Annotated in this window: 39 protein-coding genes and 1 pseudogene; 31 read left to right on the top strand and 9 right to left on the bottom strand. The window is 59.4% G+C overall.

Going from position 1 to position 45,096, the window contains the following annotated elements:
• A pseudogene (locus tag SALMUC_RS26490) lies at nt 1-395 on the bottom strand (polysaccharide biosynthesis/export family protein); the annotation flags it as partial.
• A 28-nt stretch (nt 396-423) separates the two neighbouring features.
• Here SALMUC_RS26490 and SALMUC_RS30215 point away from each other — a divergent pair.
• Complete coding sequence (locus SALMUC_RS30215; RefSeq protein ID WP_156883662.1) at nt 424-789, top strand: hypothetical protein; 366 nt, start codon at nt 424-426, stop codon at nt 787-789.
• 178 nt (nt 790-967) lie between these two features.
• Here SALMUC_RS30215 and SALMUC_RS26500 read toward each other — a convergent pair whose 3' ends face one another.
• The 4 genes from SALMUC_RS26500 to SALMUC_RS26515 all read right to left on the bottom strand — a co-directional run bounded on the left by SALMUC_RS26500 (nt 968) and on the right by SALMUC_RS26515 (nt 5,831).
• On the bottom strand, nt 968-1,612 hold the full coding sequence (locus SALMUC_RS26500; RefSeq protein ID WP_245584754.1) for a YjbF family lipoprotein: 645 nt from the start codon (nt 1,610-1,612) through the stop codon (nt 968-970).
• Between the two features lie 14 nt (nt 1,613-1,626).
• Nucleotides 1,627-3,756: a YjbH domain-containing protein gene (locus SALMUC_RS26505; protein ID WP_020041627.1), complete on the bottom strand. Its 2,130-nt coding sequence runs from the start codon at nt 3,754-3,756 to the stop codon at nt 1,627-1,629.
• A 293-nt stretch (nt 3,757-4,049) separates the two neighbouring features.
• Nucleotides 4,050-4,721 carry a thermonuclease family protein gene (locus SALMUC_RS28615; RefSeq protein WP_156883664.1) on the bottom strand — a complete coding sequence of 224 codons (672 nt, stop codon included), beginning with the start codon at nt 4,719-4,721 and terminating at the stop codon, nt 4,050-4,052.
• Between the two features lie 540 nt (nt 4,722-5,261).
• The gene (locus tag SALMUC_RS26515; protein WP_020041625.1) at nt 5,262-5,831 is read right to left on the bottom strand and encodes a recombinase family protein; all 570 of its coding nucleotides are present in this window, start codon (nt 5,829-5,831) and stop codon (nt 5,262-5,264) included.
• Nucleotides 5,832-6,575: 744 nt separating this feature from the next.
• On the opposite strand from SALMUC_RS26515, the gene SALMUC_RS26520 reads away from it, so the two are divergent.
• Together SALMUC_RS26520 and SALMUC_RS26525 are read left to right on the top strand one after the other, a co-directional pair.
• The gene (locus SALMUC_RS26520) at nt 6,576-7,661 is read left to right on the top strand and encodes a replication initiator protein A (protein ID WP_021121050.1); all 1,086 of its coding nucleotides are present in this window, start codon (nt 6,576-6,578) and stop codon (nt 7,659-7,661) included.
• A gap of 904 nt (nt 7,662-8,565) precedes the next feature.
• Complete coding sequence (locus tag SALMUC_RS26525; protein ID WP_020041623.1) at nt 8,566-8,883, top strand: H-NS histone family protein; 318 nt, start codon at nt 8,566-8,568, stop codon at nt 8,881-8,883.
• Nucleotides 8,884-8,911: 28 nt separating this feature from the next.
• On the opposite strand, the gene SALMUC_RS30220 is transcribed toward SALMUC_RS26525, so the two are convergent.
• Nucleotides 8,912-9,067, bottom strand: a complete 156-nt coding sequence (locus SALMUC_RS30220) for a hypothetical protein (protein ID WP_020041622.1) — start codon at nt 9,065-9,067, stop codon at nt 8,912-8,914.
• A gap of 354 nt (nt 9,068-9,421) precedes the next feature.
• On the opposite strand from SALMUC_RS30220, the gene SALMUC_RS26530 reads away from it, so the two are divergent.
• The 5 genes from SALMUC_RS26530 to SALMUC_RS26550 all read left to right on the top strand — a co-directional run bounded on the left by SALMUC_RS26530 (nt 9,422) and on the right by SALMUC_RS26550 (nt 13,476).
• Nucleotides 9,422-9,826, top strand: coding sequence for a plasmid mobilization protein (locus SALMUC_RS26530; protein ID WP_021121051.1), 405 nt, complete (start codon nt 9,422-9,424; stop codon nt 9,824-9,826).
• Nucleotides 9,823-10,740: a hypothetical protein gene (locus tag SALMUC_RS26535; protein ID WP_021121052.1), complete on the top strand. Its 918-nt coding sequence runs from the start codon at nt 9,823-9,825 to the stop codon at nt 10,738-10,740. Before SALMUC_RS26530 ends, SALMUC_RS26535 begins: the two co-directional genes overlap by 4 nt.
• The gene (locus tag SALMUC_RS26540) at nt 10,737-10,991 is read left to right on the top strand and encodes a hypothetical protein (protein ID WP_021121053.1); all 255 of its coding nucleotides are present in this window, start codon (nt 10,737-10,739) and stop codon (nt 10,989-10,991) included. The genes SALMUC_RS26535 and SALMUC_RS26540 overlap by 4 nt, the downstream gene beginning before the upstream one ends.
• Nucleotides 10,992-11,315: 324 nt before the next feature.
• Nucleotides 11,316-11,888, top strand: a complete 573-nt coding sequence (locus tag SALMUC_RS26545; protein ID WP_020041619.1) for a recombinase family protein — start codon at nt 11,316-11,318, stop codon at nt 11,886-11,888.
• 394 nt (nt 11,889-12,282) lie between these two features.
• Nucleotides 12,283-13,476, top strand: coding sequence for a hypothetical protein (locus SALMUC_RS26550; protein ID WP_156883665.1), 1,194 nt, complete (start codon nt 12,283-12,285; stop codon nt 13,474-13,476).
• A gap of 474 nt (nt 13,477-13,950) precedes the next feature.
• On the opposite strand, the gene SALMUC_RS26560 is transcribed toward SALMUC_RS26550, so the two are convergent.
• Nucleotides 13,951-14,142, bottom strand: coding sequence for a hypothetical protein (locus SALMUC_RS26560; RefSeq protein WP_020041617.1), 192 nt, complete (start codon nt 14,140-14,142; stop codon nt 13,951-13,953).
• A gap of 724 nt (nt 14,143-14,866) precedes the next feature.
• Between SALMUC_RS26560 and SALMUC_RS26565 the strand changes: the two genes are divergently transcribed.
• From SALMUC_RS26565 to SALMUC_RS26610, 11 genes are all read left to right on the top strand, one after another.
• On the top strand, nt 14,867-15,094 hold the full coding sequence (locus SALMUC_RS26565) for a hypothetical protein (RefSeq protein ID WP_020041615.1): 228 nt from the start codon (nt 14,867-14,869) through the stop codon (nt 15,092-15,094).
• Nucleotides 15,095-15,360: 266 nt separating this feature from the next.
• Complete coding sequence (locus tag SALMUC_RS26570) at nt 15,361-15,873, top strand: hypothetical protein (protein WP_245584755.1); 513 nt, start codon at nt 15,361-15,363, stop codon at nt 15,871-15,873.
• Nucleotides 15,874-16,153: 280 nt separating this feature from the next.
• On the top strand, nt 16,154-16,846 hold the full coding sequence (locus SALMUC_RS26575) for an AAA family ATPase (protein WP_020041613.1): 693 nt from the start codon (nt 16,154-16,156) through the stop codon (nt 16,844-16,846).
• Nucleotides 16,846-17,145 (top strand): hypothetical protein, encoded by a 300-nt coding sequence (locus SALMUC_RS26580; RefSeq protein ID WP_020041612.1) that lies wholly within the window; start codon nt 16,846-16,848, stop codon nt 17,143-17,145. The genes SALMUC_RS26575 and SALMUC_RS26580 overlap by 1 nt, the downstream gene beginning before the upstream one ends.
• A 171-nt stretch (nt 17,146-17,316) precedes the next feature.
• Entirely contained in the window at nt 17,317-17,493 is a 177-nt protein-coding gene (locus SALMUC_RS30225; protein ID WP_156883666.1) for a hypothetical protein, read from the top strand.
• Between the two features lie 250 nt (nt 17,494-17,743).
• Complete coding sequence (locus tag SALMUC_RS26585) at nt 17,744-18,373, top strand: sugar transferase (RefSeq protein WP_051156047.1); 630 nt, start codon at nt 17,744-17,746, stop codon at nt 18,371-18,373.
• 229 nt (nt 18,374-18,602) lie between these two features.
• Complete coding sequence (locus SALMUC_RS26590; RefSeq protein ID WP_245584756.1) at nt 18,603-19,286, top strand: hypothetical protein; 684 nt, start codon at nt 18,603-18,605, stop codon at nt 19,284-19,286.
• A 17-nt stretch (nt 19,287-19,303) separates the two neighbouring features.
• The gene (bcsA, locus tag SALMUC_RS26595) at nt 19,304-21,631 is read left to right on the top strand and encodes a UDP-forming cellulose synthase catalytic subunit (RefSeq protein WP_020041609.1); all 2,328 of its coding nucleotides are present in this window, start codon (nt 19,304-19,306) and stop codon (nt 21,629-21,631) included.
• Entirely contained in the window at nt 21,628-23,880 is a 2,253-nt protein-coding gene (locus tag SALMUC_RS26600) for a cellulose biosynthesis cyclic di-GMP-binding regulatory protein BcsB (protein ID WP_020041608.1), read from the top strand. The genes bcsA and SALMUC_RS26600 overlap by 4 nt, the downstream gene beginning before the upstream one ends.
• On the top strand, nt 23,877-24,947 hold the full coding sequence (locus SALMUC_RS26605; RefSeq protein ID WP_020041607.1) for a family 8 glycosyl hydrolase: 1,071 nt from the start codon (nt 23,877-23,879) through the stop codon (nt 24,945-24,947). The genes SALMUC_RS26600 and SALMUC_RS26605 overlap by 4 nt, the downstream gene beginning before the upstream one ends.
• The gene (locus tag SALMUC_RS26610; RefSeq protein WP_021121060.1) at nt 24,932-26,389 is read left to right on the top strand and encodes a hypothetical protein; all 1,458 of its coding nucleotides are present in this window, start codon (nt 24,932-24,934) and stop codon (nt 26,387-26,389) included. Before SALMUC_RS26605 ends, SALMUC_RS26610 begins: the two co-directional genes overlap by 16 nt.
• Before the next feature lie 375 nt (nt 26,390-26,764).
• Here the strand turns inward: SALMUC_RS26610 and SALMUC_RS26615 are convergent, their stop codons facing one another.
• Nucleotides 26,765-27,358 (bottom strand): rhomboid family intramembrane serine protease, encoded by a 594-nt coding sequence (locus SALMUC_RS26615; protein WP_021121061.1) that lies wholly within the window; start codon nt 27,356-27,358, stop codon nt 26,765-26,767.
• 434 nt (nt 27,359-27,792) lie between these two features.
• Between SALMUC_RS26615 and SALMUC_RS26620 the strand changes: the two genes are divergently transcribed.
• From SALMUC_RS26620 to SALMUC_RS26645, 12 genes are all read left to right on the top strand, one after another.
• Nucleotides 27,793-29,235: a mannose-1-phosphate guanylyltransferase/mannose-6-phosphate isomerase gene (locus SALMUC_RS26620; RefSeq protein WP_021121062.1), complete on the top strand. Its 1,443-nt coding sequence runs from the start codon at nt 27,793-27,795 to the stop codon at nt 29,233-29,235.
• A gap of 213 nt (nt 29,236-29,448) precedes the next feature.
• Nucleotides 29,449-30,801: a UDP-glucose dehydrogenase family protein gene (locus tag SALMUC_RS26625; RefSeq protein WP_021121063.1), complete on the top strand. Its 1,353-nt coding sequence runs from the start codon at nt 29,449-29,451 to the stop codon at nt 30,799-30,801.
• An 11-nt stretch (nt 30,802-30,812) separates the two neighbouring features.
• Complete coding sequence (locus SALMUC_RS26630) at nt 30,813-32,057, top strand: glycosyltransferase (protein WP_020041635.1); 1,245 nt, start codon at nt 30,813-30,815, stop codon at nt 32,055-32,057.
• 13 nt (nt 32,058-32,070) lie between these two features.
• Nucleotides 32,071-33,192, top strand: coding sequence for a GDP-mannose 4,6-dehydratase (gene gmd / locus SALMUC_RS26635; RefSeq protein WP_020041634.1), 1,122 nt, complete (start codon nt 32,071-32,073; stop codon nt 33,190-33,192).
• A 50-nt stretch (nt 33,193-33,242) separates the two neighbouring features.
• Entirely contained in the window at nt 33,243-34,232 is a 990-nt protein-coding gene (gene fcl / locus SALMUC_RS28620) for a GDP-L-fucose synthase (RefSeq protein ID WP_020041633.1), read from the top strand.
• 217 nt (nt 34,233-34,449) lie between these two features.
• Complete coding sequence (locus SALMUC_RS29360; protein ID WP_084514100.1) at nt 34,450-35,277, top strand: sulfotransferase domain-containing protein; 828 nt, start codon at nt 34,450-34,452, stop codon at nt 35,275-35,277.
• Nucleotides 35,278-35,570: 293 nt separating this feature from the next.
• The gene (locus tag SALMUC_RS29365; protein ID WP_084514101.1) at nt 35,571-36,641 is read left to right on the top strand and encodes a polysaccharide pyruvyl transferase family protein; all 1,071 of its coding nucleotides are present in this window, start codon (nt 35,571-35,573) and stop codon (nt 36,639-36,641) included.
• 44 nt (nt 36,642-36,685) lie between these two features.
• The gene (locus SALMUC_RS29370) at nt 36,686-37,930 is read left to right on the top strand and encodes an oligosaccharide flippase family protein (RefSeq protein WP_198014699.1); all 1,245 of its coding nucleotides are present in this window, start codon (nt 36,686-36,688) and stop codon (nt 37,928-37,930) included.
• Nucleotides 37,923-39,197, top strand: a complete 1,275-nt coding sequence (locus tag SALMUC_RS29375) for a glycosyltransferase (RefSeq protein WP_198014701.1) — start codon at nt 37,923-37,925, stop codon at nt 39,195-39,197. The genes SALMUC_RS29370 and SALMUC_RS29375 overlap by 8 nt, the downstream gene beginning before the upstream one ends.
• A 7-nt stretch (nt 39,198-39,204) precedes the next feature.
• Entirely contained in the window at nt 39,205-40,410 is a 1,206-nt protein-coding gene (locus SALMUC_RS30230) for a hypothetical protein (protein WP_156883668.1), read from the top strand.
• Complete coding sequence (locus SALMUC_RS29380; RefSeq protein WP_198014702.1) at nt 40,397-41,335, top strand: glycosyltransferase; 939 nt, start codon at nt 40,397-40,399, stop codon at nt 41,333-41,335. Before SALMUC_RS30230 ends, SALMUC_RS29380 begins: the two co-directional genes overlap by 14 nt.
• Nucleotides 41,336-41,710: 375 nt before the next feature.
• Nucleotides 41,711-43,912, top strand: coding sequence for a GumC family protein (locus SALMUC_RS26645; protein WP_084514104.1), 2,202 nt, complete (start codon nt 41,711-41,713; stop codon nt 43,910-43,912).
• A gap of 83 nt (nt 43,913-43,995) precedes the next feature.
• Here the strand turns inward: SALMUC_RS26645 and SALMUC_RS26650 are convergent.
• Nucleotides 43,996-45,096, bottom strand: a 1,101-nt coding sequence (locus tag SALMUC_RS26650; protein ID WP_037373019.1) for a polysaccharide biosynthesis/export family protein, incomplete at its 5' end; no start/stop codon positions are given.

Consider the following 45,096-nt stretch of genomic DNA (forward strand, 5'->3'; position numbering starts at 1 on the left):
AGAAGCCCGGTCAGCTGCTCGACGGTCGAACCGGTCTGCGGCGTGGCCAGCAGGACGACATCGCCGATGCCCACGCGGTAGGGCCCGGGCGAGACCGGCGGCGGCAGCCGCGTCTCGAGCCCGCCGGGCCGGGCGCGCGATTGAAAGACCGGGTCGGGCACGGCCCCTGCCCCGCGCGTGGCGCTCGGCGCCCCGGCGGTCTGGAAGAACACGGCCGGCAGCTGCTGCGGGCTATAGGTCGAGCGGTTGGCAACCAGTACGCTTTGCGGCGTAATCTCGGCGACGCGCACCTTGGTGTCGCCGTTGCGAACGGGGTTCACCTTGGGCGATTGATAGACAACGTCACAGCCCGCCAGGGCCAGCAGTACGCAGGCGGTCAGAATCGTCCGGATCATGTCTTACCCTACCCTCAATTCCATCTGAATGCGGCTTCTGGTTCTCGTCTTGGCCGCATGGGCGCTGCTAACCCATGAAAAAGGGGACGGAACGCCAACCGTTCCGTCCCCTTCTAAAATCGAATGTCACGCCTGTCGTCAGTCCACGAAGAACGTCGATGGCGTTGTTGTCGACGTCGACGACGAAGAACTGCCGCCGCTCGCAATTGCCGCAGATACCGCAGTGACACCGGCAACGGCTCCCAGCGTACCCACAGTGCCGAGCGTCCCCATGATGCCCGTTGTCGCGGCGGTCGTGGTTGCGGCGGTCGTTGCCGCCGTGGTCGTCGCAGTCGTAGTGGCCGTCGTCGTGCCGGTTGTGGTCGCTGCCGTGCCGCCCGTTTCGGTGCCCTGAGCTCCCGCTGCGGAGGCGAGCGCGACAGTCGCTGCGGCGACGGTGCCGAAGATAGTCGAGTGAGTCATGATCGTACTCCTCTTGAGGGTTGTCCGACCGATAGCGCATTTGCGGCAATCCCGCAATGCGTGCGTCCTTGAACGCATCCGCAATCCCACAGATTCCCGAAATTGAAAAATCATTCATCTTTCAGGAGCTCGATTTTCAGGTAGCCAACCTCCGGACCGACCCACTGGACCGATTTCCGCAGGGTTCCGCCATTGTCGAACCAGTAGTGATTCTCGAAATCGCGGTCCGGGTTGATGCAGTCCTCGACCACGTGCAAAGCGCGGAAGCTGCGAAACGCCGTGCTGGCCGCAACGCCGGACTCGCGCCGGAAATCGCAGACGAAGGCGCTACTGTTAAGGTGGTCCTCACCGTCGAGGTAGCGGTGCACGCGTACAGCCCGGCCGCGACCACCACGAAGGGCCTCGAAGGCCTGCGCCAGGTCGGAACTCATCAGGTCGCCGCCCAGTCCGCGCGTACCCGTAAGCACTCCATCGACCATGTTCAGCGCGATGCGGTCCTGCGTCTGCCAATTTCGCACGCCCCCGTTCTCCGCGGCCACGAACATGGTTGCCTGCGCCTCGCGCTCGGGAATCTCTGCGAAGATCACGGGCCCGTCGACCTGGGCAATCGCCTGCGGGGTCAGTATGTCACGCATATCCGCCTGGGGCCCCTCCTGCGCGACCAGGGAACCAAGCTCGGCCAGCCCCAGGCGGACCCCTTCCCACCGGCCGTCGTTGCCGCAAGCCGCCGTCAGAGCGAGGGCGGCCAGTGCCATCCAAAGGCTGTGCTTCATCTCCAGAACCGCCCCCATTCGGATTGCAGGTCGGAGCGGTGGTAGCCGCGGACGCTCTCGTAGAGCCGTCCGGGTACCGACAGACGCGCACCGCCGTCCCGCTGGGTCGGACGCACCGTCCGTGCCAGCGTCTCCTTCGACGGCTGGCCGGAAAATATCGATAGCGGGATCTCGATCCGGAAGCCCTTGTCGAAAGAACCCTCGCCGAAGTCGTCGAAGGACACGTCCGTGAAGGTGGCGAAGGCACCCAGCCGTACGCCGTTGTCGAACTCGCGCCCGACCGACAGGGTCGCGCCCCAGTCCCCGGCAAGATAGCGGCCCGCGTCGACCTGGTACTGGAAGCCGTTGCGCCCCTCGACATAGGTCGAGAGATGGCCTGTCAGGATGTCGTAGTCCTGAAAATCGAACCCCTGGTCGTAGGCCCGCTTGCGCGCGTAATTCATTTCGAGCCCGACGCCGATGCGGCTGTCGACGGGCTTCCACAGAAGCTCGCCCGAAAGGCCGCCGAACATGGGCTCGAGATAACCCGCGGTCACCCGGCCGTAGAAGTCCTTGCCCGGGCGGAAATACCGGGCTGCCGTCAGGTTGGTCAGCGCCGTCTCGCCCTCCTGTGCGTAGAGCCCAACCTCACTACGCACGCGCGGCAGGACCGAGTTCGATGCCGGCAGATCCTCGACATTGCCAGCCAGCCGGTGGCGAACGGCGCCGGAGAACACCAGTCCGGGCGTCGGCTCGAACGAGGCGCTGACCTCGATCCCGCCGTCGATGCGAAATGGCTCGTCGGGATCGAAGATCGCGGAGCTCAGGTAGGGCCCAACACCCCAGCGGAAGATCGGAAAGCGGCCCTCTGGCGCGACCGCGTCTTCCGCGACTGGATGCGCATCCTCGAACCCGGCGCGCGCGAACATCTGCCACGATCCGTCGGGTGCGTGTTCCAGCTCCTCGAGATCGCCGCGGCGCACGATCACGCGCGAGACCGGCAGTCCGCTGGCGGTCACAGGCACCAGCGCGATCGTCTCGATCGAGGGCGGCAGTCGCGAGAGAACGCGCGCCGCCCGTCCCAGTGCCTGCGCGCCGTTCATGTAAGTCGGGTTGCGGAAGCGCACTTCGGCCTCACGGGCACTCACCGATATCGCGTCGAGCAACAGGCCCTCGTCGGCCAGAGCCTCGGAAACACTGGTCTGCAGGGTATCCGCGACGCCCGAGCGCTGCGTCCAGCCGAGATCTCCCGCCGCCCCCGCCGGCCGCACCGTGACCGGCAGCGGCGCACGCCCGGTTCCGCCCGGCAGGGTCCCAGGCGACTTCGGGTTGAAGGTGTAGCTCAGGTTCACCGCGACCGTGGACCCGTAGAGATAGGCGCCGGTCAGTGACACCCCGTTGTCGAACCTCCACGTGGCGCCGAAGTTGAGCGGCGACTCGCGGTCGAACCCGATGTTCTCGGACTCGGCCTCGTAGGCGTCCGAGGAATACTCCGCCGTCAGGGTCAGCTTGTCGTTGACGCGGTATTGCAGGCCGCCGAAGAACGCGGCGTCGCCTTGGAACCACTGGTCGGCATCCAACTGACCGGTTTCCGAAATGCCCCCGCTCTGGTCGGCTCGATCTTCGAAACGGTTGTCCAGCACGGCCAGCGGATTGCGGATGCCGTTAAAACTACCGAACCGGCCCCAGCCAAGGCCGCCCGTCGCCCGCAGTCGCCCGAAGGTCTTGGTCGCGGCTACGTATTCACCGGCGTAGATGCCCGTGCCGCCAAAGTCCTGAAGCCCGACCGACACCGCCGGGCGCCGCGCTGTTTCCTCCATCAGCAGGTAGCGCAGGTCAAAACTGCGATCATAGTACTGATCCCTGACCTGATTGTACCCTTCGAGGTTCACGTAACGAAACACGCCGGAAAGCCGCGGTGTAATCTGGAAATGCAACGTTGCCCGACGGGTTTTCTCGAATCCCCCCAGAGACAGACTGAGATCCGCATCCTGCATCTGGTGGCCCGTGGGCATGTCGATCAACCCGGGCACACCCATGAAATTGAGCGTGGGGCGTGTCCAGACTCTCTCCTGCGGCACCGCCTGCTGGGCACCGATCGGCAGCAGGCAGAGCGCGGCAGTGAACCGCACCGCATGGGTTTTCATCCGGGGCCCTCGAAACCCGCGTCTCGGAAACAACATCCGGAACTCCGCCGTTCGGTGCGTTGTCCCGAGCCACCGGCGCAGAGATCACTCAACGCATTCCGGAACCCGGTCCGCCCCAATCTTCTTCTGATCTTGCGGCGTACCCTCACGGCATAAGGGGAGGAAATGCAAACCCTGCGCCCCCGGTTGAGGCCATTTCCCATGCCGGGACGTGGCCATAATCCCACAACGCCTCCGATCCTGCCTGAAAAATCAGCCGGCCCTGTGTGCCGATCCTGTCGGTCAGCTCATGGCTACCACAGGGCGAAGCAGTATCCGGGCATGGCCCCGCGAAACCGCCCCGCCTCGCGCTGGACAGCTGCGTAGGTCCTGAGCGGATCGTACCTGGCGCACCGCCCGCAGAGCCTTTGCGAGATCAGGACCGCCCCGATGTCCTGGCCGTTCGACAGTGCGCAGCGGCCGACCTCCCGGTCGTAGGTGCGATCTCCGTTGAACTCGCAGCGCAGCACCCGGCCCGCGACAAGGCCCCTCATAACCGCTGTCGCCCTGTCTCCCAGGGGCGTGTTCCGCTCGTCACAGGTCAGCCCGTTGAGGCGGATCGCCCGCCCGCTCACCTCGATGGTATCGCCATCCCGCACATGCGTGACACGCCCCGTCAGGACATGCTTTCCCCCGAACTCGGGCCAGATGTCGGACCGGAACGACACAGCCAGCGCCACTGCCAGAACGACCAGCCACAACGGACTTGGCGCCCGCCAGCGATATCTTCGCTTGGATTTTCCCCAGCGGAACCAGGCCCCTCTCCTCCGCATCGGGATAACCCTTGCGGAGGCCTGGTGTCTTGCCCGGCTCGAAAACAGCCAGCTCACCAGAAAGCGAACCAGGAGGAAGGCGAGCAGAAAGAGCCCCAGGAAGAGACCTACCAGCAGGTAGGTGCCATCCACCTGTTGAACCCAGCGCTGCAATATCTCGTCCAATGCCGCCCCTGACCACTGAGCTTCCTAGAAAGACGTGCGTTCAAGATTACGGACGCCGGAATAACCACGGCAAGGTCCTCGACGTGCCCAAGCCTCGGACCGAGATTTCACCCCGGGGGGCCATGCACTTGCAGCGGAAGCACATCCTTCGGGCAATTCGATCCTCACAGGGCAATTCGTCAGCGAAGCGCCCTGTGGTATAGGAGTATGTACGAGCGGAAACTTGCCGATCATCCCGCCGACTGTCACACCCCCACATAGATATCCGACCATTTCTCATGGTGACCCATGGTCGGAGTGATGAGTGCCATTCGCAATTTAGCGGGTTTGGACAGTGTGATGTTCGGAAAAAAGAGAGTCTTTTTCTGTCGGTACTGCGGCCACAAGCTGCGCTTCGGTCAAGCGCAGTGTGGAGATTGTTACCAGGATGCGCCGCCCTACAATCGCCGACCGTTCTGGGGGCTGATCATGCTTCTCGTGATTCTGGCTCCCCTGTTTCTGGTCGCTCTCTCAGGGTGATCCGGGACGTCAGGCACTCGATCTCGATCGGGCCGCAGGCATGTGACGATAGAGCGTGGCGGGCGAGACGCGCAGCTGTTTCGCCACATCGGTCACGGTGATCGAGCCGTCCTGCAGCATGGCCCGTGCGGCGCGCAGGTCGCTCTCTGTCAGCTTGGGAGGCCGCCCTCCCGTTCGTCCCCTGGATCGGGCTGCCTCGAGGCCGGCGGAGGTGCGTTCGCGAATGATCGAACGTTCGAACTCGGCCAGCGCCCCGAAGATGTGAAACACCAGCTTGCCCCCTGGCGTGGTGCTATCGATCGCCTCGGTGATCGAGCGAAACCCGATGCCGCGCGCGTCCAACCCTTCTACCGTCTCGATGAGCTGTTTCATGGATCGTGCCAGGCGGTCGAGCTTCCAGACGACGAGGGTGTCCCCCTCGCGCATGTAGTCGATGGCAGCTTTCAACTCGGGCCGGTCCCGCTGCGCCCCCGAGGCCTTTTCCACGAAGACCTTCTCACACCCTGCCTTCGTTAGAGCGTCGAGCTGCAACTCGGGTTTCTGGTCCTGGGTCGAGACCCGGGCGTAGCCGACACGCATGGCACATTCTCTCGAAACTCATCTTTCCTCAGCATATACGAGAGATAGGTTTCAAGATACAGTTTCGAGAGGATTTTTCTCTTGGCACTTGAGACCTAGCCGAACCAGGGAGCTGCCCTCTCGAAAACGACCGTTTTTGAGAGGGCTCATGGATGAGGGTGGCTTTGGCGGTTTAGGAACCGGGTTCGTCGTTTAAGGAACCGATAAAAGCTTTGTCGCTCTAGGAACCCAGGTCGATAGGACGTTTGCTGAGGAACAGTCGTCCGGGTCGAGGATCGTTGCTCGGACGGGTCATGTCTTCGCCGGTTCACACACGCAGCAGGGTCTATCGTCGGTTTACACACGCGGGATCTTTCTCCGGAGGGGCACTCTAGGAAGGCTGAAGCCTTCCAGGTGGTGGGTGAAATGACGAAGATACGTCCCCGCTGCCGACTGGTCGCGGCTGTGGCCATGATGTGTGAACCAGGATGCATGTGTTAAATATGTGTTAGAGTCTGTGTTAAGGGTTATCCACAGGCATCCAACCTACTGAGATGGCTTAGATAATCTGCCTATTTTCACCTAAAAGGTACCTAAAACCCCGAATCTTGGTACCTAAAACCCCGAACTTTGGTAACTAAAACCCCGAATCCTGAGGAGCGGTAACTAAAACCCCGAATCCGGGCAGAGGTAACTAAAACCCCGAACGCGGTAACCGATACCACGAATCTTGACGTGGGTAACTAAAACCCCGAATGTAGGTGCATGGTAACTGAAACCCCGAATCTTGGTCTCTCGGTGCAGAGCACCGCACCGGGGCATGCCACGTCTCCGCTTCTGCCCGACCGACATCCGCAGCATGACTTGTTCATCTGCGATGTTGCCGATGCTGTCCTCAAGGACATGATGGCGCACATGGAGCATCCCTTCTACGCGCTCTCGAAAAAGCCCGAGACGAGTATCCGCCGCTACGAGCAGAATGGGTGCTGGATCGAAATCACGCCGAGTGTCAAAGGCTTGGCGACGATCTACGACAAGGACATCCTGATCTACTGCATTTCGCAGATCATGGCGGGGTTGAAGGCGGGGGAAGAGGTTTCCCCAAGAGTCCGGATCAATTCGCGGGACCTCCTTATCTTCACCAATCGAGGAACGGCCGGCAAAGACTACCAGGCGCTCGTGGAGGCAATAGACCGGCTCTCGGGCACCCGTATCAGCACCAACATCCGAACCGGGGACGAGGAGCAATACGACACCTTTGGACTGATCGAGACCGCTTCGGTGCGGCGCAAGCACGGGCTGGATGGCCGTCTGCTGTGGTGCGAAGTCAAGCTCTCGGACTGGGTATTCAACGCGATCCGCTCCCATGAAGTCCTTACCCTGCATCGGGATTATTTCAGGCTTCGCAAGCCCTTGGAGCGCCGCGTATACGAGATCGCGCGAAAGCACTGCGGGCGTCAGGACGAGTGGCGTATCAGCCTCCCGGCCCTCCTGAAGAAGACCGGCTCGCAAAGCCCGTTGAAGAGGTTTCGGCAGATGGTCCGCAATCTGGTCGAGTACGATCACCTGCCTGATTACAGCGTCTCGTTTCTGGATGACCGGGACATGGTGATCTTCAGCAACCGCGGCACCGTGGTTGAAAAGCCCGAGCCCCCTGCCCTTCCCGGGATACGCCTCGATCCGGAGATCCACGACCGAGCGCGAGAGAATGCCCCGGGCTGGGACGTGCACTACCTGGAAAGGGAATGGCGGATCTGGATGGCTGACGGCGGGTTTGACGCCCCGCGCGACCCCAACCGAGCTTTTCTGGGCTTCTGCAAGAAGTGGTTCGAGAAGCGAGGCCGGCCCTGAGAGCCGCACAGAGTTTCAGAACCAGGGGTAAGCCACTCCTGTGGGGACGCCTTGGTGTGTGAAATGACGAAGCCACGCTACCTATGAGTGCCCCACTGAAATGGCCCTACCCTGCCGCCCAACCAGAGACTGCCTCGCTTCCTCTGGCTAAGCCTCAAAGGGTTCTGAGCCATGAGATGATCGCAGCGGTCAGAGCTGGACTCCGCGGCGATCGGGTCTTCGTCATTTCACACACCGTGTGCCAGGTCTCGTGATTTCACCCACACTCAGGCGGTTTTCGTGAGATCACCCACGCCCTGAATTGCCCCATCGAGCGATCCGGTCACGCGGTACCTGAAACCCCGAACTTCGATCTCTCGCTGCAGGACACCCTCACAGAGAGTTTCGCATCTCCTCTTCTGCCGGCCCCCTGCCGAGGCATTGAGATATCAAAGCGTCTTGCCTGGCCGCCCCTGCTGCCCCTGCTGCCGATGTGTGTGAATCCCGAAAGGCCGTGTGTGTTTCCCGGGTCAGGCGGACAAGGGCTTCAGGGTCGCTCGAAACCGTAAAAAAGGTCACTTCTTGCCCTCATCTACGCGGTTTTGGGGACCATGACCGTGTGTGTTTCCCGAATTTTCTGCTCCCAAGCGTGTGTGAATCCCGATCCATCAGGACGGATGTGTGTGTATTTCCCGACACCTTACCCATCCGCAGCGATCTGGCTCTTCGTGATTTTGCGTTCGGGGTAAGGCTACCCAAAATCGGTAACCAAAACCCGAATGGTGGATACCCTGATCGCCAATTAATGTGGCATCTTGGCTGGATCGAAACGGTTCCGAATAGGACGCATTGACGAGGCAGGCCCCTGGCGGTTGCAAGACAACTCCGCTGTGTTACTTGGCCGATCAAAGTCAGGAGGAAAGACATGGCATCAGTCAATCTCGAAGAGCTGTCCCTGGATGAGCTCAAGCAACTTCAAAAGGATGTCTCGAAGGCTATCGAGACGTTCGAGGCACGCAGAAAGAAAGAGGCACGGGCAGCGGCCGAAGCCGTGGTGCGTGAAATGGGGTTCAGCCTGTCCGAGGTAGCGGATGCACCGACCTCCAAGCGAAGCAAGGGCGTGCCGAAATACCAGCACCCGGAAAACTCCGAACTCACTTGGACAGGTCGAGGCCGGAAACCTGCTTGGTTCATTGAGGCGGTTGAGGCCGGGAAGTCGCCAGAGGACTTACTGATCAAGTAGGGTGTTCGGCCTGCCCCCCAACGTCGTCTCAGACTTTGGTCGACTTGTAGATGAACACCATGACGTCGGCGAGGAGTGGCCAGACTTGGTAGTGAACGCAGTCGATCAATTGTAGACCGGCGACTTCAGTACCAGTCCAGAAATCATGATCATTCGTCCCCGACGAGATGCCGTAGTATCTCATCTGGCTTCTCATGCTGCATGAATGGGACCCGTTTCCACAATCGCGTACCCCAAATCATCTAAAATCACCGTACATTGCCTTGATTTAAGGTGATTTGACCTGCGGTTTCCGAACATCGAGATGATGTCGTGACGATGTGGGAAGACGCGGGCCAAGTTCATTCGATTTTTTGCTGACGGGGCTTGTATCGCGCGTCTTCCCTGCAACTTCCCTGGTTGGTCACGGTCTGTAGCCAGCCGTGCTCGCTACCCGCCACAGCCCCTTCGGGGCTGCGCCGGCCGCGCGCAGCTGGCCAGGGGCTCCGCCCCGTGGACCCCGTGTTGGCCGCCTGCTGTTGCCTGCGAGGGATTTCGAATGAGCGCATCTGAACGACGACGACAAACGCGGCAGATCGGTCTCCGGATGACGCCCGATCTCTACGCCAGGATCGCATCGGAGGCGAAACGCAGAGGCATCTCGCCGACCTCGCGGATCCGCGAAATCCTGATCCAACAGTATGATCTCGACACGCCGGCCCCCAGGATCCGGTCGCCGAGGTCCCGGAATCTCACGCCGTCCCAGCTCGCCGCCCTCTCCTTCGCGGGTGACCTCGGCCGCGCCGGCAACAATCTCAACCAGGCGGTCAAGCGGATCAACGAGGCGCGGAAATCCAGCCTCCTGTCGGAAGAGCTGTTCACCACGCTTCACCTGTCTTGCGACGCGCTCCTGGATCTCCTGCACGAGATCCGCTCCGAGATGTCCGGAGCACGGGATCCATGATCCTGAAAACCACCCGGATCCCGCCCTCCGACGCCGGCAAGGCGATTGCCTACCTGGCGAGCCCCGGCGAGAACGAGCGCGTCGACTGGATCGCGGGATCCGAGGACGCTCTCGACACCATGGCCGACCTCGCCACCATCGCCGGCGCGCGCTACGCCATGCGGCACCAGATCATCGCGTCGAACGAGCGCCTTTCCACCGCGCAGCTGGCAGAAATGGTCGGCGACTACATGCGGGAGTTCGAGGTTCCCGCGAGCTCCAAGGAGCTGGTCTGCATCGTCAGGCACACCAAGGCGCGCGCAGACGAAGGCGACGGCAACGGGGAACACTACCACGTCGTCTTTCCCGAGGTCTCCGAAGAGGGCGCCTACCTCGACGACAGCTGGACGCACCTGCGCAACGAAAAACTGGCTCGGCTTGCCGAGCTGAAATTCGGGCATGCGCCCGTCCCCGGCCGGCACAACAGGCCGGTCATCAAGGCGCTGCAAGAGGAGCGGCCCGACCTGGACCTGAAGCCCTTGCATGCGGCCATCGCCGCGGGAGCCGAAGCGGCGGGCGCGGACCCGGCAACCTGGCGGCCGCGAAGCGCCTTCACCGCCGGCGCGCACCAGTCCTACCAGCGCCGGCAACGGGCCGGGCGGGACCGGCAGCCGCCCGACCGGGTCGTCCCCCTATACCGAGATTCTCCCCACCGCCCGACAGCAAATGAAGACCCTCGCCAAGGGGGCCGACGTCCACGGCTTCCTCGATCGTCTCGCGGTGACGCCCGGATACGAGGTCAAAGCCGGCGACAAGCCCGGCGTCTGGCTCCTGACCGCCGGCCGGGGCCACGTCCTGGGCGCCCTGCATCGCATGTCGCCCTATCGAAAGCGGGAGATCGACCAGGCAATTTCAGAGAGAGGCGCAGTCCATGACCAGCACATCCGCGAAACACACCGGCCGGAGATCGATCCTGACCCCGGCAGAGCAGGAGATCCTGGCGGAGACGCGGGACGGGGTCCGGTATCTGCAATCGGCCTTGGAGGCGCCGATGGACACCGACGGGCGGGAGGATCCGGTCGTGGGCCTTCTGAAAACACTGATCGAGGAGCTGGAGGAGATGAAAGCGCAGCAGGCCCGGATCCACGCGGCGCTCACGGATCTTCGCGCGGACCCTCCAACGTAGCGACCCGGCGGATCCAGGGGCATTTCAGACGGGCGGCCTGCCGAAGCGCCGCGGCCACCGCGATGTCGGCCTCCCGGGTGACGCCCGAGCCGCTCGATCCGGCAGATCTGTATTTCCTGTCCCGGTGGGCGCAGCAGATGAAAGCGCAGAAGCGCGCCGAGGAGGCGACCCATCCAAATCCGGGCTGAGCCTCTATCAAATGGGTATACCCCGGGCGCTGTCGATAGACTGCGCGCCCTGACCTATCAAGAGAGTTGTTTTTCGAATGATAAAAGCGCATATCAACGAAGTTATAGATTTATATGATACGAAAGGGCGTAATCGATGAAGTATGGATACCGCCGGGTCAGCTCGGTCGACCAGAAGCTCGACCGCCAGATCCTGCCTGCGGAGATTTCGGAGGCGAATGTCTTCGAGGAGAAGATCAGCGGCGCCCGCGGAACCAACCGGCCCGAGCTCGAGAACGTCCTGGGGCGCCTGCGCCCGGGCGACGAGCTGCACGTCTACTCCACCGACCGCCTGGCCCGGTCGACGCGCGACCTGCTGGACATCGTCGAGCGGGTGAAGGCGGTGGGCGCGGTCCTGATTTTTGAAAAAGAGCGGCTGACCTTCTCCGGCGACAACGCCGACCCGATGTCGGACTTCATGCTGACCATGCTGGGGGCGCTGGCCGAGATGGAGCGGGCCAATATCCGGGCGCGCCAGCTGGAGGGCATCGAGATCGCCAAGAGCCGGGGCAAGTACCGCGGCGGCAGGAAGCGCCTCGACAGGAAAGCGGTCTGGAAGCTGCTGGACGCCGGCTTCGGCCCGCAGGAGGTGGCCGACACCCTCCGGATCGGGGTGGCCTCGGTCTACCGCATCCGCAAGGAAGGCCGGTCGATGGCCTCTGCCCCGTGACGGGGCCGGCGGGACCAGGCGGTCGCCGAAGCGGTCCCGGGAAATGTCAGGGCCCAATCAATTCGGCGCCTTTCGACGGGTAATTGTCAACATTTCCACCTGATAACTTTCAGGATCCATTCTTGAAATATTGATCTCCGGTCAGTAGATCGGGGTCATTGATAGAAAACGGGCCACCGCCGGCAAGCGATGACCCGTCATTTTGGAAGGAGGTTGCCTCTCCGTCCTGATTGCAGGTTTTATTTAGCTCCCACGCGAGCGTTATTCAAGACCCTGTCCGGACACCCACGACCTTCTTTCCGTAAAAAGAGAGAAGGTTTTTTTGATGCCGGATGGCAGTGGATCATTTCAGGATTTCGAGCGGCCCGCTGGGAATTTCGCGGGCGATCCGTTCATGACAGAGCGGCGGTACGAGACCTGGGAGCAGTCCGAGTGGATCGCCGATGCCCTTGAGGAGATCGGTGTGCGGGCCCGCACCGGGAAGGCGCGGTTCTATTCCGAATGCGCGGGCCTCGCGGTCGATGTCGACCACTACGGCGGATCTGCAACGATCCCGCAGGTGGCGCGGAAGTACTACCATCCCGTCACGAAGCAGCTGGGCGACTGGCATCGCCAGCACAAGGCGGAGATGACGCTGCACATGATGACCCTGTCGGCCCTTCCGGAAAAGCTCCATGTCGGGGTTGCGCATGAGCAGGTCCGCGACGCCCTGTCGATGTCGAGGACCGAGCTCTCGGCCCTCATCCGCCGTCTCCGCGACGACGGCTGGAGCGCAGAAGGCTTCGAGATCGTCCTGGTGCGGGAAGAGCACGCCCTCAGCGAGCACGACGACACGGGCGACTGGATGGACTACGCGCATTACCATCTCATCATGCGCGCGCCGCGCGGTCCGGGCACCCGGGAACGGCTGAAAGCCTTCGCCGCGCGCGTGAAGGCACTCTGGACGCGCGTTCTGACGCGTCTCTGGCGCCGCTTCGAGGGCCTGTTCCCCAGAAACCGCGGCCCGCGGGAGGCCTACGTGAACACGCAGCAGGTACGCCAGCTGGACCGCCTCCGCAGCTATCTCGCGAAGGCGCCCCGCGTCCCGCGCGATGCGGGCAAGGAGGCCGTGCAATGGGTGCACCGCGTGATCGAGAACCGTGATCAGCTCGTCGCGACCCTGGCCTTCAAGGACTACCGGCGCCGCCGCGCGGCGGAGCCGAAAAGGCCCCGGCGCGTGAACCCGGTCGCTCGGGATACGGCGGGAGATCGGTATTTTCGGGTGGTGTCTCCCACCACCGACACCAACACGCGCATGCTGGCATGGCGGCGAAGCCTCGCCCCGGACGGGGATCTGCACGCGTGGCTGAGGCCCCGGGCGGCGAATATCTACGCCTGGGCGACGCACGAGGACCCCAGGTATCGGGCTCGGCTGAGCATCGACCAGGACGTCCTGGATGCCGTCTGCGACATCCTCGGGAAGGAGCGCGTGACGACCTCCTCGGTCCCCCTACGGCGCCGGCCGGGCCCGGCCATGGATCATGATATCTTGCACGGCCCCCAGCGCGACTTCGTGGTGTTGTCCCGGGGCGATCCCCCGCCCTTCTAGGCCCGCGCCCGCGGGCCCTCCCGGACCCGGACACTCCGCTCCTGGCGGGTGTTTTGTCGTGCGTGCGGGGCGTGATTTCGCCGGATTACCTTGCGTAATCTTGGAATCCGGCGCGCCCCGAGCCTCGACCGGAGGCGAGCCTGTTGGAAAATCCTTTCGAAGGAGCGCTATGTTCCCAACGGTCCGGCCACACAAAAAAACCGAGAACAGTTCCATGCTTCTCAAATCATCGGTCTGTCAACGATTTGTCCATCAGGATTTCAGGATCCGTGACAACATATTCCCGGAAACGGCTTACTAATTTTGACTTGGATTTTCAGGAAGCCGTATCTCTTGTTTTGGTCAGCCTGAACGGTGGCCTCGTTATCGATAAGGGGTCGGACGCGTCTGATATATTCGAGCCAACCAATACGGCCACCCCAGATGACAGCTCTGACCATTCCCGTGCGCCATTTGGCAGAACGCGTCTGACAGTCAGGCTTTGCGCGGCCTGTAGAAGATCACCATGACGGCAGCGACCAGGGGCCAGACCGCACAGAGGACATAGCCGATTACCGTATAGACCGGTGTCTTGTGCCCTCGGCGCTTCTGTTCCTGGTACGTGAGAAAAAGGGCGACGACCGTGCTCGCGAGATACAGGGCGACAGCGACGGTCCAGACATCCATGGCTACCCCCCCTTTTCTTCTGGCAGTTCAGCCCCCGCAGCCGTCACTGCAGGCCCTCTGGATATCGAAAGTATCACTGTTTCCCAAACGGAAGCAATGCTTCAGCCACGAACGGCCCGGCTCCCGATCCACTGGTTCAGGCCACGGCAGGGCCGGGGCATGAACGGAGGCCCATCGGAAACCCGCGGCGACCGAACGAGGCTCCGCGGAGCCCAAGAGTAAGGGGCAGGGAGAGCTCCCCAACGATTGGGCCCCGTCGATTTCTGGGGGCCACGGTCTTGCCGGTGCCCCTCCCCGCCTCACGGGCGCCAGGGACGCCCAGGGTGTCACTCGGGCTCGGCCCTCTCCCGGGACATCCGCACCAGCGCCTCTCTGGCAAGCGGGGTCAACCCGTAGCGCTCCACGTAGTCCAGCAGCGCGACCATGCACCGGGCATCGAAACCTGCCGTCCTGCCCTTCCCCGTCATCTCATTCTGCCTGTGCTGCATGCCCGGAGTAATGCATGGCAGTCCTTAACGAGGGATTAACCCTAGCGATCATGCAGTCCAATCACCGACGCCCGGGGTCCAGGAGCAGCCGGGTATCGCCCCCGAAAATCGCCCTGCCTCGCGCTCGACCCCGCATAACGTCGAGGCGAATACGACACGGATGGGCCATCCGTTCACCTCGATGGGCTTGATGCTCCGACCTGCTGCCCGGCCGGACCCGGCCCTATGCCGAGAGCATGGGGGTCACCTGGTTCTGGGCCTACAAGCTGCGGATCATGAAGATCGCCCACCGGCAGATGCGGGTGAATCCGTTCCGCTCGCTGATGATGTCTCTGGGGGTGCCGGCCCTGCCGGATCTGCCCGGGGTCTCCGTGGGCTCGCCGATGACCGACAACTTCGTGACGCCCTTCATCGCAGGAGGGCTGGCAGGATCAGACCCCAGATTGCGATGCCACGCCAGCTAAAGTTCCCCTAAAGCTCGGGGAAGTCCCCTACCCTTGCGTGCCGGTCATCGCTCCACTCCCGGTCTCTCAGAGTTTGAGCGGGACTCCGGTCACTCCCGAATGCGGACTCAACCCTTGGTAAGGCAAAAATGCGGCCGAATAGGCGAGTGTGATTAAGGAATTTATGGGGAATTCACGATGGACTTGCTGCAACTGCATTGCCTCAAGTCACGGGTAGAAATATCCTTTAAGTTGAGGGCGGGGGCGCCTTTATACGAGTCTAGTCTATGCAGAAAGAGTACATCGACGTGTGCTGTCCGACTTGCGGAGGACGCGCACAGTTTCACGAACCCTTCCGCTTCTCCCACATGATGCGCTTTTCCGTGGTGCCCGAGAACGCCCACCTGTGGGGGCGCCTCGTCGTCGAGGAGCTCTATCCCGAGCACTTCTCCTGGACGCAGCCCGAGACCGACAGTCCGGTGTTCCATCGCACGACGAACGAGGTCGGTCCCGGCTATCGCCTGAACCATCGCGGCATGCTCGAATGCCCCAAGTGCGAGACCTTCCAGGCGGTCCAGATCCGCTGGCCGCAGGCGGCCTTCTGGCAATGGACCGTCGAGGGCCACACCCTGATCGCTCGGAACCGGACCCATGCGGAGGAAATCCTCGCCTATCTGCGGGAAACCCCGCGCCCGCCGCACCGCAAGCCGGGCCTGCGGGAGCTTCCGGCCCCATTACTGAAGAAGCGGGCGTCGAGCATTGCCTGCCGGCGCATGGAACGGACGCTGGAAGCCGCCTGACTTGATCCGAAAACCATCAGCGGGGATGCGCGGCCCGGGCATCCCCGCGGCCGGGCCGCCCGGACTGGTGTCGGGTCTTCGACCCCAAGCCTCTGCAGAAGCTTAAAAGTACCCTTAGGTAGCATATGGTACCATACTCTACCCTACCTGTAGGTAGCTTAAAGTACCCTACCATACCCTTTGGTACTCTACCCTACCTTATGCTAGGCTACGGTACGCTAGAGCCTCGCAAAGAGGCCGGGACCGAGACAGAGCAGACACGAGAACAGGATCCATTCCCATGCCCGTCATCTCCTTCGCCAACTCCAAGGGCGGGAGCGGCAAGACCACGAGCGCCTTGCTCCTGGCCTCCGCCCTCGCGGAAACCCGCCCGACGACCATCATCGATGCCGACCCGCGCCATCCGATCACCACCTGGGCGGAGAAGACGGGCAGGCCCGAGACGCTCTCGGTCGTCACCAACACCTCCGAGAAGACCATCCTCGACGAGATCGAGGAGGCCGCCGGCCGCGATCCTTTTGTCATCATAGATCTTGAGGGTACCGCCTCGCGCCTGATGAGCTATGCCATCAGCCAGTCGGACCTGGTGATCGTTCCGCTCAAGGAGCAGCAGCAGGACGCCCAGGCGGCCCTCGACGTGATCCAGGAGATCCACCGCGACATGAAGGCCCTGCGCCGCCGCATCCCGTACTCCGTGCTCTTCACCCAGAGCCGCGCCGCGGTCAAATCGCGCACCGCACGGCACATCTCGGCGCAGTTTCGCAACAACGACCAGATCGACACCTTCGACACCGAGATCCACGAGCGCGATGCCTTCGCCGCCATGTTCTCCATGGGCGGCACGGTGGCTGGCATGGATCCGAAACAGGTCAACGGGATCGACAAGGCGCTGGCCAATATCGAGGCTTTCCGGGCCGAGGTCGTGGCCAAGCTCCGCGCCATCCGCAACGGCGAGACGGGGAGGGCGGCCTGATGTCCAACCGCGAGGCGCTTGCCATTCCAAGCTTCGACGACGATGATCTCGACGATTTCGCCCCGCGCAGCTCGGCGCCCACGCCGTCAGCCGGGGCACGCAAGGCCGTGGACGAAGTTTCGCAGTTTCCCAGTCGCGAGGCACCGGCGGACGCGCAGCTCAATCTCAAAGGGCCGCGTCCGGTGCTCGATCGCTTCCGGGCCATGTGCAAGGCTGACCGTCGCAGCTACTACGACATGCTCGAACAGCTCATGGATCACTACGAAGGCAGGGCAGGGGGCCCGGACGGCGGCTTGTGACCGCGTCGTCGGCACCTTGCACATGCGATGCACTCTGCCGTGTGACGGCGGCCGGAAAGTCTCGGCTCGATCCCGAGGCATGCCGTCGTTCTGCGCCATTCCGGGGATGTTAATCCCCTGTTAATGATTTCTGGCCCCTCATCTGGAGATGACTGACAGGTGAGGGGCGACATGACGGATAAAGATGCCAAGACCGATTTCGACCAGAAGTGCATGGCTGCGCTTGTGGACTACGTCGAGCGATACGGCTTGACCCCACTTGCCAGGGAAGCGCTGATCCGGCCCTCAATCGACCCAAATATCATTCTCAGGCTTCGACCTTCGGCAGGGTCGGAGCCCACCGGATGAAATATTGGTCAAAGCTCGTTTGACGATGAAATCGTCATCAACTTTCATCCGTAGCGTGTGGACACGCCTCACAGGAAAAGTTACCCGGATCACGGGATTGTAATCTGAGTTCGGATCATACCCCGATGCGGGTCATATTTTCTCGCAGGCATATGCGCCGGACACACTTCGGAGAGTAGCGTTGAGTACCGTAGAGTTTTTTGGCAAGTCGCCCAGCACAGTATATCCGTCTCGAGAAACGCGCGACGCCATCCGCCGTGACAGCCGGACCTTCTACACCCTTTACGCCAAGCGAGTCTTCGATCTCGCTCTCGCCGTGGCCCTGCTGCCGGTCCTTCTGCCAGTGATCACAATTCTCTGGGTGATGACTGCCCGCGACGGCGGGCCGGGGTTCTTCGGGCATCGCCGGATCGGGCAGAATGGCAAGGTCTTTCGATGCTGGAAAATCCGCACCATGGTGGTTGATGCCGAGGCTCGGCTCGCCGAGCACCTGGCTGCCAACCCCGAGGCCGCCGAGGAATGGGAACGCGACCATAAGCTGCGCGACGATCCGCGCATCACCCGCCTCGGCGCCTTCCTCCGGGCGACCAGCCTCGACGAACTCCCCCAGATCTGGAATGTGCTGAAAGGCGAAATGAGCTTTGTCGGACCACGTCCGGTGGTGCGGGACGAGATGCGGAAATACGGCACCTCACGAACCGCCTACCTGGCAATGAAGCCCGGTATCACCGGCCTCTGGCAAGTGTCCGGACGGAACGACGTCAGCTACGACGAGCGTGTTCGCATGGACGTAGACTATGTTTTCGACGTGTCGTTTTTTACCGACGTTCGGCTCATGCTTCTGACAGGGCTCTCGGTCATCGATCGCACCGGCCGCTAGCCCGCCCAAGCCAGATGCAGTCTGCTGGCGAGGAGGCCAACATAGCTCAACTCTTAAGAGAAATATCTTTATTTTAAAGTCTCTTAAGGGGAAATTTGGGTGATTTGTGCGCTCCAAATGCCACGATCCGTCGTGGTCTCGGCACATTGATCAACTGAACCTTTCTGTTGCGTCGCTCGGTGAACAATAACTGCGCTAGGTTAATGATTTTCTAGTCGCGGATAATGGTGTGAAGCGCTCCACAGTAGTTGAACGTGCTCGTGTCCGGCGGATCGCCCACTGGCAGCTGTGGTGGCTGCTGGCCCCGATGCTTCTTCTCGGCTGCGAACCTCACTCCGAACTCAATACGCGGTTCTGGAATGCGCTCGACCGCGTTTCCTTCGTTAGTCTGCCACTGACGGAGGCCTGGGTGAGACATGCCGACGTGTCGCTGGTACTCGAACGGCGGTACAGGTCAATCGCCGAACAGCGGCTGCTCTTGCCCAACACAACCTCGATCCGCGGCGAAAATTTCATTCTCATGATCGCGCAGGAGGCGCGCGCGCCCGGAGTGGGGCGGTTCAGCCCGGGGCTACTCTTGGCGCGGAACGACGGCCCACCCGAACCCTTTGTCGATTTCGACGGCCAACCGACCTCGTCACGTCAAGACACGCTGGGCTGGTTGCACTGGTCCCAATGGACCAACGGGACCGACCTGACCTGCGTGCTGGCATTCCGGCAGCTCGACGCGACTGACCGCATCTTGCCCGGTAAGTCCTCGGCGCTCGACATGATGCTGCGCAATTGCCTGTACGGGACCGCGGAAGAAGCCTTGGAACCGCTCATCGACATCCATACTGGATATGCGGCCATTGCGGAGCATCCGAATGGCAACCAGCGCATGCTGTCACCGCTGGCAGGTCCGCGGCCATGACAGGCAAGCGGGGGTTCATGTCGATCGCCATCGCACTGCTGGGACTGCTCTGGCTGCTGCTTCTGGCCATCATCATCATCCTGGCCGCGGCCCCGATTGCGGTGTCGGTACAGGCATTTTTGGCCATCATCAGCGTTGCTCTTATCTGGCTGCTCAAGCGTTTCGTGCCGGTCAACAGACAGGTGCGCTTTCTCGTGCTCGCCATCGCCAGCGTCTTTGTCATGCGCTACTGGATCTGGCGCGTCTTCGAGACCTTGCCGTCCCCGGAAGACCCGGTGTCTTTTGCCGCGGCCGTTTTGCTCCTGGGCGCGGAAAGCTTTACGGTCGCCCTGTTCTTCCTGACATGCTTGGTGACCGGCGATCCGTGCGACCGGGCCCCTCCGAAGCTGATGCACGTCTCCCAGGTGCCCAGTGTCGACATCCTCGTCCCGTCCTACAACGAGCCGCCAGAACTCCTGGCAGTGACCCTCGCGGCGGCCAAGCAGATCATCTACCCCGAGGGAAAGAAGACCGTCGTGCTCTGCGACGACGGCGGCACGGACCAGCGCTGCAACCATCCCGACAAGGAAATCGCGAACGCCGCCCGTGAACGGCGCGAGACCCTGCAGTCGCTCTGCCGTGATATGGACATCGTCTATTCGACCCGTGCCCGGAACGAGCATGCCAAGGCGGGCAACCTCAACGCGGCCCTGAAACATCTCGACGGGGACCTGGTGCTGATCCTGGACGCCGACCATGTCCCGAGCCGGGATTTCCTGGCTCGCACGGCCGGATACTTCGTCGAGAAACCGCGGCTGTTTCTCGTCCAGACACCGCATTTCTTCACCAATCGCGACCCCATCGAGCGTAATATCGGCCTTCCGGAGACCTGTCCTGCCGAGAACGAGATGTTCTACACCACGATCCACCGGGGCCTGGACCGCTTGGGGGGCACCTTCTTCTGCGGCTCGGCCGCGCTGTTGCGGCGCGCCGCTCTGGACGAGGTCGGCGGGATCTCGGGGGTGACGATCACCGAGGACGCCGAAACCGCGCTCGACATCCATTCGCGTGGTTGGGAGAGCCTTTACCTGAACCGGGCAATGAGTGCGGGACTTCAGCCCGAAACCTTTGCCTCCTTCATACAGCAGCGCGGTCGCTGGGCCACCGGCATGATGCAGATCCTGCTTCTGAAGAACCCGCTGTTCCGGTCCGGCCTCTCGCTGACGCAGCGGCTTTGTTACCTGAACTCCATGAGCTACTGGCTCTTCCCGGTGGTTCGGATGATCTTCCTGATCAGTCCTCTCTTCTACCTCTTTTTCGGCCTGCAGATCTTCGTGGTGCAGCCTGACGGGGTAATGGCCTACATCCTGCCGTATCTTCTCATCGCCATGCTGGTGCAGAACGGGCTCTTCGCGCGAGTCAGGTGGCCTTTGATCTCGGAAGTCTACGAGATTGCCCAGACGCCCTACCTGCTCAAGGCGGTTTTCAAGACCTTCATCAGCCCGCGATCGGCCAAGTTCAATGTCACGGCGAAGGACGAAACGCTGGAGGATGAGTTCATCTCTCCCGTTCTGGTTCCACTCCTGCTCACAACGCTCGTCCTGCTTGCCGGCATCGTGGCCGCGGCCCTGCGCTGGTATCTCTTCCCCGGGGACCGCTCCGTTGTCCAGATCGTCGGTGGCTGGGCGCTGTTCAACCTCCTGCTGGCCATCCTGGCGCTCCGTTCCGTCATCGAGCGGCAGCGCCGTCTGCTCAAGCCGCGCACCGCGATCATGGCCCCCGCGTCGCTCTGGCCGGAGGGGCAGCACTCCGGGTCCGCGACGGATGTGGTCCTGCGTGCGATCTCGGCACGGAAAATGAGGTTCGTGTTCGCCGACGACGATCGAAAAAACGAGATGATCGGCGAAGGCGCCCGGCTCGTGATCCGCCCAAAAATCGACGATGCGCCAGAGCTTCAGCACGAGCTGACCATCACGCTGACCAGAGCGGAGGACCCGAGTGACAATGCCGGCAGGCGTTTGTGGTCCGCCGACATCGATCGCGATCACCTCATCGCCGCCAGTGAGATTACAGCACATCTGGTCTACGGGGACAGTGAGAAGTGGATGGCCGCGCGTGAAGCGGTGCCACGGTCGCGGGGCCTGATTTCAGGGATCGTCTTCGTGCTGCGACTCAGCCTGACATCGATTGTCCCATCCGCCATCGCCCTTTTCACCTACCGGGGCGCACCACAGGACAACCCTGAGGACCGGTACCGTAACGCCAACGAGACCGAGGCGATCAAGTACTATCTGGCCGACAACACGAGCGATAGCGACCTGTCTGCTGCCTTCTTGCTCCCAGAGGACGAGGGAGCCAGAACATGACCGCCCTCCTCCGCACCTTCATGGCCATCCTGGCCGCAACAACGGTATGGACGGTCTTTTCCGGCGCGACCGCCGAGGCCCAGGTGATCCAGCTGGACGAGTTGCCGGGTACCGAGCGTCCCTTGATGGAGCATACCGATGAGGTCTCCGACCGGCTCGCCACAGATCACCAGTCGCGGCATGCCTCGTCAGAGCCGCAGACCTCCGGACCCGAAGCCCGACCTGATGTTCTCCTGCCCCTGCGCGCTCTTCACCCGCAGTCCGGAGAAACCGCGCGCTACAGGCTGGGTGGTGAATTCGATGAGGCGCGGTTCGTGCTCTTCGTGCCCAATACGTCCGTCGATTCTACGCTGAGACTCTCAACCTTCAGCACGGTCAATGTCCTGCCCGAGCAGTCGCGGATCGACGTGCTGGTGAACGGGACCGAGGTTGGCGTGATCATTCCGGAAAACTTCAACGCCTTCCGCACTGCCGAGCTATCGCTTCCTCCCGGTGTGCTGAAGGAAGGACGCAATGTCGTGTCTCTCAAGGCCCGGCACACCCATCGTGTCTCTTGCGGGCCGGAAGCGGGCTTTTCTCTCTGGACTGAGGTCGCGCTCGAGCGAAGTGGGGTGACGCTGGCAGCTGCTTCCCTCGACGCCGACATTCTCGGCTTTCTTTCCGCGGTATCCGCCCAGACGGCCAGGGGACAACCGATCTCGCTCCGAGCCGGCGAGGATGTTGAGCTACAGGATTCGGCGACAAAAATCATCGCCCGCATTTCGAAAGCACTTGGCGGTATTCCACCGTCTCTGGCTCTTGAGGGGTACTACACGACCGAGGCCGCACTTCCGGAACTCGCTCGGGTGACCAGTTTGCCGGAAGGCATGGTGCTTGAGGATGGATTCGAGATCCGTCGCGGTGGGGATGGCGCCATCGTGCTCCTGGTGGAGCACGATGCCCACGATGTGGCGGGCCAAGCGCTCCTGGATACCCTTCCCGACAGCGACATCGAGGCTCTGCCACCTCAACTGTCACCGGGCACACCGATCCGATTAGCCGATCTCGATCAGGAAACCATTGAGGGCAGGGGACACTACATCCGGGAAGCTCTGGACTTTAGCCTGCCGTTGGACTGGCTGGTTCTCGCCTCGCAAAAAGCTCGCATGCGCCTGCTGTACCGCTTTGACACGAGCCTGCCCGAGGGCTCTCTTCTTCTGGTCAAGGTGAACGACACCACCGTGCGACTGCTGCCTCTCGACCAGGCCGGAGACGCCGGCCGACCGCTGCCCGTTCTTCCCGTCGATTTCGATGCTGCGCTACTGACCCCGGGTCTCAACCGCATAATATTCGAGGCACTCATCCCCGGCGATCCGCCCGACCGCGCCTGCGACCTGCGCGACGATCCCGTGTTCGAAATTTCGGATCGGACGACGCTCTTCGTGCCAGACTCCCCGTCGATGAGCGTGACTGGCATCGAGCGCGTCCTGACGCATCTCCAGCCCTCTGATCTCGAGGTAAGCGAACGCGCCGCAGCGCGGCTTCCCGCAGGACTTCTGCCGCAACTCGCCGCGATATATAACGGAGCCCAAGGGCCGGATGCTGCCGAAACAGGCGAATCCTACCGGCTGACCATCGGTACGCTTCAGGACATCCCCCAGGTGACGGGGGGTCTCGTTACCGCGCATCTTCCCGCCTTCCGCGAGATCCTGACAACACCGACGGGGACCGCCGCCAACGGGACCGGGAATTCCCCTTCCGAGATACGGTTCGGCTCCATGAACGCACCGTCCTGGCGGTTGTCCCTCCCTGACCGACTGGGTGACTTGCGCGGCCGGCTGGAAAGCTGGGTTGAAGTGCTCTGGTACGGAGATACGCCTAAATTTGGCGAGTGGCTGCATGATCGGCGCGCGGAGGCGCTACTCTTGCAGCCCAACCCGGATCGGCCGCGTGATGCCTGGTTGATCCTTGGCCCGGACGCGGATCCGCAGACGATCGTTGCCTCGCTTGCTCGCGCGACGTGGTCGCCCGAGGGGCCGCGTGGTCAGGTGTCGGCATACCGGGCCGAAACAGGCTGGCAAAGTTGGACGTCCCATTCCAGGAATGTCGTCCTGCATGAGCCGATAACCTATAAGAACCTGCAGGCGGTCCTTGGGAATTTCGCCAGTGCACAGCCCTGGGCATTCATTGTCGTCATCATGGCATTCACGCTGTGCTCAGCATTCGTCGGCATGATCATTGCCGCACTTGCTCAACGGAGAGACCGATGAAGAGACGGGCCCTGCTTGCCGGTCTGGCATCTTTGCCCAGTTTACTGGCGGTCGGAACCTCGCCTGCGCTTGCGCAGGCAGAACGGCAAGCCATGCAATTCAAGCCGGTCTGGACCGCGTGGCGCAATGCCAATCTTGACGTGACGGGGCGCGTCGTCGACCTGCTGCAGCGGAACGCCAGTCATTCCGAAGGGCAGGGGTATGGAATGCTCCTGGCCGCTTACGCCGGGGATGCGCGGGCCTTTGCCGCAATGGAGAACTGGGCCCGTATCAACCTTGCGATCCGTCCTGATGCCCTCATGGCCTGGCGGTGGCTGGATGATCAGCCTGACAAGGTGCCTGACACGAACAACGCCAGCGATGGCGACCTCTTTCGCGCCTGGGCCCTTCTCAAGGGGTTCGAGCGGTTTGGTGTAGGAGAATACCGAGATCAGGCCGCGGCCATCACCCGCGACTTGGCAGCGAAATGCATCGTTTCGCACCCCGGTACCGGCGCGTCCCTTCTCTTGCCCGCGGTTCACGGTTTTCGCACTCCTGACGGGTTCGTCTACAATCCCTCCTACGCTATGCCGCTTGCATTGACCGAGCTGGCCCAGGCCTTCGACGAGCCCGCGCTCGCCGATGCCGCTGCGAATGGTTTGGCCATGGCGGACCTGCTCGCGGCTGGCGGGGTGGTGCCTGACTGGGTGGAAGTCACGCCGGCCGGGCCGCAACCAGCGACGGGGTTTTCCTACGAGGCAGGATACGAAGCAATCCGCGTGCCACTCTTCCTCATCTGGTCCGGGCAAGGCACCCATAGCGCCGTGTCACGCTACGTTGCGGCACAGAAGGCCGTCCCGGCAGGCGAGGTTGCGACTGTCATAAGCCGCACGGGTGAAGACATCCTGCAGACCACGAGTGCCGCAGGCTATCGAGCCGTGGCAGCGCTCGCGACCTGCACGACCGATGGGGGCATTGGAACCGAGATCCCGCCCTACGTGCCCTCCGCCCCCTATTACCCTGCAACCCTCCACCTCTTCGCCATGCTGGCCCAGATGGAAGCAGTTCCCCGATGCCTACCGATATGATCAGTCGTTCCCCTCGTCTCCCCGCTCTTGCCTTGTTGCTGATCGCCGTGGCTTGGCCCGCCACGGCTCAGGATCCCGACAGACGCGACCTTCAGGCGCTGCGCTTCTACATCGAAGAAGACAACCAGGATGCGATCCAGTCCGAGTTGAGGCGGCTGCAGATCCAGTTTCCTGCCTGGGAGCCTCCCGCCGACCTCAGCACGCTCACGCAGGATATCTCCGGGGCGGCGGTGGACCGCATCTACCAGCTCATCGCAGAAGGCAATCATCAGGAAGCTCGGGAAGCAATCGCACAAACTGAGCGCGATTACCCCGATTGGTCGCCCTCCGCAGATCTCCTCTCGACCCTGTCGCTGGCGGAAAGGCAGGCTGCATTCGACGCAGCCGTGACCGCCGGAAACCGTCAGGCCGTGATCCGGATTGCTCGCTCCACGCCCGAGCTGCTGCGCTGCGAACGGGTAAACAATGCTTGGCTCCTAGCCGAACAATACGCGGCAATGAACGATCCCGACGCCGCTTTCACGGTTTACAGGGGTGTCTCAAACAGCTGTGAGAACCCTGATATCCTGATCGCGACACTCGAGAAGGCAGCAGCCGTCGCAAGTGCCGGCCAGATTGGTGACTTGGCCGATACCATGCGGTCAAGGGTGCCCGCGGCCAGCCAAAGGTTCTCGACTGTCGAAAATCGTCTGCGCGCTGGCCTCGGAGCCTCGCCGCGGAACTTGCCCGGATCCACACGCCCCACCGGTGCGCCATCGTCGGAGCCGCAGGACGCGGAGACCACGATCACCGCGGATATGCGGCCCAAGGCAAGGCCAACGACGCTCGGGCAACCCGCAGTCCGGCCGACCGTTAGGGCCGCCAGCAAGAGCAGGAGGCGGTCGGATGGCGCATCCGTGTCGTCCCGCGTCGCGCGTGCCGCCGGGGTCGGGGATTGGCAGACCTGCCTCGCGCTTACCGCCAAGGCAACGCAAGCTGCCCTCGTCTCCCAACGCGGATGGTGCGCTTTCAACGCGGGACGACCGATGCAGGCCCTGCGCGATTTCAAGGTTGCTGCAGCCAGAGGTGGCACTGCAAGCCTACGCCGGGACTCCGCCTATGGCATGGCCCTGACGATGATGCGGCTCGACATGGTGAACCAGGCAGCGGCCGTGGCGGCCAGCACGGACTTCACCCGTGACCAGCGCCTCGAGATTGAAAGCGAAATCCTCGATGCCCGTGGCGTTGCGGCCTTCAATCGCGGTGAGTATGGGCAGGCGATAAGCTATTTTAACGAGCTGGAACGCCTGACCGGCACGGTGCGCCGCGACCTCGCGCTGCTGCGGGGGTACGCCTACCTGAATTCAGGGCGCCGCGGGAAAGCCGTGACGGAGTTCCGCAAGCTGCACAACCAGCTGGCCACCCCGGAGACTCGTTCGGCTCTCTCTACCGCGCTGCGATAGCGCCACGCGGATCGTCGAAGGTGCCGGGGAGCGGGGCAGTGGCCTGCCCCGCAAAGATCATTGGGTTAATCGACCAGGCCCGGGAAATCGTATTGGGCCTTGTTGCGCTTGGACCGTTTGTTCTCGGCCCGGCTCTCGAAAAATTCCGCCACACAGCCTAGGGCGACGACGAGAACGAATGCTCCGATATACATAGCTACCTCTCCAAAAATACTGGTCATAAAACGGCGTCATCAAGGCGTACCAGGATGGCAGCACCTGACGAAGCCGCGTTAATTATCACTAATAATTCGCTTGAGAGGCAAGAAAATGAACAGAATGTGTCAAAATTCGTGAGTTCGGAGCCTGCCAGCACGGAACTTTGGCAAGCCTCTCTCAAGGGTTGAACCGGATTAGCAGCGGGGCGGCCACCATGGCCGCGATGAACCCACCGAGATGGGTCTCCCAGGCCAGCCCACCGGCCTCAAGGAACGTCCCGAGCACATTCAGGGCAATCACCCCAAGGACATAGATCCCGATCATTCGGAGAATGTATCGGCGGGCCTGACCCTCTCGGCTCATCCTGCGCGCTTCCAGGACGATCCAGGCCGCGATCAACCCCATCACGATACCGGAGGCCCCGACCATCGGCCGCAGGCTCTGGGCCAGGAGAGCGAACCCTACCGCGCCGCCCAGTGACGAGAGAGCCAGGAGCAGAGCAAACCGTTTCGGGCCGATCCGCTCCCCGAGCTGCTCCCCCAGCCAGACGAGCGCGAGGCCGTTGCCGAGCACATGCTGCCAGTCGCTGTGTAGGAAAGGGTAGGTCGCGAACATGACGACCGGCTGGGCCGTGTAAAGCGGCTTCCAGCCATGCAGTAGCCTGACCCAGAACCCACCGTACTGGTAAGTTGTCTGGCGCCAGGAGGGCACTCCCCAGAGGCACGCATCGGCCCCCACGAGCAGTCCCTCGATCGCGACCAGCAGGATCACGAACCCAATGCAGAGAGACCGGGTACCACTCTTGGGGCCGGGGTATATCATCCCGTCTCTCAATGATCCGTCCCTTCTCGGCCCGTATCCCACCCCGAAAGGCTCCCCGAACTCTCCGTACAACCCTCTCCACCAGTCGTCATACACCCTAGAACCATGGCCGGAAGGGGCGTGTGTGAAGTGTCGTTTGCAGGCTCAACCGTGTGTGAAGTGTCGAAAGGAACCCCGAGACGGCGTTCTTAGGCTTCTACCAGAAGTGGTTCAAGCGACGCGAGTGTAGACGAGCTGGCTTGGTTCGGAGCGGGCAGCCCGTTTTCGCTGCAAGGGTTTCGGCAGTTCAACCTAAACGATAGGCAAGGCACTTTCTGCGGTTGCGAAATAAACTTGGGGTGGTAGCCATTGCGACAGTATCTTTGTGAAGCAGGTCTGTCTCGATGCCCTCTAAATCCATTACGCCGGTACTTCTGTGTGGCGGCTCCGGCACCAGGCTCTGGCCCCTCTCCCGGAAGTCCTACCCCAAGCAGTTCGCGCCTCTGATCGGTCAGGAAACCCTGTTCCAAGCCTCGGCGAGACGACTTTCAGGACAGGCCAACGGGTTGAACTTTGCAGCGCCACTGGTCCTTGCCAACTCTGACTTCCGGTTCATCGTGACCGAGCAACTCATGGCCATCGGCATTGACCCAGGCGCCATCCTGATCGAGCCCGAGGGTCGTAATACCGCGCCCGCCATACTGGCGGCGGCGTTGCACGCTGCGGCAGACGACCCGGAGTCCATTCTGCTCGTCGCGCCCTCGGACCACGTTATTCCCGACACGGAGGCTTTCCAGGCGGCTGTTGCCCGTGGGCTCGCGGCGTTGGAACAAGGCGATCTCGTAACATTCGGCATTACTCCTGACCGCCCCGAAACCGGTTATGGCTATCTTGAGCTCACCGAAAAGCCTGATGCTTCCGGCGCCCCAGTGAAGCTGGCCCGCTTCGTCGAGAAGCCGGACAAGGCCCGCGCCGAGAACATGCTGACGGCCGGCACCTATCTCTGGAATGCCGGCATTTTCCTGTTCCGGGCCAAGGACATCATCTCGGCGTTCGAGACACATGCCGCCGCGCTGGTTGAACCAGTGAAGGCATCACTTTCACAGGCGCAAACGGATCTCGGCTTTCTGCGACTCGCACCTGAGCCCTGGGTCGAACTCGAGGACATCTCGATCGACTACGCGGTGATGGAGAAAGCACCGAACCTCTCCGTTGTCCCCTTCACCTCTGCCTGGTCCGACCTCGGCGGCTGGGATGCGGTCTGGCGCGAAAGCGGCCCGGACGGGACTGGTGTGGTGACCTCGGAGCACGCCACGGCCATCGATTGTGAGAATACACTTCTGCGCTCGGAGAGCGAGGACCTCGAGGTGGTCGGCATCGGGCTGCAGAACATCATGGCCGTCGCGATGGAGGACGCGGTCCTGGTGGCGAACATGGATCGGGCGCAGGACGTGAAAAAGGCCGTCGAGGCGCTCAAGGCCAAGGGGGCGAGCCAAGCCACTGCCTTCCCCAAGGATCACCGGCCCTGGGGTTGGTTCGAAAGCCTTGTCGTTGGCTCTCGATTCCAAGTGAAACGCATCGTGGTTCATCCCGGCGCTTCGCTGTCGTTGCAATCGCATTTTCACCGCTCCGAGCACTGGATCGTGGTCGAAGGCACCGCGCGCGTGACAGTGGACGACGACGTGAAGCTCGTGACCGAAAACGAGTCCGTCTACCTGCCGCTAGGCTGCGTGCACCGGATGGAGAACCCCGGCAAGATGCCCATGGTACTGATCGAAGTGCAGACCGGAGCCTATGTCGGCGAGGACGACATCGTGCGTTATGAGGATGTCTATGCTCGAACATGAGCCTGGGTGTCTTCGTCGGCTTTTTCCGGAAATGGCTCTCGCGGCGCGGGCGGGCATAGAGGGGCTGTTCTGGTTCGAAGCGGACAGCCCGTTTTCGCTGCACGTGCAGAGGAACTTCAACCTAAACGGTAGGCAAGGCAGTTTCTGCGGTTGCGAGATACGGCTGGACTGGTAGCAGTAACAGCGAGTTTCTCGCTAGGTAGGTTTGTCTCTATGCGCATCGCCATGATCGGAACCGGGTATGTTGGCCTCGTTTCCGGAGTTTGTTTCTCTGACTTCGGGCACGAGGTGGTCTGCGTCGACAAGGATCCACGCAAGATCGAGATGCTCGAACGCGGCGAGGTGCCGATCTACGAGCCCGGGCTCGACGTGCTGATGCACAAGAACGTCGAGGCGGGGCGGCTGTCGTTCACGCTCGACCTGGAAAGCGCCATCGACGGTGCACAGGCGGTCTTCATCGCCGTGGGCACGCCCACCCGGCGCGGTGACGGGCACGCCGACCTACGCTACGTCATGGCCGCGGCCGAGGAGATCGCCCGCGCGGCCAGGCATCACGTCGTTGTCGTCACCAAGTCCACGGTGCCGGTCGGGACCAACCGCCAGGTCCGCGAGACCGTGGCGGCCGCGAACCCCGAGCTCGACTTCGACGTCGCCTCGAACCCCGAGTTCCTGCGCGAGGGCGCCGCGATCGAGGACTTCATGAAGCCCGACCGCGTTGTCGTCGGCGTCGAGACCGACCGCGCCGCGCAGGTCATGGCGGACATCTACCGCCCGCTCTACCTGCGCGAGTTCCCGATCCTGACCACCGACCTCGAGTCGGCGGAGATGATCAAGTACGCGGCCAATGCCTTCCTTGCGACCAAGATCACCTTCATCAACGAAATCGCGGCGCTCTGCGAGAAGGTGGGCGCCGACGTGAAGCAGGTCTCGCGGGGCATGGGGCTCGACGGGCGGCATCGGCAACAAGTTCCTGCACGCCGGGCCGGGCGTACGGCGGGTCGTGCTTTCCCAACGGACACCAAGGCGCTCGCGCGCATCGGGCAGGATCACGCCTCGCCCGTGTCGATCATCGAGACGGTCATCAAGATCAACGAGGACACCAAGCGGCGCATGGTCGACAAGCTGCTCGATCTCTGCGGCGGCTCGTTCAACGGCAAGACCGTCGCGGTGCTGGGCGTGACCTTCAAGCCCAACACCGACGACATGCGCGACGCGCCGGCGCTGACCATCGTGCCGGCGCTGGTGGGCGGCGGCGCGCGGGTGCGCACGGTCGACCCGCAGGGCCGGCGCGAGGGCGAGGCGCTGCTGCCGGGCGTGAGCTGGATGGACGACCCCTACGAGGCCGCCGAGGGCGCGGACCTGCTGGTGGTGCTGACCGAGTGGAACGAGTTCCGGGCGCTGGACCTTTCTGCGCTGTCCGAGCGCATGTCTGTGCCGCGCATGGCGGACCTGCGCAACGTCTATTCCCTTGAGGATGCCCTGACTGCAGGCTTTACCGCATACGACAGCATTGGACGTGTCGGCCATGCGCCCGAGGGTGAGCCTACAGTCCAGGCGGCACAGTGAGGAAAAAATCCATGGCGGCCTTACAGACGATTATGGTTCACGATTACGCCGGACATCCGTTTACGGCCGAGCTGTCGCGGGCCCTCGCCAAGAGAGGCTGGGAGGTCCATCATGTGCTATTCTCTGGCGATGCTGGTCCAAAGGGGCGCAACGCGCGGTTGTCGGACGACCCTCCTGGACTGATGTTCCATGGGTTGAACATCCCAGGGGACTATTCCAAAACCAACTTTCTCCGGCGGCGGCAAGGTGATCATGCCTACGGACGCCGGCTTGCCAAACTGGTAAACGAGATTCGGCCTGCGCTTGTACTGTCCGGCAACACCCCGACTGAGACGCAAGAACACTTGCTGCGGGCATGTCGTTCCTGTGATGCCGCCTTCGTTTACTGGTGCCAGGATTTCTACTCGATCGCCGCCTCACGCATCCTTGAAAAGAAGCTGCCCGGCCTCGGGCACTTGGTTGGGCGCTATTATACCTTTCTTGAACGTCGGCAGATGCGTCAGGCCGATCATGTCGTGCATATCACTGACGCGTTCCGCGCGCAGACAGATCGTTGGGGCATACCTTCCGAAAAGGTCTCGGTCATTCCCAACTGGGGGGTGATCGAAGAGATCCCGGTTCTGGATCGCAACACCGCCTGGGCTGCTGAAAAAGGTCTCAAGGCGGGATCGCGCTTCGTCTATTCCGGCACGCTGGCAACCAAGCACAACCCGAAGCTTTTATCCGAACTGGCGCGCGCCGTTGAGAACGAGGGCGAAGTAGTGGTGGTTGCCGCAGGTGTGGGGGTCGACACGCTTTCCCGCGAGGCGGAAGACGGCGCGCTGCCGGCGCTAACACTCTTACCACTGCAACCTTTCGATCGTTTCCCTGAGGTGCTGGGTGCCGCGGACGTTCTTGTAGCCATGATCGAGACTGAAGCGGGAGAGTTTTCCGTTCCGTCCAAGATTCTTAGCTATCTTTGCGCCGGGCGTCCGATCGTACTGGCCGCGCCCGAGGACAATCTCGCTGCGCAAATCGTCTCCAGTACCGGTGCCGGGCGCGTGGTAGCGCCCGGCGAGATAAATGGCGCTATTGCCGCAGCCCGTGACTTCGCTGCCGACCCCGAAGCGGCCGCCCACGCCGGTGCCGCTGGGCGAGCCTACGCAGAGGCGCATTTCGACCTCCCCACTGTTGCTGCTGCCTTCGAGAGCATCTTTATCCCGATCCTCGGAAATGCTCGCGACACCGCCGCGAGCACCAGTATTGCACATTTGTAGTAAGTCAGGACCCATGAAATCAGCACTCATCACCGGCATCACAGGCCAGGACGGTTCCTACCTGGCAGAGTTTCTTTTGGAGAAAGGCTACGAGGTCCACGGCATCAAGCGTCGTGCTTCTTTGTTCAACACCCAGCGGGTCGATCACATTTACCAGGATCCGCATGAACCGAACCCTAAGCTCAAGTTGCACTACGGCGACCTGACCGATACGTCGAACCTCACCCGGATCATCTCCGAGGTTCAGCCTGATGAGGTCTACAACCTGGGTGCCCAGTCTCATGTGGCTGTAAGCTTCGAAGCCCCGGAATATACGGCAGACGTGGACGGCATCGGTACGCTGCGCCTTCTGGAGGCGATCCGCTTCCTCGGGCTCGAGAAGAAGACCCGGTTCTACCAGGCCTCGACCTCCGAGCTTTTTGGTCTCGTGCAGGAAACCCCACAAAAAGAGACAACGCCTTTCTACCCACGTTCGCCTTACGCTGCTGCGAAGCTCTACGCCTACTGGATTACGGTGAACTACCGTGAGAGCTATGGGATGTATGCTTGCAACGGCATCCTTTTCAACCATGAGAGCCCGCGTCGTGGCGAGACCTTCGTGACCCGCAAGATCACCCGTGGCCTCGCCAACATTGCACTGGGGCTCGAGGATTGCCTCTACATGGGCAACATCGACAGCTTGCGCGATTGGGGCCATGCAAAGGACTATGTACGCATGCAGTGGATGATGCTGCAGCAGGATGTCGCCGAAGATTTCGTTATTGGAACCGGCAAGCAGTATTCGGTCCGTGAGTTCATCGACTGGACCGCCAAGGAGCTCTCGATCGAACTGGATTTTTCGGGCGAAGGCACCGAGGAAACCGCGACCGTCAAGTCGGTGGACAACAACGTCGCCCCGGCGGTGAAGCCGGGCGACGTCATCATGCGTATCGATCCGCGCTATTTTCGACCCGCGGAGGTGGATACGCTTTTGGGCGACCCAACTCGCGCCAAGGAAAAGCTCGGCTGGGTGCCTGAAATCACCGCTCAGGAGATGTGCACTGAGATGGTGGCTGAAGACCTCAAGACCGCGAAGCGCTATGCCCTACTGAAAGAACATGGGCTTGATTTGCCCGTGAGCCTCGAAAACGGCTGAACGCTAGGCGCCGTGAACGGCTTTCCTAGCATAAGGAAGAGATGGAACGTATGTCACAGAAACGCATCTACGTAGCGGGTCATCGCGGCATGGTAGGTGGGGCCATCTTGCGTCACTTGCAGGAGCGTGACGACGTTGAAATCATTACCCGCCCCCATGCCGAGCTCGACTTAACCGATCAGGCCGAGGTACGCGCGTTCTTCGAGGCAGAACGACCAGACGTGGTCGTTTTGGCGGCTGCCAAGGTGGGGGGGATTCACGCCAACAACACCTACCCAGCTGATTTCATATACGAAAACCTGATGATCGAGTGTAACGTAATCCATCAGGCCCATGCTGCTGGAGTCCAACGGTTGCTGCAATTGGGATCGTCATGCATCTACCCCCGTGACGTTCCTCAACCAATGGCTGAACACGCATTGCTAACTGGCACATTGGAATCCACCAATGAGCCTTACGCTATTGCCAAGATTGCAGGAATCAAGCTCTGCGAAAGCTACAACCGGCAGCACGGGCGCGACTACCGTTCGGTCATGCCCACCAACCTATACGGGCCGGGTGATAATTTCCATCCCGAAAATTCTCATGTCCTGCCAGCACTCATACGTCGCTTTCACGAAGCGGTTCGGGACGGGCGCAAAGAAGTTGTGATCTGGGGTACCGGATCGCCAATGCGGGAATTTTTGCACGTTGAAGACATGGCAGAGGCAAGCCTCTTCATTCTGGGCCTGCCAACAGAAACCTACGCGGCCAATACTGAGCCGATGTTGAGTCACATCAACGTGGGGAGCGGGTCCGAAATCTCAATCAAAGACCTAGCGACAATGGTTGCAAACATCGTAGGTTTCCATGGCGATCTCCGCTTTGACACTTCGAAACCCGATGGAACTCCACGCAAACTAATGGACGTCACACGTCTGTCCAATATGGGCTGGGCTGCCAAAATCGAACTACGAGACGGAATCGCACAAACCTACAGATGGTACCTTGACAACCTAAACCCCGGAAGAACGAGCACCTCCAATATCCGAGAATCATAGACTTGACACACATATGTTGGGCCAAACGACATGAAGCGCAATCCAAAACCAAATCCAACTTTGAGAAGTGAGGTGTGCGCCTGCCCACAGCGATTGCGTCTCCAATATACAGGCTCAATCTCCATCTGGCGTCTTCTTCCTCGTCGAGTTCGGGAATATTCTACATATACAAATCGACATCAATTAAATACACACTACGCAGAAGCGTCGTAAGCTCATGGCATTTATGAAGTCCGCTCCAGTTAGAAAGAGCCGTGCGATCTTTTCTCGCATTCCGCGCCTAATCGCTCGAACATCCGCCTCGGATGACGACTATCTTCACCATCCACCAGTAATTGTTAACTCTCTTCCTAAGAGTGGCACACACCTTTTGATGCAACTCGCCATGAACCTACCGGGGACGCGGCAGTATGGCAGTTTCATCGCTCAAACGCCCTCGCTCACGCTAAAGCTGAGGTCGCAGCAAGCGATCGATAGAAGAATTAAATCGGTTGCTCCAGGCGAAGTCGTCGGTGCGCACCTTCACTACAGCCCGGAAACCGCCGAAGCTTTAAGACGACGCAACGCCCTCCATCTGTTCATCTGGCGCGATCCAAGAGATGTACTTCTGTCGGAAGCGCACTATTTGGCAAAAATGAATCGCTGGCATGCCATGCACAAGACCTTCGCTTCGCTTTCCGATTTCGATGCACAAGTACGCTTGGCAATTACTGGGTTAGACGAGCATCGTTATCCAAGAGCAGATAAGCGCATCGGTCCGTATATGGGTTGGACCGAAAGCTACGGATGCGTATGTTTGAGATACGAAGATCTAGTAAGCCCTCAAACTAACATTCAAGAGTGCCAGCGCATAATAGACGCCTATAAACAGCTCGCTCGCTCGCCCAGATCGTTGCCTTCGGCCAAGGAATTGGTTAACGCCATAGATCCCCAAGGCTCTCACACGTTCAACAAGGGCGGTATAGCGCGTTGGAAAGAGGAAATGAGCCCAGCTAACTTAGATTTATGCCATGCAATACTGGGGAAATGGACGGACCCGGAATGACATCTCTCAGCGGTCCATGTAACAAACTAGAATTATCGGATACAATCCCGCGACCATCAGAGCTAGACATGCATCCAAGTATATCTAAATTATCTGACCACAGAACTTGACCCTGATCGATCAGTAATGGCGTGCAACGATACTTAAATTTCCCAACGCACGATAGCCTGAAGGCACACCAGTAACACGATGCATGAGAAACGATTGAAACGCTACATATACAGCATTTGGAAGGCAACTCGATCAAATCCCCTTTTCAACCACGGCAAGCCGAAAACCGAACGAGCGCTACAATGAATGTCTACTTCTCACTGGCAACTCAGTTTGAAAATCTCGGCGACGAAATGATTAATACACTGCTTCTCCGAGAGGTTTCAAAGCGATGTAGGCTGGTACTTTTCGCTGGTTCCGCTCCAAATTGGTACGTCAAATCTGTTACACGGGAAATAAATGAAGTAGGACACCGCGTCGACATCATCCACGATAAAACGAAATATATTCGACAGCTCATGCTAGCCGGCTGCTTCTCACCAGGGACAACCATATTACTTTCCTGCGGGGATGTCTCGGCGAAAGGCTCTTCAAGCCGAAAGTCCCTAGTTATGAATTTTCTTTCTCGGCTGCCATTTTTGACTTTTGCGCAAGTTGGCGCTTCGAGATTGGCGATACACGATACAGATGTGCCTTGGCTTAAACGCACTTCTATTAGATCGGGTAAAATCTCCGTACGAGATCGATACTCAAAGGCGGAACTGGCCAAGCACGATATCCGAGCGGACTTGGTTCCCGATCTTGCATTTTTAATGCAGTGCAGCCCATCACCTGCTGGCAGACGCGTAGTAATAATGCTGAGAGAGCCCGGAAATAACCAGGACGAATTTTCTAAGCTGATAGCGCAGATAGTCGGAAAATTAAAGGCGGAAGGATATAATCCGGAATTTGCCTGGCAAGTAGATCGCGATTCGGATTTTAACCGCAAGTTGGCCACTATGACCAACTGCGATATCCTTTATATTCCTGGCGCCGGGCAAGATAGAAAATCGGAAGCACTTGATTCGTACTCAAATGCTCCTTACATCATATCAAACCGCTTGCATGGATTGCTTATCGCCGCATCCCAAGGGGCAATCCCAATAGCCTTGCTCGACGACAGAGAGAGGAAGGTGCGCGGAGTACTTGAACATGCTGAGCTAGGCGATTTGATATTATCCACCGACACAGACTATGAAGAGACCTTCGACAAGCTTACGGCCATCCTGAAAAGTCGGGACGTATATCAATCGCATGTTGCGAATGCCTTCAATACGGAGGGCCGGCATATCTGCTCAGCTCTGGACCAGTACTTCGGAAAATCATCGGCATAGAAATGAGAATATCCGAGATATTTCGCGGTGGAGCGGTCGTTGGCTTGGGCGTAGCTGCCTCACAGGCGGTTAACATTTTGTCGTATCCGATCCTATCTCGCGTTTTCACTCCCGAGCAATTTGGCGCGTTCTCCATATTTTTTTTCGGGATGCAAATCTTAGGCGCGTCACTTTCGGCCCGTTTTGAACAAGGCATAATGTTGTGTACTACACAACGTCGAGCACGCAGCGTTCTTTTATTGGCGCAGGCAACGGCCTTAATCGCTTCACTAGCCTTGGTGATAGCCGCGATTGCGCTCCAAACGACCTTGGACGAAATATCTGGTGTAGACTTGGGGCTATTCTGGGCACTATTGCCGGTCTCGGGTTTCTTTGTATCCTGCCAAACATCACTTACATATATGGCAATACGCCTGGGCGCTTACCGCAATGTGTCGGTTGCGAAAGTTGTCAAATCGTTCTCTGCCTTTGTCATTCAAATTATTTTGGCCTATTTCGTGCTTGGAGGCATTGGAGCTCTTATCTATGGAGAGACCCTTGGTGCTGTGTTATCAATTCTCCCTCTGCTGAGATGTAGCAATAAAAGTTTGTATCGCACAGCCTTTCGGAAGGGGAGTCGGCGCCAATATTTGTTTCGGCTCGCAGGAGTATATCGGGATCAGCCGATTTGGAATCTCCCGCACGTTCTCATGAGCCAAATCGTCCGCTGGCTCACGGCCATCATGATCGCAAGAATGTACACGACCTCGGAGGCCGGTGCGTACTTCATGATGTTTCGCGTCGTGATGATGCCCTCCACACTAGTTTCGCGCTCGCTTAGTCAAATATTTTTTCGTTCAGCGGCCGAGGAACAACGAGACACTGGCCGGTTCGAAAGATCAATTGTGTTGATTGGACTCCCTGTTCTAACCCTTGGCGCCGTCATGGCTTTGGTTCTAAATGTATATGGCCCGACTCTGTTTACTTTTGCGCTGGGCCCATCCTGGATCGTGGCCGGCGAGATGGCCGCCGTTTTTGCACCATATGTTGTTCTTCAAATGACATTGGCAACGATCGCACCCTCATATCTGCTAGGTAAAAAGCAAAAGGTTATGCTGGTGGTAGCGCTTTTTCAATCCGCTGTTTTTCTGGGAGGGTTTTTATTGGGCCGTCAGCTGGGTGATGATATTTTTTGGGCAATCAGAACATCTGTATGGCTTTCAGTGCCATACATGTTGTGTATGCTTATCTGGTATTATAGGATGGCGATCGAAAAGCGTGAAGGCTGCAAGGACGATAGCATTGGCTGATAAGAACTCCGAAAGCTCAACCCTGCTTTTGATTACTTTTAAGTATCCTTATGGTAACGGGGAGCCATTCCTGGAATCGGAGCTTCCATATCTGCGTCAGCGGTTTGACAAAATTTTGGTGCAGCCAATCATTGGATCGCGTTCTAGGCGGCAGCTTCCGAGCGGGTTTACGCTATGCTCGCCACTTTACCACGACGTGGAGCAAAGGAAATTTTTTCTTTTTTCCCTCCTTTTTCCATCTGTTTGGAACGATGCCGCATTGGAGTGGCTCAACCTTAAGCGGGACAAACGACCGGTAGAGCCGAAACGACTGATGGCCTGGGCCGCTACTAAAAGAAAACTTGAACGATCAGAGGGCGTGCGCCGATTGCTAGCGTCGGAAGACAAACGGGTAGCCTACGCCTACTGGGGACATACTCCGGCGTTGGCTTCAAACCTGTTTAGGAAACGGCATATTCCGTTTGCAGTGCGATTCCATCGCGTAGACCTCTACGATTACGGAGGTCATGGGTATATCTATGGCAAAAGCAAGCCGCAAAGTTTTCCTTGGCGTAGCAACATTCTACACGCGCAACGAATTTTCTTTATTTCAGATCATGGCAAAGACTACTTTGAGAAGGAATGGCCGTTCGATATTGAGAATGAACGTATCCAGGTGAACCGTCTGGGTACTTTTGATTATGGCACCTCGAGCAATGTTAAGGAAAGTGATGCCTTCACCATTGTTTCTTGCTCGAGAATAGCGCCAGTAAAGCAAGTAGAATTGATTGCGCAGTTTGCGGAAGCAATGGCTAAGTATAGTCGTAAAGTGGTTTGGCATCACTTTGGTAGCGGAAATGACGCCAAGGCTCTGGAAGCGATCAAGTGCGCTAAAAAGTGTCATAATTTGAAGGTGACGCTACATGGTTGGGTTGATAACCCTGAGATTATGCAGTTTTATCAGCGGAACAGTGTTGACCTGTTCGTAAATCTCTCCAGATCTGAGGGTATTCCAGTTTCTATAATGGAAGCTATATCGTTTGGGATTCCAGTTTTGGCTACTGCAGTAGACGGAACTCCAGAGATCGTCATAGAAGGTGAAAGCGGCTTCCTTTGTACGTTGGCTGATGCTCGCAATAGTGAAGATCTTGCAAACCGAGTGTTTAATGCACGCATTGATGGTCGTTGGGTCAATTTGAATCCGAGAGAAGTTTGGCAGAAACGGTTTAATGCTGATCGAAACTTTGCGATAAGCGCAAATGAGCTGTCACAAATAGCATCTGGGTGAAGCGCTCATGGCAAAATGTAGTCGACTGGCATGGGTAGCACTTAATATCTTGTTCTTCCTATTTATGACGCGCACCGAGTTTCCAGCGCTTGGACGGTTCGCAGGCCTGTCCTATTCGCTTCGCATTTTGGCCGGCGCTGCTATTATATTGCATTTTTCCCTTATTTTGGGACATGGAATCAAAGTAAAGCATGTTGTTGCATCACTCATTTTTGCATCTGTTTTTCTGTTCAGCAATCTTTCTGATGGTACGATGTTCGCTTTGATTGCCTGTTTCTGCTTGCTGGTTGGGCTGTTTTTCGGGGGGATGGCGCAGTCGAACGAAGCGGCGTATACACTATTGTCTCTAACTCGGGTCTATGTAGCTGTGAACGTTTTCGGGTTGCTTCTTGGTGTCGTTTCATATTTTGGACTCGGCTTGGAGATAGATTTTCATCAGTTGATGTTTCCTTGGAGCGCAGCAAGGGTCCAAGAGTTCATGGGGTTTTTCCGCGTTACCGGTTTCCAAATTGAGCCAGGTACCTATACAGCCACTGTATATTTTTGCGCGCTGGTCTCAGGCGCTCTGAGAGGAAGGCTGTTCGGTCGTATCGAATCTGTTGCAGTTGCATCGACGTTGTTTACATTGTCCGCATGGTCCATTCTTGCAGTGACCAGTTATTTTATTGGATGCTTGGTAGATTACGTTATGTCGATCGATAGAGGAGGGCGGGCCGCAAAGGCACTTGCCGCTACGCTGGCAACGGTACCGGTTTTTGGAGTTATTCTTGTACTTGATTTCGAAAGCACTGCATTCTTCCAGTATTTCCTTGACCGCTTCACGGTGGAAGACGCATCTGGATCCATGGTGATGAAAATTCAAGCTTGGGATGCATTTACAAGCCAATTCAATGGTGGGATGATATTGCCTAAACCGCTTAGTATATCATTCTGCCAGACGTGCTCTTCACCTCAGGACCTAGGGACTTTAATTAATTTCGTTTGGTTTTTGGGGTTGGCTATAGCCATTCCGTTTCTGGCTGTCCTCTCCATTCGCGCATTTCGAGCAGCTGGACTCGGCTTGTTAATTTGCAGTCTTCCGCTCGTTGTTGCAAAGTTTTATTTCTTTGATCCGTCTCTTTGGCTGTACTTCGGAATTTTATTATTTTATGGTGGAGCCATGCCGGAAGCATACAAATATTACGCATCGAGGCTTGAGCATGGTCAATACTAACTCGCACAGCGACCTCGCTCCAATAGCAATTTTTGCGTTTAACAGGCCAGGTTCTGCCAAGCGATTGGTTCGATCCCTAGAGAGCAATCCGGAATTCTCGGAATCTAAAGTGTTTGTTTTCATTGATGGGAGTCGATCAAGATCAGAGCAGAGTCTGGTTGATAGTGTAGAGGAGGTTTTCCAATCAGTTTGCCACCCACGCATTTGTATTGTTAGGCGTGATGAGAACTATGGCCTCAAGAAGTCACTATCGTGTGGCATTGATGTTGTGTGCCAAAATCATGACAGTGTCGTTGTGCTGGAGGATGATCTTGAACTGAGCCAAGATGCGTTAAAGTATTTTAATTTGGGATTAAATCGATATAGGGAGGACATGAGGGTATGGAGCATTTGCGCTGATGTACCAGATGTGAATGGATTTGGTTCTGGAGTTGCTCATTTTCTGCCGGTAGGCAGTTCCTGGGGTTGGGCTACCTGGTCGAATAGATGGGAAAATTTCTCAGCTCAGGCAAATTTATCTCGCTGTGCGAGAACCTCGCGGGGTTTCCGTGATAGGTTTAATGGTCACGGCTTGCGCCGTTTTGATAAGATGCTGTCTATGGAAGAACAAGGATTCATAAGCAGCTGGTACGTCCATTGGCAGCTTGCAATCACCAAGTATGGTGGCTTATCTCTTTTTCCTCCTGAACCCATGGTTCGTAATATGGGGTTTTCTGCAGGAACTCATTCATCAAAATTCAGCCTGCCGAGCCTATTTGGAGTTCGAGAAAAGAGCCTGTCGAAAATGAACTTCACTCTGCCTTCGCAGGTTGAGATTGATTTCGAATTCGGTCAACGTGTTATCGATAGTCGCGAATGGAGACTGTATAGGTTTAATTCTGTTTTGGGCCGCATTAAGAGAAGAATCCGTCGCGTTCGGCGGTAAATGCGCCGGCCGCCTTTGAATAAGGCGGTAATCGCAACTTCAGTGATTGCGTGGATATATTTCGGTTAAATGTGCTGATTTGGTGCATATAATTTATTTTATTTTTTGTGTCGCACTCCTCAGCAGGGCCGCGCACATCATAAAATAGATATAGTCCTAACTTCACGGTAATTAGTATCTCAGAATTTATGCGCTCCTATCGCGTTGAGGAGACCTCCAACGCGGGCAACCAGAACGCGCTTGAGGGGTTTAGAAGCTGAGGTTCAAAGTGTGAGCTGAAGGAATAATCTCGATTGCGTCGCTGTCCGAGTATCGCGGCTAGTGGGGATAACAGTTCGGTTTTTGAGCATGCTATGACATTTTAGTCACCTGAGGATGATAGAGCTCGACGTTTCGTTCACTCGTGTTAAACGGGTAAAGGTCAAGCAACGTGCCCACCAAACCTGGAGCGATACTTTGAACAACATTAAGAGCTTTCGAAGTGGTGGTCTGGAAGCTACTGCACCTTCGGGCGATCTCGTCGATCTGAGTGCGCTGATTGGCGCTCTCTGGCGAGGCAAGATTGTTATCGTTGTCGCTATTCTGGTCGCCATCTCAGGTGCCAGTTTCTATGCGTTCGGCGTGGCTACACCGGTGTACCGATCAACGGCTGTCGTCATGCTGAACAATCGTGAAGAACAGGTAGTCGACTTGGGCAACGTGCTCGGAGGACTTGCCTCAGATGACGACGTGGTCAATACTGAGGTAGAAATCCTTCAGAGCCGCATCCTACTTGGAAAAGTAGTTGAAGAACTCGACTTAACTCGGGATCCGGAGTTCAATTCTTCCCTCCGTTCGCCCAGCACTATCGCTCAGATCAAGGCTCAAGTGAAAGGGATGCTACTTCCCTCTTCCCCAGCTCCCGCGCCGAGTAACACACGACAGACGCAGGCTACGATCGATGCGCTTTTGGAAAGCTTGACTATTCGTAATGTACCGGACAGTCTCGTTTTTCAGGTTACCGTGGAAACCACCTCTGCAGAGAAATCTGCGCGAATTGCCGACACGCTCGTGGACCTTTACATTCTCAATCAGCTTGAGGTGAAGTTCGAAGCCACGGAACAGGCCACGACATGGCTTACCGAGCGCGTCACCGATCTTCAAGTCGAGCTCGAAGAGGCCGAAGAGCGAGTCAAAGAATTTCGCGCTAGTACATCGCTCGTTAGCCAGGAGCAGTTGGAAGGGCTTGAGGTTCAGGTCAAGGACATGCGCGAGCGGATCGAAAATACCCGTTCTGACCAGGAGGTCGCACAAGCTCGCCTGGCATCCATCCGCGCTGCCGAGACGCCACAGGAGAAGGCAGAGCTTACGGGCGATCGACAGCTTCAGGGGTTGTTGCCTCGGATCGAAAATCCTGACGTCGCGGATAGCTTCGAGGCACGGGTCTCTCAGATCGAGGCCCGGATCCAGGCGGATATCGCGCGCGACGAGGCTCAAATTTCTTCCCTGCAGGACTCCCTCGCCACGCTTGAGGAGCAGATTGACCAGCAGAGCGAAGACCTGATCGAACTGCAGCAGCTGTCTCGCGAAGCCGAGGCAAGCCGTCTGCTTTACGAGTATTTTCTAGCGCGTCTCAAAGAGACTTCGGCACAGCAAGGCGTCCAACAAGCAGACAGCCGCATGATCTCGCCAGCGGTAGTGCCTGCTGCAGCATTCGCGCCGCGCAAATCTCTTATCCTCGCATTGTCTGTCATTTTAGGGCTTATGGTCGGAGCCGCCTTCGTGTTGATACGAGAGGCCCGCAACCGGGCTTTCCGCAACGCAACGCAACTCGAAGCAGCAACCGGATACGCCACCATCGGCCAACTACCGCTCATTCCGGCACGGCGACGCAAGGACGCCATCACCTATCTCAAGGACAAGCCTTCCTCGGCTGCGGCAGAGGCAATCCGCAACCTGCGCACCTCGGTCATGCTGTCCAACGTGGACACGCCACCCAAGGTTATCATGACTTCCTCGGCTGTCTCCGGCGAGGGCAAGACCACAGTGGCCTTGTCCTTAGCTCTCAACTTCTCCACGATGGGCAAAAAGGTACTGTTGATCGAGGGTGACATCCGGCGCCGGGTCTTCGGGCAGTACCTGCAGGAGGACCAGACCGAGGGGATCGTTTCGGTACTTACAGGCACGAAGAGTTTCGACGACGTGGTGGTCCACAGCGAGTTGCTCGGAGCCGACGTGCTTCTGGGTGACAAGGGGCAGAGTAACGCTGCCGATATTTTTTCGTCCGAGCGTTTCGCCAATCTCTTGGCGGACCTTCGGGGTTCCTACGATGTGATCATTGTCGACACGCCGCCGGTGCTCATCGTTCCCGACGCCCGTGTGATCGCTCAAAACGTTGATGCAACAGTGTTCATCGTGAAGTGGGACCGTACGGAGAAGGATCAAGTGGTCGCTGCGCTGCGCGAGTTTGAAAGCGTCGGCAAGCCGGTGAGCGGACTTGTACTGAATCAGATCAGTCCGAAAGGTATGAAACGCTATGGCTATGGCAATAGCTATGGTCCGTATTCAGCCTATGGATCAAAATACTATGTCAACTGATGCATCCACCGGCACCTACCCCCAGAAGGCCCAGTCGAGTCGTTCCGATTGGGCCTTCTACTGCTGTCGACTTACCTCGGCAATCAGTTCGTCGCCGCACTCGCCGCTGAGGTGATCAGCGAGGGGGTGATCTGGGAAATCACGCGGCCCCAGCGCGTCACGGGCTGCTCGGCCACGAAGATCACGTCATTCGGCCGCAGCTCGAAGCGCGTTGCCAGCATGAAGTTCGTCGCGTCGCGGGCGTCGAGTTGCCAAGCCGTCACGGCCCCGAACTCGCGCGGATCGGGCGAGCCGCGCAGCACGTAGATCTCGCGCACGTTGCCCGTTTCCGTCGGTACGCCGCCGTTGCTGTAGAGCGCATCCGCCAGCGAGGCGGTCTTGCCGAAGGGCAGCGGGTAGCGAGCCTGGCTGTCGACCTCGCCGGTCAGGTAGACATAGTCGCGGTCGACCGAGTCCAGCTCGAGCCGGGTCATGTAGTTGTCCCGTGCCTCGCCCAGGGCGTTGCGCCGGATCGACATCTCCGAGTTCAGCTCGTTCAGAGCGGCGACGCGCGATGCCTGCCGGAATTCCGAGATGCGGATCTGCTGCTCGAAGTAGGCCTGCGCCAGGTCGAGCTCGTAGGCGGTGTCCACGAAGACGCTGTCGCCGTCGACCAGCTGGATGCGGCGCAGCCCGTTGTTGGAATAGAGATCGCGCAGCGGCACCTGGTAGAGCGTGCCGTCGCGGTAGATCCGCACCGAGGCATAGTCCTGGTCCTCGACGGTGATGCCGCCCGCGGCGCTCAGCGCCTCGTCGAGGTAGAGCGGCGTCAGCGTGATCGGCGCCACGGTCGGCTGCGTGACCGCCCCGCCGATGGAGACCTTCTTGGAATTGAACTCTGCGATCTCGAGGCTGAAGGTCGGGTCGATCTGGTTTTCCACCAGCCGCTGGAACAGCTCGGCCTCGGCCTCTTCCAGCGTCATGCCGGAGACCTGCACGCGGCCCACGTTGGGGATCGAGATCGTGCCGTCGTCCTGCACGGTATATCCCTGCCGGCTGTTCGACGCGGCAAGAAGCCCGGTCAGCTGCTCGACGGTCGAACCGGTCTGCGGCGTGGCCAGCAGGACGACATCGCCGATGCCCACGCGGTAGGGCCCGGGCGAGACCGGCGGCGGCAGCCGCGTCTCGAGCCCGCCGGGCCGGGC

It is taken from the genome of Salipiger mucosus DSM 16094 (assembly GCF_000442255.1).
Taxonomy (GTDB): domain Bacteria; phylum Pseudomonadota; class Alphaproteobacteria; order Rhodobacterales; family Rhodobacteraceae; genus Salipiger; species Salipiger mucosus.

Coding starts and splice junctions, on each gene's coding strand:
- SALMUC_RS30215 (WP_156883662.1), top strand. CDS start 424: ATGCGGCTTCTGGTTCTCGTCTTGGCCGCATGGGCGCTGCTAACCCAT.
- SALMUC_RS26500 (WP_245584754.1), bottom strand. CDS start 1,612: ATGGCACTGGCCGCCCTCGCTCTGACGGCGGCTTGCGGCAACGACGGC.
- SALMUC_RS26505 (WP_020041627.1), bottom strand. CDS start 3,756: ATGAAAACCCATGCGGTGCGGTTCACTGCCGCGCTCTGCCTGCTGCCG.
- SALMUC_RS26515 (WP_020041625.1), bottom strand. CDS start 5,831: ATGCGTGTCGGCTACGCCCGGGTCTCGACCCAGGACCAGAAACCCGAG.
- SALMUC_RS26520 (WP_021121050.1), top strand. CDS start 6,576: ATGGTAACTGAAACCCCGAATCTTGGTCTCTCGGTGCAGAGCACCGCA.
- SALMUC_RS26525 (WP_020041623.1), top strand. CDS start 8,566: ATGGCATCAGTCAATCTCGAAGAGCTGTCCCTGGATGAGCTCAAGCAA.
- SALMUC_RS30220 (WP_020041622.1), bottom strand. CDS start 9,067: ATGAGATACTACGGCATCTCGTCGGGGACGAATGATCATGATTTCTGG.
- SALMUC_RS26530 (WP_021121051.1), top strand. CDS start 9,422: ATGAGCGCATCTGAACGACGACGACAAACGCGGCAGATCGGTCTCCGG.
- SALMUC_RS26535 (WP_021121052.1), top strand. CDS start 9,823: ATGATCCTGAAAACCACCCGGATCCCGCCCTCCGACGCCGGCAAGGCG.
- SALMUC_RS26540 (WP_021121053.1), top strand. CDS start 10,737: ATGACCAGCACATCCGCGAAACACACCGGCCGGAGATCGATCCTGACC.
- SALMUC_RS26545 (WP_020041619.1), top strand. CDS start 11,316: ATGAAGTATGGATACCGCCGGGTCAGCTCGGTCGACCAGAAGCTCGAC.
- SALMUC_RS26550 (WP_156883665.1), top strand. CDS start 12,283: ATGACAGAGCGGCGGTACGAGACCTGGGAGCAGTCCGAGTGGATCGCC.
- SALMUC_RS26560 (WP_020041617.1), bottom strand. CDS start 14,142: ATGGATGTCTGGACCGTCGCTGTCGCCCTGTATCTCGCGAGCACGGTC.
- SALMUC_RS26565 (WP_020041615.1), top strand. CDS start 14,867: ATGGGGGTCACCTGGTTCTGGGCCTACAAGCTGCGGATCATGAAGATC.
- SALMUC_RS26570 (WP_245584755.1), top strand. CDS start 15,361: ATGCAGAAAGAGTACATCGACGTGTGCTGTCCGACTTGCGGAGGACGC.
- SALMUC_RS26575 (WP_020041613.1), top strand. CDS start 16,154: ATGCCCGTCATCTCCTTCGCCAACTCCAAGGGCGGGAGCGGCAAGACC.
- SALMUC_RS26580 (WP_020041612.1), top strand. CDS start 16,846: ATGTCCAACCGCGAGGCGCTTGCCATTCCAAGCTTCGACGACGATGAT.
- SALMUC_RS30225 (WP_156883666.1), top strand. CDS start 17,317: ATGACGGATAAAGATGCCAAGACCGATTTCGACCAGAAGTGCATGGCT.
- bcsA (WP_020041609.1), top strand. CDS start 19,304: ATGTCGATCGCCATCGCACTGCTGGGACTGCTCTGGCTGCTGCTTCTG.
- SALMUC_RS26600 (WP_020041608.1), top strand. CDS start 21,628: ATGACCGCCCTCCTCCGCACCTTCATGGCCATCCTGGCCGCAACAACG.
- SALMUC_RS26605 (WP_020041607.1), top strand. CDS start 23,877: ATGAAGAGACGGGCCCTGCTTGCCGGTCTGGCATCTTTGCCCAGTTTA.
- SALMUC_RS26610 (WP_021121060.1), top strand. CDS start 24,932: ATGCCTACCGATATGATCAGTCGTTCCCCTCGTCTCCCCGCTCTTGCC.
- SALMUC_RS26620 (WP_021121062.1), top strand. CDS start 27,793: ATGCCCTCTAAATCCATTACGCCGGTACTTCTGTGTGGCGGCTCCGGC.
- SALMUC_RS26625 (WP_021121063.1), top strand. CDS start 29,449: ATGCGCATCGCCATGATCGGAACCGGGTATGTTGGCCTCGTTTCCGGA.
- SALMUC_RS26630 (WP_020041635.1), top strand. CDS start 30,813: ATGGCGGCCTTACAGACGATTATGGTTCACGATTACGCCGGACATCCG.
- gmd (WP_020041634.1), top strand. CDS start 32,071: ATGAAATCAGCACTCATCACCGGCATCACAGGCCAGGACGGTTCCTAC.
- fcl (WP_020041633.1), top strand. CDS start 33,243: ATGTCACAGAAACGCATCTACGTAGCGGGTCATCGCGGCATGGTAGGT.
- SALMUC_RS29360 (WP_084514100.1), top strand. CDS start 34,450: ATGGCATTTATGAAGTCCGCTCCAGTTAGAAAGAGCCGTGCGATCTTT.
- SALMUC_RS29365 (WP_084514101.1), top strand. CDS start 35,571: ATGAATGTCTACTTCTCACTGGCAACTCAGTTTGAAAATCTCGGCGAC.
- SALMUC_RS30230 (WP_156883668.1), top strand. CDS start 39,205: ATGGCAAAATGTAGTCGACTGGCATGGGTAGCACTTAATATCTTGTTC.
- SALMUC_RS29380 (WP_198014702.1), top strand. CDS start 40,397: ATGGTCAATACTAACTCGCACAGCGACCTCGCTCCAATAGCAATTTTT.
- SALMUC_RS26645 (WP_084514104.1), top strand. CDS start 41,711: ATGATAGAGCTCGACGTTTCGTTCACTCGTGTTAAACGGGTAAAGGTC.